General features: G+C 47.2%; 38 protein-coding genes and 3 tRNA genes (1 of these 41 only partly in view). 19 read left to right on the forward strand and 22 right to left on the reverse strand.

Features of this window, described 5'->3' with window-relative positions:
• The 8 genes from ccoP to ACO0LB_RS16675 all read right to left on the reverse strand — a co-directional run.
• Nucleotides 1-231: the start of a cytochrome-c oxidase, cbb3-type subunit III gene (gene ccoP, locus ACO0LB_RS16640; protein WP_423051085.1), read on the reverse strand. The gene continues 777 nt to the left of window position 1, outside the view; only the first 231 of its 1,008 coding nucleotides appear in the window; the start codon lies at nt 229-231; the stop codon falls past the left edge of the window.
• Between the two features lie 2 nt (nt 232-233).
• Nucleotides 234-380 carry a cbb3-type cytochrome oxidase subunit 3 gene (locus ACO0LB_RS16645; protein WP_423051087.1) on the reverse strand — a complete coding sequence of 49 codons (147 nt, stop codon included), beginning with the start codon at nt 378-380 and terminating at the stop codon, nt 234-236.
• A gap of 44 nt (nt 381-424) precedes the next feature.
• Nucleotides 425-1,042 (reverse strand): cytochrome-c oxidase, cbb3-type subunit II, encoded by a 618-nt coding sequence (gene ccoO, locus ACO0LB_RS16650; RefSeq protein ID WP_423051089.1) that lies wholly within the window; start codon nt 1,040-1,042, stop codon nt 425-427.
• A gap of 27 nt (nt 1,043-1,069) precedes the next feature.
• Nucleotides 1,070-2,509: a cytochrome-c oxidase, cbb3-type subunit I gene (gene ccoN / locus ACO0LB_RS16655; RefSeq protein ID WP_423051091.1), complete on the reverse strand. Its 1,440-nt coding sequence runs from the start codon at nt 2,507-2,509 to the stop codon at nt 1,070-1,072.
• A gap of 202 nt (nt 2,510-2,711) precedes the next feature.
• Nucleotides 2,712-4,631: a SurA N-terminal domain-containing protein gene (locus ACO0LB_RS16660; RefSeq protein ID WP_423051093.1), complete on the reverse strand. Its 1,920-nt coding sequence runs from the start codon at nt 4,629-4,631 to the stop codon at nt 2,712-2,714.
• 86 nt (nt 4,632-4,717) lie between these two features.
• Nucleotides 4,718-4,794, reverse strand: a tRNA-Asp gene (locus ACO0LB_RS16665).
• 24 nt (nt 4,795-4,818) lie between these two features.
• Nucleotides 4,819-4,894, reverse strand: a tRNA-Val gene (locus tag ACO0LB_RS16670).
• Between the two features lie 50 nt (nt 4,895-4,944).
• Nucleotides 4,945-5,217, reverse strand: a complete 273-nt coding sequence (locus tag ACO0LB_RS16675) for an HU family DNA-binding protein (protein WP_186885834.1) — start codon at nt 5,215-5,217, stop codon at nt 4,945-4,947.
• A 310-nt stretch (nt 5,218-5,527) separates the two neighbouring features.
• On the opposite strand from ACO0LB_RS16675, the gene purT reads away from it, so the two are divergent.
• Both purT and nadB read left to right on the forward strand, forming a co-directional pair.
• Nucleotides 5,528-6,745, forward strand: coding sequence for a formate-dependent phosphoribosylglycinamide formyltransferase (gene purT, locus ACO0LB_RS16680; protein WP_423051095.1), 1,218 nt, complete (start codon nt 5,528-5,530; stop codon nt 6,743-6,745).
• Between the two features lie 49 nt (nt 6,746-6,794).
• Nucleotides 6,795-8,408, forward strand: a complete 1,614-nt coding sequence (gene nadB / locus ACO0LB_RS16685) for an L-aspartate oxidase (protein ID WP_423051097.1) — start codon at nt 6,795-6,797, stop codon at nt 8,406-8,408.
• Nucleotides 8,409-8,534: 126 nt separating this feature from the next.
• Here the strand turns inward: nadB and nadC are convergent, their stop codons facing one another.
• The 3 genes from nadC to ACO0LB_RS16700 all read right to left on the reverse strand — a co-directional run bounded on the left by nadC (nt 8,535) and on the right by ACO0LB_RS16700 (nt 12,997).
• Nucleotides 8,535-9,401 carry a carboxylating nicotinate-nucleotide diphosphorylase gene (gene nadC / locus ACO0LB_RS16690; protein ID WP_423051099.1) on the reverse strand — a complete coding sequence of 289 codons (867 nt, stop codon included), beginning with the start codon at nt 9,399-9,401 and terminating at the stop codon, nt 8,535-8,537.
• Between the two features lie 193 nt (nt 9,402-9,594).
• Nucleotides 9,595-10,728 carry a quinolinate synthase NadA gene (gene nadA, locus ACO0LB_RS16695; protein ID WP_423051101.1) on the reverse strand — a complete coding sequence of 378 codons (1,134 nt, stop codon included), beginning with the start codon at nt 10,726-10,728 and terminating at the stop codon, nt 9,595-9,597.
• A gap of 205 nt (nt 10,729-10,933) precedes the next feature.
• On the reverse strand, nt 10,934-12,997 hold the full coding sequence (locus ACO0LB_RS16700) for a M13 family metallopeptidase (RefSeq protein ID WP_423051103.1): 2,064 nt from the start codon (nt 12,995-12,997) through the stop codon (nt 10,934-10,936).
• 230 nt (nt 12,998-13,227) lie between these two features.
• Here ACO0LB_RS16700 and ACO0LB_RS16705 point away from each other — a divergent pair, with 230 nt between their 5' ends.
• The gene (locus ACO0LB_RS16705) at nt 13,228-13,632 is read left to right on the forward strand and encodes a hypothetical protein (RefSeq protein ID WP_423051105.1); all 405 of its coding nucleotides are present in this window, start codon (nt 13,228-13,230) and stop codon (nt 13,630-13,632) included.
• Nucleotides 13,633-13,732: 100 nt separating this feature from the next.
• Here ACO0LB_RS16705 and ACO0LB_RS16710 read toward each other — a convergent pair whose 3' ends face one another.
• Both ACO0LB_RS16710 and ppnN read right to left on the reverse strand, forming a co-directional pair.
• Nucleotides 13,733-14,689 carry a chemotaxis protein gene (locus ACO0LB_RS16710; protein ID WP_423051107.1) on the reverse strand — a complete coding sequence of 319 codons (957 nt, stop codon included), beginning with the start codon at nt 14,687-14,689 and terminating at the stop codon, nt 13,733-13,735.
• 65 nt (nt 14,690-14,754) lie between these two features.
• Nucleotides 14,755-16,125 (reverse strand): nucleotide 5'-monophosphate nucleosidase PpnN, encoded by a 1,371-nt coding sequence (gene ppnN, locus ACO0LB_RS16715; RefSeq protein WP_423051163.1) that lies wholly within the window; start codon nt 16,123-16,125, stop codon nt 14,755-14,757.
• Between the two features lie 402 nt (nt 16,126-16,527).
• Between ppnN and ACO0LB_RS16720 the strand changes: the two genes are divergently transcribed.
• Nucleotides 16,528-16,604: transfer RNA gene (locus ACO0LB_RS16720), tRNA-Met, on the forward strand.
• Between the two features lie 75 nt (nt 16,605-16,679).
• Nucleotides 16,680-16,976, forward strand: coding sequence for a hypothetical protein (locus ACO0LB_RS16725; RefSeq protein WP_423051109.1), 297 nt, complete (start codon nt 16,680-16,682; stop codon nt 16,974-16,976).
• A 32-nt stretch (nt 16,977-17,008) separates the two neighbouring features.
• Here the strand turns inward: ACO0LB_RS16725 and ACO0LB_RS16730 are convergent, their stop codons facing one another.
• Both ACO0LB_RS16730 and ACO0LB_RS16735 read right to left on the reverse strand, forming a co-directional pair.
• Nucleotides 17,009-17,794, reverse strand: coding sequence for a LytR/AlgR family response regulator transcription factor (locus ACO0LB_RS16730; protein ID WP_423051111.1), 786 nt, complete (start codon nt 17,792-17,794; stop codon nt 17,009-17,011).
• On the reverse strand, nt 17,791-18,828 hold the full coding sequence (locus ACO0LB_RS16735; protein WP_423051113.1) for a sensor histidine kinase: 1,038 nt from the start codon (nt 18,826-18,828) through the stop codon (nt 17,791-17,793). The genes ACO0LB_RS16730 and ACO0LB_RS16735 overlap by 4 nt, the downstream gene beginning before the upstream one ends.
• A gap of 102 nt (nt 18,829-18,930) precedes the next feature.
• On the opposite strand from ACO0LB_RS16735, the gene argH reads away from it, so the two are divergent.
• From argH to ACO0LB_RS16765, 6 genes are all read left to right on the forward strand, one after another.
• Nucleotides 18,931-20,325 carry an argininosuccinate lyase gene (argH, locus tag ACO0LB_RS16740; RefSeq protein WP_423051115.1) on the forward strand — a complete coding sequence of 465 codons (1,395 nt, stop codon included), beginning with the start codon at nt 18,931-18,933 and terminating at the stop codon, nt 20,323-20,325.
• Nucleotides 20,326-20,891: 566 nt separating this feature from the next.
• Nucleotides 20,892-22,040 (forward strand): ABC transporter substrate-binding protein, encoded by a 1,149-nt coding sequence (locus ACO0LB_RS16745; protein ID WP_423051117.1) that lies wholly within the window; start codon nt 20,892-20,894, stop codon nt 22,038-22,040.
• Between the two features lie 171 nt (nt 22,041-22,211).
• Nucleotides 22,212-23,093 carry a branched-chain amino acid ABC transporter permease gene (locus ACO0LB_RS16750; RefSeq protein WP_423051119.1) on the forward strand — a complete coding sequence of 294 codons (882 nt, stop codon included), beginning with the start codon at nt 22,212-22,214 and terminating at the stop codon, nt 23,091-23,093.
• A gap of 1 nt (nt 23,094) precedes the next feature.
• On the forward strand, nt 23,095-23,976 hold the full coding sequence (locus ACO0LB_RS16755; RefSeq protein ID WP_423051121.1) for a branched-chain amino acid ABC transporter permease: 882 nt from the start codon (nt 23,095-23,097) through the stop codon (nt 23,974-23,976).
• Nucleotides 23,977-24,738, forward strand: a complete 762-nt coding sequence (locus ACO0LB_RS16760; protein ID WP_423051123.1) for an ABC transporter ATP-binding protein — start codon at nt 23,977-23,979, stop codon at nt 24,736-24,738.
• Nucleotides 24,735-25,448, forward strand: a complete 714-nt coding sequence (locus tag ACO0LB_RS16765; protein ID WP_423051125.1) for an ABC transporter ATP-binding protein — start codon at nt 24,735-24,737, stop codon at nt 25,446-25,448. Before ACO0LB_RS16760 ends, ACO0LB_RS16765 begins: the two co-directional genes overlap by 4 nt.
• Nucleotides 25,449-25,802: 354 nt before the next feature.
• On the opposite strand, the gene pmbA is transcribed toward ACO0LB_RS16765, so the two are convergent.
• On the reverse strand, nt 25,803-27,155 hold the full coding sequence (pmbA, locus tag ACO0LB_RS16770; protein ID WP_423051127.1) for a metalloprotease PmbA: 1,353 nt from the start codon (nt 27,153-27,155) through the stop codon (nt 25,803-25,805).
• An 83-nt stretch (nt 27,156-27,238) separates the two neighbouring features.
• Here pmbA and yjgA point away from each other — a divergent pair, with 83 nt between their 5' ends.
• From yjgA to cysK, 5 genes are all read left to right on the forward strand, one after another.
• Nucleotides 27,239-27,844 carry a ribosome biogenesis factor YjgA gene (gene yjgA / locus ACO0LB_RS16775; RefSeq protein WP_423051129.1) on the forward strand — a complete coding sequence of 202 codons (606 nt, stop codon included), beginning with the start codon at nt 27,239-27,241 and terminating at the stop codon, nt 27,842-27,844.
• Nucleotides 27,837-28,457, forward strand: a complete 621-nt coding sequence (gene mog, locus ACO0LB_RS16780) for a molybdopterin adenylyltransferase (protein WP_423051131.1) — start codon at nt 27,837-27,839, stop codon at nt 28,455-28,457. The genes yjgA and mog overlap by 8 nt, the downstream gene beginning before the upstream one ends.
• Before the next feature lie 134 nt (nt 28,458-28,591).
• Nucleotides 28,592-28,837 carry a hypothetical protein gene (locus ACO0LB_RS16785; RefSeq protein ID WP_423051133.1) on the forward strand — a complete coding sequence of 82 codons (246 nt, stop codon included), beginning with the start codon at nt 28,592-28,594 and terminating at the stop codon, nt 28,835-28,837.
• 36 nt (nt 28,838-28,873) lie between these two features.
• Complete coding sequence (locus ACO0LB_RS16790; RefSeq protein WP_423051135.1) at nt 28,874-29,545, forward strand: alpha/beta hydrolase; 672 nt, start codon at nt 28,874-28,876, stop codon at nt 29,543-29,545.
• A gap of 635 nt (nt 29,546-30,180) precedes the next feature.
• On the forward strand, nt 30,181-31,155 hold the full coding sequence (gene cysK / locus ACO0LB_RS16795; protein WP_423051137.1) for a cysteine synthase A: 975 nt from the start codon (nt 30,181-30,183) through the stop codon (nt 31,153-31,155).
• A gap of 334 nt (nt 31,156-31,489) precedes the next feature.
• Here cysK and ACO0LB_RS16800 read toward each other — a convergent pair whose 3' ends face one another.
• Both ACO0LB_RS16800 and purU read right to left on the reverse strand, forming a co-directional pair.
• A complete protein-coding gene (locus ACO0LB_RS16800) occupies nt 31,490-32,032 on the reverse strand; it encodes a YaeQ family protein (protein ID WP_423051139.1) in 543 nt (180 codons plus the stop codon).
• Nucleotides 32,032-32,904 (reverse strand): formyltetrahydrofolate deformylase, encoded by an 873-nt coding sequence (gene purU, locus ACO0LB_RS16805; RefSeq protein ID WP_423051141.1) that lies wholly within the window; start codon nt 32,902-32,904, stop codon nt 32,032-32,034. The genes ACO0LB_RS16800 and purU overlap by 1 nt, the downstream gene beginning before the upstream one ends.
• Before the next feature lie 306 nt (nt 32,905-33,210).
• On the opposite strand from purU, the gene ACO0LB_RS16810 reads away from it, so the two are divergent.
• Nucleotides 33,211-34,236: an NADP-dependent oxidoreductase gene (locus tag ACO0LB_RS16810; protein WP_423051143.1), complete on the forward strand. Its 1,026-nt coding sequence runs from the start codon at nt 33,211-33,213 to the stop codon at nt 34,234-34,236.
• 161 nt (nt 34,237-34,397) lie between these two features.
• Here ACO0LB_RS16810 and otnI read toward each other — a convergent pair whose 3' ends face one another.
• The 3 genes from otnI to ACO0LB_RS16825 all read right to left on the reverse strand — a co-directional run bounded on the left by otnI (nt 34,398) and on the right by ACO0LB_RS16825 (nt 38,465).
• On the reverse strand, nt 34,398-35,186 hold the full coding sequence (gene otnI, locus ACO0LB_RS16815) for a 2-oxo-tetronate isomerase (protein ID WP_423051145.1): 789 nt from the start codon (nt 35,184-35,186) through the stop codon (nt 34,398-34,400).
• 10 nt (nt 35,187-35,196) lie between these two features.
• Entirely contained in the window at nt 35,197-36,156 is a 960-nt protein-coding gene (locus ACO0LB_RS16820; RefSeq protein ID WP_423051147.1) for a bile acid:sodium symporter family protein, read from the reverse strand.
• A gap of 212 nt (nt 36,157-36,368) precedes the next feature.
• Nucleotides 36,369-38,465, reverse strand: coding sequence for a TonB-dependent receptor (locus tag ACO0LB_RS16825; protein WP_423051149.1), 2,097 nt, complete (start codon nt 38,463-38,465; stop codon nt 36,369-36,371).
• Between the two features lie 215 nt (nt 38,466-38,680).
• Here ACO0LB_RS16825 and ACO0LB_RS16830 point away from each other — a divergent pair, with 215 nt between their 5' ends.
• The gene (locus ACO0LB_RS16830; protein ID WP_423051151.1) at nt 38,681-39,370 is read left to right on the forward strand and encodes a hemerythrin domain-containing protein; all 690 of its coding nucleotides are present in this window, start codon (nt 38,681-38,683) and stop codon (nt 39,368-39,370) included.
• A gap of 468 nt (nt 39,371-39,838) precedes the next feature.
• Here ACO0LB_RS16830 and ACO0LB_RS16835 read toward each other — a convergent pair whose 3' ends face one another.
• Complete coding sequence (locus tag ACO0LB_RS16835; protein ID WP_423051153.1) at nt 39,839-41,401, reverse strand: deoxyribodipyrimidine photo-lyase/cryptochrome family protein; 1,563 nt, start codon at nt 41,399-41,401, stop codon at nt 39,839-39,841.
• Between the two features lie 318 nt (nt 41,402-41,719).
• On the opposite strand from ACO0LB_RS16835, the gene ACO0LB_RS16840 reads away from it, so the two are divergent.
• On the forward strand, nt 41,720-41,843 hold a 124-nt coding region (locus ACO0LB_RS16840), incomplete at its 3' end, for an acyloxyacyl hydrolase (RefSeq protein ID WP_423051165.1).

The raw sequence follows: 41,843 nt of genomic DNA on the forward strand, positions 1-41,843 counted from the left end.
AATTGTCAAGTAAAACAACCACATCCACCACTTAGGCAGAGGGTTGTTTTGCTCCATCAGATCACCATCCCATACGTGACCAGTTGTCTCTGCTGGTAATGGTTTACCGTCAGTCCCAATTTTTACTTTAACCTTGGATTGTGACCACAATAACAGGGCACATGCAAGGATACCAAAAGCGACGATCGCGGCAATTGCGAATCCCCACCATTCATTAAAAAAATCTGCCATGACTATTTTCCATTCTCATTATCAATTGGCAAGCGAGCCAGTTCCTCGAAACGCTCTTTATTTTCGGAACTAAACGCCCAATATATGATGCCTAAAAAAACGAAGAGGCTAATCACTGTCACTACACTGCTGAGTATTGTGAAGTTCATCTTTTTTCCTTCCGAAAAAGCGATCCAGTCAAGGATCGCTTACCTTAATTTTTGTTCTTAATTGCAGTACCAAGAACCTGCAGGTACGAAATCAAGGCATCCAATTCCGTTTTATTAGCGAGTTCAGCAGCGCCGTTCTTCACTTGCTCATCTGTATAAGGAACACCGAGCGTTTTCATCGCTTTCAATTTAGGAACAATTTCATCCGGATTCAACGCTGTTTTGCCAAGCCATGGATATGCAGGCATATTTGACTCCACCACTACGGAACGTGGATCGGTCAGATGATCTTTATGCCACGTATCACTGTAGCGTCCACCAACACGCGCCAGATCTGGGCCTGTACGCTTACTGCCCCATTGGAACGGATGATCGTAGACAGATTCACCAGCAACGGAATAGTGACCATAGCGTTCGGTTTCAGCACGGAAAGGACGAATCATCTGAGAGTGGCAACCATAGCAACCTTCTCTCAAATAAATATCGCGACCTGCCAGTTGCAATGGTGTGTATGGCTGCATTCCCTGAACGGGCTGTGTTGTTGACTTTTGGAAAAACAATGGAACGATCTCTACCAGACCACCAAAGCTGATTGTCAAAATAACCAACACCAGCAACAGCCCCACGTTTCGCTCAATCAGATCATGAGTAAAATTACGCATCAAATTTCTCCTGTTGATTTCTCTGATTTATGCATGAGCGGACGAAGCGGCCAATGCAGGAATCGCATTATTGGCTGGCTTTGCTGCCATCAGTGTTTTTGCCACGTTGTATGCCATCACCAGCATGCCGCTCAGATACAGTGCACCACCAGACATACGGATAACATAGTAAGGATAAGTTGCCTTAACAGTTTCAACAAATGAATACGTCAAAGTACCGTCTTCATTCACTGCGCGCCACATCAATCCTTGCATCACACCGGCAATCCACATGGAAGCGATATAAAGCACAACGCCAATAGTCGCCACCCAGAAATGGATTTCGATTAAACGCTTACTGTACATTTCCGTTTGACCAAACAAACGTGGAATCAGATAGTAGAGACTACCAATCGAAATAAAACCAACCCAACCCAAAGCACCGGAGTGAACGTGACCTACTGTCCAGTCAGTGTAGTGCGATAAAGCATTCACTGTCTTGATCGCCATCATAGGACCTTCAAAAGTAGACATACCATAGAAGGACAAAGACACAATCAGGAAGCGCAGAATTGGATCAGAACGCAGCTTGCTCCATGCACCAGACAAAGTCATGATGCCGTTGACCATACCACCCCATGATGGTGCCAGCAAAATCAGAGAGAACACCATACCGATAGACTGTGCCCAATCAGGTAAAGCTGTGTAGTGCAAGTGATGCGGACCCGCCCACATGTATGTAAAAATCAACGCCCAGAAGTGAACAATCGATAAACGATAAGAATACACAGGGCGTTCAATTTGCTTAGGAATGAAGTAGTACATCATACCCAAGAAGCCCGCAGTCAGGAAGAAACCGACCGCATTATGTCCATACCACCACTGAACCATCGCGTCTTGTACGCCAGAGTACGCAGAGTACGATTTCATAAATGAAACTGGCATCGCTGCACTGTTGACTATATGCAACACAGCAACGGCGATAATGAAGGCGCCATAAAACCAGTTTGCAACGTAAATATGCTCCACTTTACGCTTGACCAGAGTGCCAAAGAAAACAACGGCATAAGCGACCCAGACGACAGCGATCAGCAAATCGATAGGCCATTCGAGTTCAGCATACTCTTTACCTTGGGTATAACCCAAAGGCAAAGAAACGACAGCCGCCACGATGACTAATTGCCATCCCCAGAAAGTAAATTCAGCTAATGCATCCGAAAACAAACGCACGTTAGAAGTACGCTGAACAACGTAGTACGATGTTGCCATTAACGCACAGCCACCAAATGCAAAAATGACCGCATTTGTATGTAAAGGCCGCAAACGACCGTAACTGAGCCAGGGAATACCGGTTAAAAATTCTGGCCAGGCAAGTTGAGAAGCAATTACCACGCCGACTAGCATGCCAATTACACCCCAAACCACTGCCATGACAGAAAATTGGCGTACAACCCGATAGTTGTATGTGTTTTCTTTAGTTATCGTCATGATCTCACTCTGTTATAAAAATACACTGCAAGAATAACAACCGCACCGTAGCGCTACATTGATTCAAATCAAATCTTACCGGATTCACACCCCACCCAAACCACATGGCAAGTTTAGCAAGAATAACCATAAACCTTGCTAAGTGCAAAAAAAATGGCACTCAATAGTGCCATTTTTAAAATCACAAATAAAAAAACGTAAATTATGGAGCGCTTACGGCAGCAGTTGATATTGCCGGTTTATTGATTGTTACTTTAGAACGAGCCTTCAAAGCCTCAATATAAGTAAACGCCTCCTGTTGTGAAACAATACTTTTTATTTGTTTCAGTTCCCCCGCACGAGCTGCCTGATCAGGAACGCCAGCCATTACCTTGCCGATACGATAAATCGTGTAAGAATCAATGCCATCAGAGACACCGACAAAGGCTGGTAGCTTTTGTGTATCAGCCTTGAGAATTTCTGCTAATGCTTTAGGCGACACTCCTTGGCTTTTGGCTTTTGACACAACTTTCAGATCAGAAAAACCTTGTGTTGCATCCTGCGCTTTTAAAGCAGCCAATTTTGCAAGCCCATCCTTCGTCGCCAGTGACTCAGCTTCAGTCTGTGTAAGGCGAGTGGAAATAACACTCTTCACCTCATCAAAAGGACGTTTACTAACGGCTTTATACTCAAGAACACGACCAACAATTAGCGTATTTGGAGCAACTTCAATTGCTTCTGTATTATGCTTTTTCTTGACAGCCTCATCAGAGAAAATAGCTTTCAAGAATTTTGCATTATTTGTTAATACGCCAGCGGGAATAGCAGGATTAATCTGTTTACCCAGTGAATTGACTGTCTCAATCTTTAATTTAAATTTATCAGCTAATGGTTTAAGGCTATCCGGCTGCTCATAAGCAATATTACCGAAAGATTCCGCGGCATCTTTATATGCTTTTGCCGCTTTTTGCCTTTGAATATCCGCGATGATTTGAGACTTCACTTCATCCAGAGCTTTAACCGCAGCAGGCTTCACAGCAGTTAACTGTATGATATGAAATCCGAAGTCAGACTGAATCACGTCACTGATTTCACCCACTTTTAATTTATACGCAGCATCCTCAAAGGACTTGACCATCATCCCCTTACTAAAGAAATCCAGATCCCCTCCCCGCTCTGCTGAACCTGGATCCTGTGAATTTTCTTTTGCCAATTTAGCAAATGTCGTTGGATTTTTACGTAAGTCTGACAGCAATGATTCTGCCTTGCCTTTTGCTTTAGATTTTTCAGCATCAGAAGCCTCTTTTTTCACACCGATCAAAATGTGACTGGCACGACGTTGTTCATCTGTGCTGTAGGTCTTCTTATTTTGCTCGTAAAACGATTGAATATCAGACTCGGACACCGTAGTCTGAGAAGCCAAAGCATCATTACTCAACACCACGTATTCAGCTTTGATTTGCTCAGGAATTTCAAACTGCGCAGCATTTTTTTCGTAATATGCTTTCAGCATTTCGTCCGTAATTTTTACCTGAGGAATGTAACTCGCTGTTTTGAATGTCAGAGCGCTGACTTCGCGCTCTTGCTCATTAATCAACATTAAACGTTCAGCCACAAGCTTGGGAATAAATGATGTTCCCTGAACTGCGTTCAACAATTGTTGCAACACCATATCTTGGCGCAAACGCTGCTCATACATCGGCGGAGTCATACCTTGAGCAGCCAGAGAAGCCTTGTAATTTTCAACATCGAAACTACCATCAGGCTTTGTCAGACCCGGCGTCGCCAGAATGCTTTGCTGCAAAGTCTGATCTGTCACAGTTAAATTGGTACGTGCGACTTCCGCAGCAATAGCCTTACGAGCGATCAACTCATCAAGGATTTCCTGCCGAGCCATGGGCGTGTTTAGCATCTTGGAATCAAATTGAGGACCATACATCTGCCTGAATCTATTCAACTGATCACGTAACGTGGCATCAAACTCTTGCTGAGTAATTGATTGTCCAGCGACTGTTGCCACGACATCCTCACCACCGCGGGAGCGTGTATAGCTCTCAATACCAAAAAATGCAAACGATGGAAAAATAATCAGCAATAATAAAAATTGCATTAAGCGCTGATGGGTACGGATATATTCAAACATGCTCAACCGATCGTATGACTAAGAATGACAACAATAAATTTACAAATACAAAAAAAGGCGAACTTTCGTTCGCCTTTTCGGTTTTCTGGCGGAGCGGACGGGGCTCGAACCCGCGACCCCCGGCGTGACAGGCCGGTATTCTAACCAACTGAACTACCACTCCTTTTGTACTGCCATGTTTGTTGAATGGTGGGCGCTGAGAGGCTCGAACTCCCGACCTAAGCCTTGTAAGGGCTCCGCTCTACCAACTGAGCTAAGCGCCCCATCACACCAACAAATGCTGCAGCGCTAGTCACCGCGCTACAGAAGTGCATTAGTTTACAGCATCTTTCAATGCTTTGCCAGGTTTAAATTTAGGAACCTTGGCTGCCTTGATTTTAATTGCTTCGCCAGTACGTGGATTACGGCCAGTTCTTGCTGCACGCTTACCTACAGAAAAAGTACCAAAACCGACCAGTGTCACGGTTCCATTTTTCTTCAAGGTTGTTTTGACCGCGCCAATCAATGCGTCCAGAGCGCGCGACGAAGCTGCCTTAGAAATATCCGCTGTTTTCGCAATATGATCGATTAACTCAGTTTTATTCACTTATAGCCCCCTCACAAAAATTTGAATTTCGCGACGATGTATTCGATTAGTTTCTTGGTCGTGCATCTATCACGGCAAGCAGGAAATCTGCATCCTGTATTAGAGCAAGTCGGCAAGACTTGTGTCAAGCAGTTTGCAAGTTCTCAGCGCCCAGTTAATCAAATTCAGCGTTATCCCGGGAGTATAATTTGGCTTACATCGTTTATCGGATACAAAAATCCTGTTTCCTGAGTTTGCTCGAGTAGATGAGCACCAGACCATACACATTCACATATTCACATATCTTTATTTCAGATTCACCCCATATTTCATGACAACTATGAAGAATATCGGTACACCATTATCCCCATCCGCCACGAAAGTCATGCTGCTCGGCTCCGGGGAACTAGGCAAAGAAGTCATTATTTCACTGCAGAGACTTGGCGTAGAAGTCATCGCCGTTGACCGCTACCCTCATGCACCAGGCCATCAGGTGGCACATCGTGCGCATGTGATCGACATGACAGATGGAGCAGCGCTCGCCGCATTGATTGAGCAAGAACAGCCTGATTTGATCGTACCGGAAATTGAAGCTATCGCCACCCCCATGCTGCTGGAGCTGGAAAACGCGGGAAAAGCGCGGGTTATTCCAACTGCACGAGCAGCATGGCTGACCATGAACCGCGAAGGAATTCGAAGACTCGCTGCAGAAACCTTGAACATTGCAACGTCGCCCTACCGTTTTGCAGATAGTCTCGACGAGTTGCACATGGCATGCAAAGAAATTGGTTTTCCGTGTATCGTCAAACCCGTCATGTCTTCTTCAGGCAAAGGTCAGTCAAAACTAAACAGCGAGGCTGATATTGAAACTGCGTGGGATTATGCAGCAGCGGGTGGAAGAGTCAATTCTGGACGCGTTATCGTAGAAGGATTTATCGATTTCGACTATGAAATAACACAACTGACCGTGCGCGCAATCAGCAGCGATGGCTCAACACAAACCCATTTTTGCGAACCTATCGGACACGTACAGGTTCAAGGCGATTATGTTGAGTCGTGGCAACCCCAGATCATGCCCCCAGAAGCAATACGACTTGCCAGGGAGATAGCAAAAAAGGTGACTGATAACCTGGGCGGGCCAGGATTGTTCGGTGTGGAGTTATTCGTCAAAGACAATATGGTCTGGTTTTCTGAAGTCAGTCCCCGCCCACACGATACGGGCATGGTGACACTGTCGAGCCAGGTGCAGAATGAATTTGAATTACATGCTAAAGCCATCCTGGGATTGCCGGTTGACGTCACGCTGCGCAGTCCGGCAGCATCCGCTGTCATTTACGGTCAACACGACGCAAAAGCAATTGCGTTCGAAGGCGTTGCTGAGGCACTGCAAACACCAGGCACAGACATTCGCCTGTTTGGCAAGCCAGAATCATTTGCCCGCCGCCGCATGGGCGTGGCATTGGCAACAGCAGCCGATACTGACACAGCGCGCCGCCTTGCCAAGGAAGCTGCTGGCAAAGTAAAACCCGTATTGAGCACACCCGAGTAAAATAGCAGCCCGGGACACATTCGCTTTCACCCTATACCAGCAGAACATAATGAAGAATTTTGATGTTGCCATCGTTGGCAGTGGCCTTGCAGGCCTCTCCGTCGCCTTGCATCTGGCAAAAACCCGCAAGGTCGCCATCATCTCAAAACGTGAATTACTTGATGGCGCAAGCAATTGGGCTCAGGGTGGAATCGCCGCCGTGCTCGATTCACATGACAGTCATGAGCAACACATCTCAGACACACTGATCGCAGGTGGTGGCCTGTGTGACGAAGGGGCGACACGCTATATTGTGGAACACGGGCGTCAAGCCATTGACTGGCTCATTGAACAAGGCGTTCCTTTCACAAAAGACGAAGGCGCTGAGTTAGGCTTTCATCTGACCAGAGAAGGCGGCCATAGCCAGCGACGGATCATTCATGCGGCCGATGCGACGGGACATGCGGTACAGGTCACGCTGGAACAAAAAGTACGCGATCACCCCAACATTACTCTTTTTGAGCATCACTACGCGATTGACCTCATTACCTCCGCCAAGCTTGGTGACACATCACCAACACCACGCTGCCTCGGTTTATATGTGCAAGATGTCAAAACAGGCAAAGTACTGACCTTTTCAGCGCAACATACCGTCATGGCAACCGGTGGTGCAGGTAAAGTCTACCTCTACACTACCAACCCTGATACCGCGACTGGCGACGGCATTGCGATGGCCTGGCGAGCAGGATGCCGTGTCGGCAATATGGAATTCATACAATTCCACCCGACCTGCCTTTACCATCCTTTTGCCAAATCCTTCCTGATTACAGAGGCAGTTCGTGGTGAAGGCGGTGTTTTAAAATTACCTCCGGAAGCAGGCGCATCAGCTGGCAAACGCTTCATGCCAAAACATGATGATCGCGAAGAACTGGCGCCGCGTGACGTAGTGGCGCGTGCCATCGACTTTGAAATGAAAAAGCGCGGTCTGGATTATGTAGAACTCGACATCAGCCATCAACCGCCGGAGTTTCTGAAGGAACACTTTCCGACCATCTATGCACGTTGCCTGGAACTCGGCATTGACATCACCAAGCAGGCTATTCCCGTCGTTCCGGCAGTGCATTTCACGTGCGGCGGGATCGTTACCGATACTGATGGAAGAACAGATTTGCCTGGTTTATATGCCGTCGGTGAGACTGCATACACCGGCCTGCACGGCGCGAATCGCCTCGCCAGCAATTCCTTACTGGAATGTCTGGTTGTTGGTCACGCTACGGCAAAACATATAGAAAGTCAGGAACGGCATAATCCTATCGCACTTCCTGACTGGGACGAGAGCCGGGTTTCTGATGCGGATGAAGAAGTGGTGATCGCACACAACTGGGATGAGTTACGCCGTTTTATGTGGAACTACGTCGGCATCGTACGCACCACAAAACGCTTAGAGCGCGCCAAACACAGGATACGTCTCCTCAAAGAAGAAATTGACGAATATTATGCCAATTTCCGGATCACGAACCATTTGCTGGAATTGCGCAATCTGGTTGAAGTCGCTTCCTTGATCGTCAACAGTGCACTGTCACGCCGCGAAAGTCGCGGACTTCATTTCAGCCGCGACTATCCCGATACTCTGCCGAAAGCATTGCCAACGGTACTGACGCCCAAACGCAAAAAGCAAAATTAATTTTTTAAAAGGTCAGTGAAAAACGTCATTAAAAAAGCCGTTTCTGCCATCGATCAGAAACGGCTTTTTTCAAATCAGGCAATATAAAACTACCTGAGAACACTGCAACGCAGCGCCTTAAAGAAATTAAATAATCCGTAAGGAATAATCTGTCGCCTTGATATCTTTCGTCAGGCTACCGATAGAAATTCGATCAACACCTGTCTCCGCAATTGCTCGTACTGAACTACGGTCAACACCACCAGACGCCTCCAACAAAGCGCGTCCGGCATTGAGAGCTACTGCGTCACGCATCATACTGGTATCGAAGTTATCTAACAAAACTGAAGTCGCGCCAGCTTCAAGAGCAACACGTAATTCGTCCAGATTTTCTACTTCAATCTGAATGCTGACACCCGCATTCAGACTCAATGCCTGTTTCATTGCGGCAGCGACACCACCGGCAGCTGCGATATGGTTTTCTTTAATCAGAATACCGTCATACAACGCCAGTCTCTGATTTTTTCCACCGCCGACACGCACTGCATATTTCTGTGCGAGACGCATGCCTGGCAAGGTTTTACGCGTATCCAGAATCGCCGCTTTGGTACCTGCAATGATGCTGACGTAATGCCCGGTGGCAGTAGCGACTGCCGACATCAGCTGCAAAAAATTCAGCGCCGAACGTTCCGCTGTAAGCAAGGCGCGGGCTGGAGCATCAATGCGGCAAACAACAGTATCTGCCTTCATTGCATCACCTTCCGCATATTGCCAGTCAATGACAATACTGGCATCACATTGCGCCATGACAGCATCAAACCAAGGAGCGCCGCACAGAACAGCATCTTCCCGCACGATGACTTGTGCTTTCACACGCTCATCTGCCGGAACTAACAAACCGGTCAGGTCTGCAGCACCAACATCTTCTTCTAACGCATCACGTACATTACGTTCAAAAGCAGCTTGCAGATCAGGATCAAATGGCAAGTGCGTATTCTTTAAATTACTGGACATCGTTCTTTTACCTTCATCTATTCAACTTTTTGTGTAAGCGCTGCGTAGATCGCTGATGTTTCTGTAGTGGTCAGCGACGTAGCACCACACTGAGTTGTCGGGAACATTTCAGAATATCTCTGGTGCATCTGGTGTCGCCTTATGAGATATCAATATGCGTTTTTCAATGTGAGTTTTTCAATATTTAAAAGGCTCAGGCAGGACCAATACCAGAAAATAATTTCCCATCCTGTGCCAGATCTCCGGAAGGTCGGACATTCGCTTTTTTAGCGGCAGCAAAATCCAGCATGCGATCAATACACAGCTTCGCTTTTGCGCCCGTTGCTGCATCAACCTGAATCTCGTTCTCGCCAGTTTCCAGCACTTGTACCAAATTACGCAAACCATTCATTGCCATCCACGGACAATGCGCACAGCTCTTACACGTCGCGCTATTGCCAGCCGTCGGTGCAACAATGAATCGCTTGTTGGGCGCTGCCATCTGCATTTTGTGCAAAATACCGTTATCCGTCGCAACGATGAACTCTTCTGCATCCATCGTTTGAGCGGCATGGATCATTTGTGACGTTGATCCCACGACATCCGCCAGCGCGACCACCGCAGCAGGGGACTCAGGATGTACCAACACTTTGGCATGCGGATGTTCGGCTTTGAGAGTATCCAGTTCTATTCCCTTGAACTCGTCATGCACCAAGCAAGAGCCTTGCCATAACAACATGTCGGCACCAGTCTGTTTCTGTATGTAACCGCCCAGATGTTTATCCGGTGCCCACAGAATTTTTTTTCCCTGTGCGTGCAGGTGTGCCACGATATCCAGACCGATACTCGATGTCACCATCCAGTCGGCTCTGGCCTTGACTGCGGCACTGGTATTGGCATAAACGACCACAGTACGATCAGGATGCGCATCACAAAATGCAGCGAATTCCTCTGCCGGACAGCCTAAATCCAGTGAGCAGGTCGCATCCAGATCGGGCATCAGAATGGTTTTTTCAGGACTCAGGATTTTGGCAGTTTCCCCCATGAATTTGACACCTGCGACCACCAGCGTTTTCGCAGGATGATCACGACCAAAACGCGCCATTTCCAGTGAATCAGAAACGCAACCACCGGTTTCTTCCGCTAAATCCTGCAACTCTGCATCAACATAATAGTGTGCGACCAGTACGGCCTGTTTTTCCTTGAGCAACTGACGTACTTTTTCTTTCAACGCAATTTTTTCTGCTGCACTTGGTGCATCGGGAATACGCGCCCATGCATTTGCAGTGCAACTGCTTCCGACATCCATTTGTGGACGTTCAAATTCAACAACCTTAGTAGTTTCCATATGTATTGAGAAGAAAAAGTGTCAGATGCCAAGACATCCAGACTAAATATACACAGGGGGAGTATTAAAAAACCAGCCTTAGTATTCAATGTGTAGCAGATTGAATATGCCTGATACTCCCCTCTTTTAACCATCATTGCAGAGTCCGCAACGAACTGGGGCTAACGATGCCAGCTTAAATCACATTCGCCGACAGTATACGCTGTTACCAGATATCCACACGCTTGATGCCGGTACGTAATGGTGAACGCTTGCCTCTGCACTGAAAAGCATCAGCAAACTCTGGCATATTGGCGATAGGAGCAATGACACGATAGCGATCCGGCGCATGCGGGTCTGTCACCAGTTTCAACCGCAGCATTTCATCACGAATCTGACTGCGAAAACTCTGGGCATTGGCGATAAAAAACCGCTGATCCGGCGTCAATCCATCAATTTGCTCTGCTTGCGGCTTAACCTGCAGTGACTGATGTAAGGCTTGCAGCGCAATTTTTAAACCACCAAGATCAGCAATATTTTCACCGGCAGTCAGCTTACCGTTAATATGCAACTGATCTATCGGATTGAATTCGTTAAATTGCTGCTCGATTGACTTCACCCTCTGCAAGAATTTTTTCTCATCCTGCTTGCTCCACCAGCTCTTCAAATTACCTTCCGCATCAAATTGACGGCCTTCATCATCAAATGCATGTGTCAGCTCATGCCCGATGGTTGCGCCAGTATTGCCATAGTTGGCAGCCGGATCTGCCTGGAGATGGTACAACGGAGGCTGCAAGATACCTGCCGGAAATACCATTTCATTCATCGTCGGATTGTAATAGGCATTCACCGTTTGTGGTGTCATGATCCACTCATGACGATCAATGGGTTTCCCCAACTTTGCCAGTGTTCGCTGGAACTCAAATTCTGCTGCACGTGCTGTATTCCCGGCATATGAATGACGATCGATCTGCAATGTACTGTAATCACGCCAGACATCGGGGTAACCGATTTTTACCAGTAAAGTATCGAGTTTTTTATAGGCCTGCTGCTTGGTCGCCTCTGACATCCACGCTAATTTGGCGATCCGCTCGCGCATTGCGGCCTTGATATGGCCGACCATATCCAGTACGCCTGCCCTGGCCTCTGGCGGAAAGTAGCGTGCTACATATAATTCGCCCATGGCCTCGCCAGCGAGTACATCTATCGTTGTCAGCACCCGCTTCCAGCGTGGTTGCAACTCCTTGGTTCCGGCCAACACTTTCCCATAAAAATCAAAATGCGCGTTAACAAATCCGGAACTCAAGTCTTTAGCGCGTGCATTTGCGAGTTGCCAGCGTAAATATATTTTCCACTGCTGCATCGGAAGGGTATTGAGCATATTACTGGCTTCAAGCATGAATCGCGGATGTGCGAGGTTGAATTGTCCTGGCTGAGACAATCCGATCTGCTCGAAATAAGTGGTCCAGGGCGTGCGACGATCCAGTTTTTGCAGCTCAGTCAATGTCGATAAATGATAGCTGGCCTGTGGATCGCGTAATGCCACCTTCGTCAGTGATGCATTCGCTAAACGTGTTTCGAGCGCCAGCACAAGCGCTGCCTGCTGTTTGGCAGCATCCGCGGAATCTCCCAGCAAGATAAAGATGTGTTCGATGTACGCTTGATACTGAGCACGGATCTGTTTTGTTTTCGGATCGTTTTTTACATAGTAATCGCGATCCGGCAAACCCAGACCACCCTGCATTACTTGCGGAATATAGCGCGTCGTATTTTTAGCATCCTGATCAACAGAAAAATTAAACAAAGGCATCACGCCTTGCTGATGCATGCCTGCCAGCACTTGTAATAGCTGGCGAACATCACTGATTGCATTAATTTTTTCCAGTTGAGCCCGCAAAGGCCTGGTACCTTCTTTTTCAATCAGCGCCTCATCCATACCACTGGCATAAAAAGCGCCGACCAACTTTGCAGCGGTAGTCGTATTTTCACCCGCAGCAGCAGCTGTGTCTGCGATTTCCCGGAGCGCCAGCAAATTGCGCTCAGTGACTTCGTCATAGGCACTATACCTTGCGCGATCAGGAGGAACCGGATGCGCTTTCAGCCAGTTACCATTGGCATACTGAAAAAAATCCGTGCAGGGGTCGGCCTTCATATCCATTGTCATGGATTCCAGAACAAATTGATTGGACACCGCGGTTTGCGCCAGTACTGACACTGGTAAACCCAAAAGACTACCGCCACAGATGAGCGCTGCAATCAAGCCGGGTTTAAAGAAGTTTCTTTTCAACATAAATGTCCTTTTAAATAGGTCCGCTATTGAATATATTGAGCATCGAAAACGAGTGGCAAAAAGAGTGCCAATCATGTGGATCAGGACTGAGGTAACAAAAAAATGTCTTGGCGAGTGTAGCAATGTTGCACCAGAGACGCTTGCGGTAACGGAGTGTAATTTTTACTGCCAGTTTCTATTTTTCGATCTACACTCAATCGTTGTCCTACTTCAATATGGTATTGGCACTCATGATGAAATTGATTTATCGTTACCTGACGACTTTGCTCCTGCTGGCAATATCTTGTTCGGCTTGGGCAGATCGCCCTTATGGGCATCACCATAGCGGGGTGAGCCTTGGTTTTTACATCAATCCATTTCCGGTTATTTCTGGCCGATATTATTATGGCGCACCGTATTATCCCTACGGTTATGCCTACCGTCGTGAGCCCGAAGTCATCATCGCTCCCACTGTCACTTATATTGCTCCGGCAGCCGTCATCTATGGTGAGCCATCAGAATCCTCCTGGACTAACAGCACTCCGGCCAACAACCCTGTGAACAATACTGGAGACTGGCTTTACTGTCATCAGCCAGATGGTTTTTATCCTGCCATTAAAACCTGCCCTGGCGGATGGCAGCGAGTTCCACAGTAAGCACCACTCAGTCCTTACTCAGTCCTTAATATCCATCTTTGTACACCATTCATCAATAAAAAAAGGCGCAATCAATGCGCCTTTTTGGTATTAACGTCGATTATTTAATCAATACTTTACGTATGGTATTCGCCAGTTCTTCTGCCACAAACTTTGCCACATAGGCATCCGCACCGACCGTTTTGATGTGCTCTTCATTTGTCGAGCCAGACAAAGAAGAGTGAATCACCACCGGCAAAAATTTAAAGCGTTCATCCTGTTTGATTTTTCGGGTTAACGAAAAACCATCCATCTCAGGCATTTCCAAATCCGTTAACACCATCGCCACTTTATCCCGGACATGCTTACCTTCAGACTGCGCAGCGGTTGCGAGGGACTGCAATTTATCCCATGCTTCTTTACCTGTTTTAGTCATGATGTAATTAGCGCCCATCGCCTCCAGCGCTTGCTCGATCAGACTGCGCGCAACAGCAGAATCATCGGCGGCCAGGATCACGGCGCCATCTTTGAGTTGCAGCTTGTCGCCAATCGTATCCGGATCAACATCTTTGCTATCTGATGGCGTAATCTGGCGCAGAATTTGCTCAACATCCAGCACTTGTGCCAGACGCGTATTTTCAGTATCGCCATCCAATCGGGCAATACTGGTGACCATCCCACCGACATTGCTATTTTCAGCAGAAAGCACCTGACTCCAGTCAAGGCGCACGATTTCTTCGACAGACTCCACGGCAAAGCCTTGCGTGGTTCGTGCATATTCCGTCACGAGCATGATGTTCAGGCCGGTCTTTGGCTTGCATCCCACTACCGCTGGCAAATCAATCACAGGAATAATCTGTCCGCGCAAATTCACGACGCCCAACATATGCGGCAACGCACCGGCAACTGCCGTAATGGCAGGCATAGCGACAATTTCCCGAACCTTGAATACATTGATGCCAAACAATTCTGAACGATCACCATTGGCGTCTCCACCAAGGCGGAAAAGTAATAATTCAAATTTATTAGAGCCAGTCAGATTGGTACGCTCATCGACTTCTTGTTGTACGGTACTCATGTTTGTCATCCTTAAAAGTGAAAGAATTGATCAATTATTATCTTATTGACTCGCTACCATGAAGCTCATTTTATGATGCGATAGCATGGAGTGTACGCTTTGCCTGGTAATTTCATGCGTTTTTGCGCAACGAATGAGGCTAACAAGGCGTCCATGGACTCCATAATGGCAGGATCGCCATGAATTTCAAAGTGTCCATGCTTTTCGATCGCACGAATTCCCTGATTTTTGACGTTACCCGCCACAACACCCGAAAATGCACGGCGCAAGTTTGCCGCTAACAAATGACGTTCCTGATTCTTGTGCAAGGCCAGGTTTTTCATGTTCTCATGCGACGGAATGAAAGGATGCTGGAACTCAGTATCAATCTTTAACAGCCAGTTAAAGTAATACGCATCGCCTTTGTTCTTACGGAATTCCCGCACCTGCTTAATACCGCTCTGGACTTCCTGCGCCACTTGAACCGGATTATTCACAATGATCTTGTAAAGTTGTTGCGCCGCAGAGCCCAAAGTATCACCGATAAACTGATCAATCTGCGTAAAGTAATCGGCTGCGTTTTCAGGTCCGGTAAAAATCAGAGGGAACGGTATTCCTGCATTATCAGGGTGCAGCAATATGCCAAGTAAATATAAAATTTCCTCTGCCGTGCCAGCACCACCCGGAAACACCACTACGGCATGCCCAATGCGGACAAACGCTTCCAGACGCTTTTCGATATCTGGCAAGATCACCAAGTCATTGACGATAGGATTTGGGGCTTCCGCAGCAATAATGCCAGGTTCGGTTATCCCCAGATAGCGCCCGCTACTCGTTCTTTGCTTAGCATGCCCGATTGTGGCGCCTTTCATGGGTCCTTTCATGGCACCAGGGCCGCAACCAGTACAAATATCCATACCACGCAAACCAAGTTGATATCCTACCTGCTTGGTGTAATCGTATTCTTGCCCCGAAATCGAATGTCCACCCCAGCAAACTACCAAATTAGGGTTGACTTGCGGCCGCAACAAATTTGCGTTACGCAGTACATGAAATACCGCATCAGTGACACCTTCGGTGGTATTCAGATCGAATTTATTGCCGTCTGCAAATTCTGCATTGATAAAAACAATATCGCGCAATACGGCAAACAGATGTTCCTGTATACCTTTGATCATCACGCCTTCCACAAAAGCACTGGCAGGAGCACCTTTTACATCCAGCTTGATGCCTCGCTCTCGTTGAATAATGCTGATATCAAAATTTTTGTAGCGCTCCAGGAGCTCTTTACCATCATCCAGCCCACTGCCACAGTTCAGTACTGCGAGCGCACAACTGCGAAAAATCTGATACAAGCCGCCATGAGAGTTGTCCAGTAATTTGCCTACTTCCGCTTTGGACAACACTTCCATCCGTCCTTCAGGCGAAATTTGCGTATCGATCACATCATATTCCATCACTGCAGCACGCTCCTTTATCGTAAAAATTCCTCATTGCCATTGATACATGGGTAAGCATGTATCAACAGAATGTTTCCTGAAATCCATTATGCATGTAAATCTCAAGATGTTTGCAAGCAAATGCAATATTTTCCAATAGAAACGATGGCTTTCAACAAGTAAGCATCATGACCTGTACAAAACAGCTATTCAATATTTTTACAAGATAGCTCACTGACAAAGCATGACGATGACCACGAGCCGTAATATCGGTGCGATCTTATTTAGTCGGTGCAATGAAGAGTAATGAAGACCACAATCGGATCAGCAGTTTCGCGCGTGGCAGCCGCTATTTAATTTATATTTTTATGCAAAGGTTGTATATGCCTTCGATACCCTGTAGAATTCGCCCTCTTCAGACGCGGGGTGGAGCAGTCTGGCAGCTCGTCGGGCTCATAACCCGAAGGTCGTAGGTTCAAATCCTGCCCCCGCAACCAAATTCCTCACAAGTCGACGCAGAAATTTTTGTCGCAATGAGTCAGTCAGCAGATGTCAGGCTGACTCGGTGCAGAATGACGTTTTTTCTCTCATCGCATATCGTCATCATTCATCGTATTATTTCCAGTTTATTTTGTGCAGATATGAAAGACAGCAAAGATAATTCGACGATGGAACTTCCAGGATTCAGCCCTCCCTTAGTGCAAGAAAACAGCACCAAAAAAAATGCTGTGCGTCAAAAACAAGGCAAGGCGTTGAAACAGGAGCAACTGGAATTACTTGAAGTTTTTGGCCCAACAGATCTGAGTGGTCTGCCAGCTTGGGTGCACGATGAGAATACGGATCTGACTGGTCTGCCAGTCTGGCGATAACCTCATCATGTCGAATCAACCAACACCAGATATCAACGCACCAGCGCTTTAATCAGCGGCCATTGTCTGCGTGACACTGGCAAGCGCTCATGACTACCATCAACAATGATCTGCCAAGCCTCTGTCACCTTTTCATGCTCGCCATGTGCATCGTGAATATGTGACGAACGCTCAACGCCTTTGATGGCACTCTTTCTGATTAATGCATTACGATGCGCACGCACAAACAAATCCGAAAACTCTTCTTCTATTGAAGTTAAAGAGTCTTCAATCAGGTACTCACGTTGCCGGGTATGCAAGGTGACGTATTTTTGCTCCGCTTTTAAGAACAATACCTCCACTACGGGCACCAATAAAATTCGTCCTCGCTCCAGAACAGAAAAGTGCTGTTTCTTTTGTACCTGCACCACTAAGGACGCGGCTTGCAGATGCCTGGGCTGGCGTTCGACAATACGCGCAATGGCCTCAGCCAGTCGACCTGCACGAACGGGCTTAAGCAGGTAATCCATGGCGTGTACATCAAAGGCCTTGATGGCATATTCATCATAGGCAGAAACAAAAATAATCGCCGGAGACACTCCCGCTTTTGTAGCAGCTAATTGCTGAGCCAGTTCTATGCCCGTCGTTCCTGGCATCTGGACATCGAGCAAAATAATATCTGGCGTGCAGGTTTCCAGGAACACCATCGCAGCCTGGGCGCTACCGGCATCTCCAACGACCGTTGTCGGACAAACATCCTGAATATCCGACAACAACATCGCCATGCGTTGCCTGGCAGGTAATTCATCATCAACAATTAATATTTTGACTGGATTCATCTTCTGGCTGGAAAATACAATTTAACTTCAAATTTAGTACCAGTAATTCCGTAACTGATCTGCGCTTCGATGTCATACAGCAAACTTAAACGTTGGCGAATATTTTCAAGTGCCATCTGGTTTCCTGAATGAGTATGAACTTCGGCATGATAAGGATTGACTATGGAAATTGCAATTTTATCCATATTTTTTTTAATTTCTATCATGATCTTACTTTGACCAACTGCCGGTTCCACACCGTAATGCACCGCATTCTCTACCAGAGGTTGTAACAGCAAGGCTGGAATTTCAATTCGCTGCAAATCTTCCAGACTTAATTTATCCAAGAACCATTCTGCTTGCAAACGCTCACCCAATCGGCTTTTTTCTATCGCCAGATACTGCTTGCACAAGTGAATTTCTTCTTGCAGGCTGGTCATATTGCGCGTGTCCCGCATCAATACTCTGAATAAATCGGACAAATCCTCAAGCAAGGTTTCTGCCCGACGCGGCTCAGTACGAACAAACGACAAGGCAGTATTGAGGCTATTAAATAAAAAATGAGGTCGGATCCGCGCCTGTAACGCCTGCAACTTCGCCTCGCCAAGCGCTGGAGAATAAGCCATCGTCCTGAGTTCAAAATACTGCTGAAACAGCAATCCCATCAAAAAACTAAAAAAAACAACGAACATCAGATTGATACGCGGAAAGCTGAGCAGAAACCACTCCATACTGACAAGATACGACAACAAAGCGTAACTGATGAGTCCCGGAATCAATCCGCAGATCAGGCGCTGCAATTCTGCAGAGATAGGATATGGTTTGTGCAATCGCCGCACACCGCATAGCATGACCAAAGACGTTAACGTAATGCTTTCAATCAGCATGGCTGATTCGATGAAGTTTTGTAACAGCAATTGCCAGATATCGCCGCGAAAGCAAAAACCCAACAAGACCACCAGATTACTTGCGGTCAGCACTCGAAATATCACTCCCAGATTGCAGCAATCCGGGATCAGTGATTCGGTATTTTTTTCTGTACTTCGTGGGTGCATGGTGGCTTTACAAAGGAAAAAGTGGACTAGTGTTTTATAATCCCTGCAAATTGATCGAAAACCGCAGCCGAAACTGCTATCGCAAACGTAACTCTATTTATTATGACATCACAATTCTCTAAAAAAAGCGAGGCATGGTCTGCCCGTTTCTCCGAACCTGTTTCTGATCTGGTTAAACGCTACACGGCATCGGTATTCTTTGATAATCGCATGGCGGCATTTGATATTCAGGGTTCATTGGCGCACGCAGAAATGCTGACAGCCCAACACATCATCAGCCAGCAGGACTATGCTGAAATCCAACGTGGAATGGCGCAAATACAGTCTGAGATTGATTCCGGTCAGTTTGAATGGCTGCTGGACCTGGAAGATGTGCATCTGAATATAGAAAAACGTCTGACAGAACTCGTTGGTGATGCGGGCAAACGTCTGCATACCGGCCGCTCACGTAACGATCAGGTTGCAACGGATATCCGCCTGTATCTGCGCTCCGCAATTGATAATATCGCTGTACTGCTCAATGATCTGCGTGCTGCACTGATCGATCTTGCAGAAAAAAACGCTGCCACTATTTTGCCGGGCTTCACGCATATGCAAGTTGCCCAGCCAATTACATTTGGGCACCATATGCTGGCCTATGTAGAAATGTTCAGCCGCGATGCAGAGCGCATGCAGGATTGTCGCAAACGCGTTAATCGTCTGCCACTCGGTGCGGCGGCACTGGCTGGAACCACATTCCCAATTGATCGTGAGCGTGTCGCCAACACATTGGGTTTCGACGAAGTCTGCTACAACTCGCTGGATGCTGTCTCTGACCGTGATTTTGCAATTGAATTTTGCGCAGCCTCCGCATTGATCATGACGCATATTTCTCGCATGTCGGAAGAATTGGTTATCTGGATGAGCCCACGTGTTGGCTTTATCGACATCGCGGATCGCTTTTGCACAGGATCTTCCATCATGCCGCAAAAGAAAAACCCTGACGTACCGGAGTTAGCGCGCGGAAAAACAGGCCGCGTCAATGGCCATCTGATCGCCTTACTGACACTGATGAAAGGCCAGCCGCTGGCCTACAACAAAGATAATCAGGAAGACAAAGAACCCCTGTTCGATACAGTGGACACGGTCATCGATACCCTGCGTATTTTCGCTGACATGGCTGGCGGCATTACGGTGAAGCCAGAAGCCATGCGTGCAGCAGCATTGCAGGGTTATGCCACGGCAACCGACCTGGCTGACTATCTGGTCAAAAAAGGGTTACCTTTCCGTGATGCCCATGAAGCAGTCGCACTTGCAGTTCGTACCTGCGTGGAACGGAATTGCGATCTGAGCGATATGTCGCTGACCGACCTGCAATCTTTCTCTTCCTTGGTTGGAGCTGATGTTTTCGAGGTGCTGACGCTGGAAGGTTCCGTCGCCGCACGGGATCATATTGGTGGAACGGCGCCAAATCAGGTCAGAGCAGCAATTGCACGCGCACGTCAGAAACTGGCCTGATACTGATTCTGCGAATGACTTGAATACAGACCTGCCCGTTTCATTACAGGCAAGTCTGTTGTCGCAGTATCGGCAACATCGTGTCAGTCGCTTATTCATTACAGCGCATTGAGCAATATTTAAACCCAGACTGCCGGAAAACTGCTTCAGCGGCGTTATGGTTCCTTATCGTACAAGCAGGTACTAGACAGGTACAAGCGAGCTCCGTGGAAAGCCCATACTATCCTCCCCTCCATGACATGCTGGTGAAATTTCCGTCAATTCTGCAAGCGGTAATATTTTTTAACAAGAACTAATAATTGCCGTCAATCAATAGTTCAGATATCACATTTGTATCACGCCCCCTTTGATACTACTGCCGAATGTCAAAATCAGTATGTTAAATCCCTGATGTCGTCAGCTATATAAGTACGATAATACTTTCCTGAAAAGCAACATCAGTAGTTTTACTTACGTAATAAATATTGCGTTGCAGCATGATGTTTGATTGCTCTGTGTATATGCACGCAATACAATCTTCGGCTAAAGTAAATATTTAGCCTATAACTTATTTCCAGGAGACCTGTATGTCACATCGCATTAAACTGACAGTTGCCGCTGCATTGTTGAGCTCGGCCGCAATGGTTCAGGCAGCAGATATCAAAATCGGTGTTGCTGAAGCATTAACAGGCCCAGCGGCAAAATATGGCAGTGCAATCAAAAATGGTTTTACGCTCGCCGCCGAAGAATTAAATGCCAAGGGTGGTATCAACGGCAACAAAATCGTACTGGTCATCGAAGATGATCAAGGCAAAAAAGAAGAAGCCATTAACGTTTTCAAAAAATTGATTTTTCAAGATAAAGTCCTGATGGTTTTTGGACCAACTTTGTCCAATTCAGCATTTGCCGCTGATCCAATTGCCAACGCCTCCAAGACCGTTGTGTTCGGCACCAGTAATACAGCCGATGGCATCACCAACATGGGACCATTTACATTCCGCAACTCGGTCATGGAAGCCGACGTATTGCCAGTGACGACACGCGCTGCTGTCAAACAGTTCAATATCAAAAAAGTAGCCGTGCTATATGGTAACGATGATGCTTTCACGAAAAGTGGCTATGACGTATTTAAAAATGCACTGGCAGAGCAAAAAATTGCGGTGACAGATACAGAAACATACGCCAAAGGCGACGTCGACTTTAAAGCACAACTGACCAAAATCAAGGCATCCAATCCAGACGCGATCGTCTGCTCTTGTCTGGCAGAGGAAGCGGCAAATATTATTCTGCAAACCCGTTCTCTGGGAATGAAACAGGCATTCATCGGCGGCAATGGCTTCAACTCTCCGAAACTGTTTGAAATTGCAAAAGACGCTGCAGACAACACGTTGATGGGTAGCCCATGGTCAGCAGAAAATCCTGCCGCTGCCAACAAAAAATTCATGGCGGACTTCAAAGCCAAATTCGGCAGCGATCCAGATCAATTTGCAGCGCAAGCATTTGATGCCATGCATATTGTTGCTGAAGCCCTCAAAAAAGTCAGTCTGACAGGAAGCGTCGATAAAGACAGAGTGGCGTTAAAAGACGCATTACCAGCGATTAAATATGAGGGTGCAACTGGTAAATTTGCATTCCGTCGTGCCGCCGCAAAAGATGGTAAAGAAGCAGGTTACGATGCTCAGCAAGAAGCGATCGTCAATATCGCTAAAGGCGGTAAATTTATTCTCCTCAAGTAAAGCAGAATGCCGTAGTACATGCCTGCAGGCTGACGCTTTGCAGGCATTTGTCTCTTTATTTGTCTCTTTTTGTCTGTTTATATCTTCCGGGGAAAAATCATCTCCTGGAACATCGCTTTTCTGGTGCCAATGGCGAACCAATGAAAACCGACATCACTCTTCCGGAATATCATGTTTGAACAACAATTAATCAATGCCCTTTCGCTGGGTAGCGTATATGCCCTGTTCGCGCTCGGATTCACGCTGGTCTTTGGTGTGCTGGGGGTCATCAACCTGTCCCACGGCGCAATTTTTATGCTGGGCAGTTACATTGCACTATTGCTAGTCAATCATTTCCAGGTATCGTTGTGGATAGCGATGCTGGCGGCGATGCTGGCTTGCGGCGTACTTGGTGTCGTCGTGGATTTTATGGTGTTACGCCCGCTGCGCAAACGTAGCGCACCTCATCTGTCTCCGATGATCGCCACAATCGGCGTCGCGATTATGCTGACGAATATCGCCCAGGGCCTATTTGGTGCAGAAAATAAACGATTTCCATTTGGCACAATTCCGGAAGATAGTTTCAGTGTCGGCAATCTTCATCTGACCGCTGTTCAACTGGCAATTGTGTTAATTTCGTTCATCTTAATGATCGTATTGCTCATCATAATGCGCCGCACCCAAATCGGACGCGCCCTGCGTGCGATTGCGGAATCTCCGAAGGCAGCTTATCTGCTCGGTATCAATGTCGAAGGCTTGTTTTTACTGACCTCGTTTTCTGCTGCGGCCCTGGGTGGTGCAGCAGGTGTTCTGGTCGGCCTGTCCTTCAATGCAATCTCTCCATTTATGGGGCAGCCAATGCTGCACAAAGGGATTGCCGTCATTATTCTGGGGGGCATGGGGGATATCCGCGGTGCCATGATCGGAGGCCTGTTCCTTGGCTTTGCTGAAGTCATGAGTGTCGCTTACCTGTCCAGCGATTTTCGTGATGCGGTCGCTTTTGGATTGTTGTTTGTGATCTTGTTGGTACGCCCTTCCGGCATGTTCGGCAAAATTTTAGAAAGAAAGGCATAAGATGATGCTCGAATGGTGGGATGGTTTCTGGGCTATTTATAGCACCGTTATTTTCAGTATTGGCATTAATGCCATGCTGGCACTCTCAATTTATCTGACACTCTCGTGTGGCCTGCTGTCACTCGCTAACGCTGCATTCATGGGAATTGGTGCCTACGCGGCATCGATGATCAGCATGCAAACAGCGCTGCCCTTTCCTCTGGCCTTACTCGCAGCAGCGATCGTCCCGGCGTTGGTCGCTATCATTATCGGCATTCCAACCTTGCGGCTATCAGGGGTTTATCTGGCGATGGCGACCCTGGGTTTTGGCGAAGTCGTGCGAGTCATTGTGCTCAACATGGAAATCACCGGCGGCCCAATGGGGTTGAATGGTATTCCCTTGAAAACAGAATGGTGGCATATCGTTCTGCTACTCGGCGCCACGCTGTTTTGCCTGGCACGATTACGTCGTTCTAAAATCGGAAGAGCATTTGAGGCGATTAAAGAAGACGAAATTGCTGCGCGCCTGATGGGTGTGAATGTCGCTGGCTATAAATTGCTGGCATTCGTACTCGGTGCAGTAATCGCAGGGATTGCGGGTGGTCTGAACGCACACTACACCTTTACGATCGGCCCTGGTAATTATGCCTTTGAGAATGCGGTCGATATTCTGACCATGGCCGTATTTGGTGGTACGAGTAATCTGATTGGCCCGGTTCTGGGCAGTACGACATTAACGCTGTTGCCAGAGGTCATGCGCTCCATGAAGGATTTCCGATTGGCGGCGAATGGCCTGATCCTGATCTTGGTGATTCTGTATTTACCCAAAGGAATATGGGACCCTGCAAAAATCCGTGCATTACGGCGTAAGCTGACACAGCGCCCATCAAAAGAGGTTGTTTAAATGTTGCGATTACAAGCCATCAGTAAAAATTTTGGCGGACTGCATGTGTTGCAGGATGTCAGCTTTACCATGCCACAAGGGAGTATTTTTGGCCTCATTGGCCCTAATGGTGCAGGCAAAACCACGATCGTGAACCTGATCACCGGACTCTTGCGCCCATCCAGTGGCGAGATCAGTTTCAATGGGCAGGATCTGACCAGTGTGGAACCCCATAAAATTACGCAATTGGGTATTGCCCGTACATTCCAGAATATCCGTATTTTCAAAGAAATGAGCTTGCTTGAAAATGTGGTCGTTGGCATGCATGACCATCTGAACTACGGTGTGACCAGCATGTTGTTCAATCTGGGCAGTTTTAAACATGCTGAAAGTAAAGCCAGAGAACGTGCCCATGAATTACTTTCCTGGGTCAGACTGGATCATAAAGCACACATGCTGGCAGACAATCTGTCCTACGGAGAACAACGCAAACTGGAGTTTGCCCGTGCGCTGGCAACAGAGCCTAAGTTACTGCTGCTGGATGAGCCTGTGGCGGGGATGAATCCAACCGAAAAAACAGAACTGATGGCAGAAATCAATAATATCCGTGATCGTGGTTTTTCCATTTTCATGATCGAGCATGACATGCGTTTTGTGATGGAACTATGCGATCGGATTGCTGTATTAAATTTTGGAAAAATTATCGCAGAAGGACCGCCTGCAGAAATACGCGTCAATCCTGCGGTAATTGAAGCCTATCTGGGCAAAGAGGATGCGGCATGAAACCAATCTTGCAAATTCAAAACCTCTGCGTTTCCTACGGGCATATTCAGGCAGTGAAAGGCGTAAACCTGTCACTGAATGCCGGAGAAATCACTGCTCTGGTGGGAGCCAATGGCGCGGGAAAAAGCACATCGCTGCTGGCCGTATCCGGATTGCTGAAACCAACGTCCGGTCAAATCCTGTTTGAAGGTGAAGACATCAGCAAACTGTCCCCGCATCATATTGTGCAAAAAGGTGTTGTTCAGGTTGCCGAAGGACGCGCGATTCTGGCGACATTAACCGTCAGGGAAAACCTTGATCTCGGCGCTTATACCCGTCGTGACAAAGCCAATGTCAGCCATGATCTGGACTGGGTTTTTTCCTTATTTCCGGTACTGAAAAGTCGGGCTTCCGGGCTGGCAGGAAATCTTTCCGGCGGTGAACAGCAAATGCTGGCGATCGCCCGGGCATTAATGGCAAAACCAAAGGTATTGCTGCTGGATGAACCATCCATGGGATTGGCACCATTGATGGTGCAGGAGATTTTCAGGGTCTTAAAAGAAATCAACCAAACCGGACTGACGATTTTGCTGGTTGAACAAAACGTCAGGCAGGCATTAAAAATTGCACAGCGTGGCTACGTGCTGGAAAATGGTCAGATAGTTCTGGAAGATACAGGGACGGCTTTACTGAACAATCCCAAAGTCATTGAAGCCTACCTTGGTGCCTGATGCCAGGCTCAATAACCAGATTGGTGGATTGGTGGGTTGGTGAATTGGTGTCAAAAAAACATGGCAAAACACAAGTAGATAAACAAACCATCAAATAAAAAGACCACATTGCGTGGTCTTTTTATTTGCTCTGCCAGTTGCTGCTCATTGCCGCCAATTTTTGGTCAATCACACAGTAACCAGTGATCCGCGTTGCCCAGATCATCCGTATCTTCATGAAGCGCAATGATAAGAAACATAGAATCAGCAACATTCTCGTTGGTTGACTGTAGTTGGCTGTAGTTGATTTTATCCCACGGTCATCCTGTCAACTGCGATCGCTCAAAACATGTCACCGAATACTGATACGGAAAATCAGCCTCCAGCTATCGTCATACTTTCCAGCAAAATAGAGCCGGTCTGTTTTGTACCTAAGGTCATCTTGTCAGCACCAATGGCAACGATTTGTCTGAACATATCGCGCATATTGCCAGCGATCGTGATTTCCTCTACCGGATATTGTATGACACCATTCTCTACCCAGTAACCTGAGGCACCGCGTGAATAATCGCCCGTAACATAATTCACGCCCTGCCCCATCAATTCTGTGACCAGCAATCCAGTCCCCATTTTCTTGAGCATAGCAACGAAATTATCACTACGTTTGGTCAGCGATGAAGTCATCGCCAGATTATGCGAACCGCCGGCATTTCCTGTGGTTTGCATACCCAGCTTACGTGCCGAATAAGTGGATAAAAAATAGCCTTGTACGATACCGTCACTGACCACATCACGTTTTCTGGTGGTCACACCTTCATCATCAAACGGGGATGAGCCAACGGCACCAATAATATGAGGGTCTTCGTGAATCTGAATGTGTTCAGGAAAGACCTGTTGCCCCAGGGAGTCGAGTAAAAAGGACGATTTCCGGTATAAGGCTCCACCGGATGTCGCCTGAACGAAAGAACCCAGCAAACCTGCTGCCAATGGCGCCTCAAACAAGACCGGGCATTTACGGGTATCGAGTTTTTTGCCATGCAACCGCGCCAACGCCCGCTCGGCAGCGTACTGGCCGATGGCTTCCGGCGAAGCCAGTTTTTTTGGATTACGTTGCGAAGAATACCAATGATCCCGCTGCATCTTCGCGCCCTTGCCTGCGATGGGCGCTACCGAAATGGTATGGCGTGAAAATGGATATCCGCCCATGAAACCGCGAGAATTCGCCGCCACGAAATGGGATTGCTGGGCATGTACACTCGCCCCTTCACTGTTCGTGATCCGCGGATCAACAGCAAATGCAGCGGACTCCGTACGCTTTGCCAGTTCAATCGCTTCTTCTGCGCTGATCAGCCACGGATGGCACAGCTTCAGGTCACGCGGATGCATTTCCAGTAATTCTTGTTCCGGTAATCCGGCACAGTCATCTTCTGCCGTGAAACGGGCAATGTTGTAGGCGGCGTCGACACTATCCCGTAATGCCTGCGTTGAGAAATCAGAGGTGCTGGCATTGCCACGTTTCTGACCGATATAGACCGTAATGCCTATCCCTTTGTCGCGATTCTGCTCGATGGTTTCTATCTTTCCCTTGCGTACGCTGATCGATAAACCGCCGCCCTCACTAATTTCGACAGCTGCATCGGAAGCACCTTTTTCGCGGGCGAAACGCAACATATCCTGCGCAATTTGTTTTAATTGATCTTGGGAATGGGTAAAAGCAGGTTTGCTCATAGACAGGGTTTCTTTGGGTACTGGACTAAAAAGGGTATCATAGCAGCCGTTTCATTAAGTTTATACTAAAGGCGCAGAGAATTATGCCAAATCCAAACCGTGGCTCATGTGGCTACCAATCCAACGAATTCGAACAAGAATACGACCGTCCATCAAAATCCCAACTGAAACGCGAAATGACAGCGTTACAAAAACTGGGGCAAGAGCTGGTCGAGCAACCGCGTGATCGCGTGAAGCGCGTCCCCATGCCAGAAGATGTGCGCGATGCCATTCTTGAATGCCAGCAAATCACGAACCACGAGGGTCGCCGCCGCCAAATGCAATATGTTGGCAAGAAAATGCGTACGCTCGATGAGGAAGAAGTCGCGTTGATTCAAAAAACGATCGACAGCTGGAAAGGTGCGTCCAAATCAGAAACAGCCGCCATGCACGCTCTTGAGCGCAAACGCGACAAGTTGCTGACTGACGATAACACACTGACTGAATTGTTAGCAGAGCACCCTGAACTCGATGTGCAGCAATTGCGTACCCTGATACGGAATGCGCGCAAAGAGCAGGCAGAAAATAAGCCACCAAAAGCATATCGTGAAATTTTCCAAATTCTGAAGCAATTGCAAAAAGCACCATCAGGCGATCAGGCAGACGACGATTATTCCGATGATGAAGAGCAGGACGAGGATCATGAGTGATAGCAAGAATCAGGACCGTGCATTGCGCATAGGACTGGTATCCGTTTCCGATCGCGCCTCGGCTGGCATTTATCAGGATCAGGGTTTGCCAGCGCTGCAAGACTGGTTGACTTTGGCTCTCAGCACGCCGTGGGAATTAGAAACACGCTTGATTCCTGATGAACGTGCGGCCATTGAGCAGGCACTGATTGAATTGGTCGACGTGGCGAAATGTGATCTGGTGGTGACTACAGGTGGCACTGGCCCGTCGCGTCGTGACGTGACTCCGGAGGCAACGCTGGCAGTCGCGACCAAAGAGATGCCTGGTTTTGGTGAACAGATGCGGCAAATCAGTTTGCAATTCGTGCCGACTGCCATCTTGTCACGTCAGGTGGCAGTAATACGTGAAACAGCTGATCATGCGGCACTGATTCTGAATTTACCAGGACAACCAAAGTCCATCAAGGAAACGCTGGAAGGTCTGAAAGATGCCGAAGGCAAACAACTGGTGTCCGGTATTTTTGCGGCAGTACCTTATTGCATCGATTTGATCGGCGGACCCTACGCAGAGACAAATGAGGCCGTTTGCAAGGTATTCAGACCAAAATCTGCCATCCGCAACAAAGCTGTCTAAATACGCGGCCTGAATGCACTGTGATGCTGCCTGATGACGCTGGCAGCGCCATTCTGATCCTTTGCTATCAATCTGATCCGAAAAGACCATTGATTTGAGCGTATGCGTTGCCAGTACATCGCCGGACATGAAACATGGCAAATCAGATCACAGATAAGAAGTTCCTGAACGCCATCAGGCATCGCCAGCAAAATGTGGGGCTGGACTATCATTTTTCGATTTGTAATTTTTTATTTGTCATGTCGATTAAGACTCAATTCGGACTGCGTATCGGTCAATTGAACACAAGCATTGACGTTCAAATTTTGATGGCAATAGCGATGGCATCTGCGTTTACGATTACAACGATGATGGCGACTTCATTACCGATCATCGGATAAACACCTACATCAACCAAGAAAAAGGCTACACCTGACATGAGCACATTACTTGATACGATAGAACTGGAAAGCACCCCGAATCCCAGCGTGGCCATTATCTGGATGCATGGACTGGGCGCGGATGCGAATGATTTTGTTCCCATCGTCGAAGAACTCAATCTGGACGGCTGTCCCGGTATCCGTTTTGTTTTCCCGAATGCACCCACCATTCCTGTCACGATCAACGGCGGCTATGTGATGCGTGCCTGGTACGACATTCTGGGTCTGGATATTGCCAATCGTGAAGATGAAAATGGTTTGCGTTCTTCACAAGAGGCGATCAATCAACTGATTGCCCGCGAAATTGCACGCGGCATTCCAGCGCATCGCATCGTACTGGCGGGGTTTTCGCAAGGTTGCGCAATGGCGCTGCAAACAGGTTTGCGCTATCCGGAAGCACTGGCTGGCCTGATCTGTTTGTCCGGTTATCTGCCTTTGCACACCAAGCTTGCTGCCGAACGCAGTGCCGCAAACCAAGGTATTCCGGTGTTAATGGCACATGGTCGTATAGACCCTGTCGTATCTATCCAGCGCGCGGAACAATCGCGTGACGTCCTGAAAGACTTAGGCTACGCCATCGAATGGCATGAATACAGCATGCAACACTCTGTGTGCCAGGACGAGATTATCGACATCGGCAACTGGTTGCAAAACCGGTTTGCGGCGTAAACCCTCGCCTGCAGGGTTCAAACGCGGAGCTGGTACATCTGCTGTCGGTTTATGCAGGTGTACAGCTTATCAATCGCCTGTCCGTAATTCATACTCAATTCATGTGCAATCCATACGCAATCCAACTGTTGCGCTATGCAATCAGCGGCAAAGTGCCGTTCCGCTTGTATAGCGTTAAAATATACTCCCCATAGTATATTTATACCTGCCTTATATTATGCTGATGATGGAACGAAAATTGTCCATACTCCCCATTTTTTAGAATTTTTCTTCTTTTCAAGCAGCATTGTCATGGGATAGCCAATCTCACTCACCGCACAGAGCTACTCTGCTGCCTGTGCGATTATCCCGATACCAATCCTGGCTACCGATTTTCATTGCATATCAATATTCATTTAATTTCTTTGGCTTTCGGTCGAATTTGGCTTACTCTCACAAGCATCACGCCTTGCTCAGCCTGCATTCAAATCAAGGGAACATTCCGCGATTTGACGCACAGCGGCCAGGACATGAATACCAGAATGATGCATCGATATGCGCCGGACATCTTGCCAGGCAACGATAGACGAGCCTGATGTCCTACCGCAGCATGCATCATGCTTACTCGTTGTTGATTCTTCACACAAGGAATTTATATGGCACTTTTTTTGAATAATGCAGATTCCATCGGCCGTACACCACTCATACGCCTCAATCGCATCACGGATGGTGCGGGTGCGACCGTACTGGCAAAAATTGAAGGCCGTAATCCGGGCTACTCCGTCAAATGTCGTATTGGCGCAGCTCTTGTGGCGGATGCAGAGCAACGCGGCCTGCTCGGTCCTGGCAAAGAACTGATTGAGCCAACCAGCGGCAATACCGGTATCGCACTGGCCTTTGTCGCTGCGGCAAAAGGGATTCCTCTGACACTGACCATGCCCGAAACCATGAGTATCGAGCGCCGTAAGCTGCTGGCAGCCTATGGTGCTAAATTAGTGTTGACCGAAGGAGCAAAAGGCATGAATGGTGCCATTGCCAAAGCCGAAGAAATCCGTGCCAGTGCGCCTGATCGCTATGTCTTGCTGCAACAGTTTAAAAACCCGGCTAACCCGGCTATCCACGAAAAAACCACGGGACCCGAAATCTGGGAAGACACCAATGGCGGGTTGGATATTTTTGTGTCTGGCGTTGGTACCGGTGGCACGATTACCGGCGTATCCCGCTACATCAAGCAAACAAAGGGCAAATCCATTCAAACAGTCGCGGTGGAGCCAACAGCAAGTCCGGTCTTGACGCAAAAACGCGCAGGGCTGCCGTTGCAGCCGGGGCCACATAAAATCCAGGGTATTGGTGCTGGATTTGTGCCGGATGTGCTTGATTTATCGCTGGTCGATCAGATTGAACAAGTGACCAACGAAGATGCCGTTCTCTACGCTCAAAGACTAGCCAAAGAAGAAGGTATTCTGGCGGGCATCTCTTGTGGCGCAGCGGTGGCTGTTGCGGTACGACTGGCAAAGCTGCCTGAAAATGCAGGCAAAACCATCGTCGTGGTTTTGCCAGATTCTGGTGAGCGTTATTTGAGTTCAGTATTATTTGAAGGTTACTTCGACGCCAGCGGTATCGCCGCCTGATTTTGCTTCAAAATCTGACGCGCACGTGGAGGCACCTGTTTTTCACGCAGTAGAAAAATCAAAAACAGGTGCTGGCAGTTGTTATAGCGGTTGCAATGAACCGCCATAAATCGCAAATGAGAAATTGATTGACGCCATATTCGACACCCTCCTCATTTGGGATCGAGGGCGTTAATGCTTCATTCACATCACCTTCATGAGTACCAACTGACTTGTTGGCGATTTGATGATGTAATGATTTGATGTGATTGTTTTTGAGACAGATGCAGGACAATATCTATACTTTATCTCGACTGTCCAGCATCTGCTCCGCAGCTTGTTCAACCAAACCAGATCAAGCAGCTTCTTTCAGGGTTTCCAGATCAATTTGTACCGAAATATCGCCTGAAGACATCCAGATTTGTCCGTCCTGTATCGTACATTGCAATTGCATAGAGCGTTGTGCGAGTTTTTCCAGTGCCAGACTTTGTTCGTGCGGCACGTTCATCACCCTCAAATTTTTAGCCCTGTCGAGACGGCTATTCATCTGCTTCCACCAGATATCACTGGCTGCCGCAAAGCTATACACCACCACCGATTCTGAGCGACCACACGCCTTTAACAGACGACGATCATCCGGCTGCCCTACCTCCACCCACAACTGTATCGCATCCGTATAATCTTTCAGCCACAAATCCGGCTCTTCGGTATCTGAAATACCTTTACCGAACTCCAATCTTTCCGCCGCATGAATCGCAAATGCCAGCACACGTATCATCATGCGCTCATCTGTTTCGGACGGATGACGTGCAATCGTCAGACTATGATCGGCGTAATAACCTCTGTCCATATCCGAGATATTCAGATCAGCCTTGTAAATAATCGATTTCAGTGCCATTACTTGAATACCACCGTTTTATGTCCGTTCAATAAAATACGGTGCTCGACAAAACATTTCACAGCACGCGCCAATACCACGCATTCCACGTCACGTCCAATAGCAGTTAATGTCTCCGGATCCATCGCATGATCCACCCGCTCCACATCCTGCTCAATAATCGGACCTTCATCCAGATCACCTGTCACAAAATGCGCCGTCGCACCGATCAGTTTCACACCACGCTCGTGAGCCTGATAATAGGGTTTAGCACCTTTAAAGCTAGGCAAGAAAGAGTGATGAATATTGATGGCTTTGCCTTTTAAAGCATCACACATTGCCGGAGACAAGATTTGCATATAGCGTGCCAGAACAACCAGCTCAATCTCATTCGCAGCCACGATATCAAGTACTTTCTGCTCCTGCGCCTGTTTCGCCTCTGCCCCTGCACCAGTAGCCAGAGGAAGATGATGGAAAGGAATATTGTAGCTGGCCGCAAGCTGATAAAAATCCGTGTGATTAGAGACAATGGCTTTAATCTCTACCGGCAATAAACCGCTTTTGTAACGGAACAATAAGTCATTCAGGCAATGACCGATTTTAGACACCATCAGCATCACGCGCGGTTTGTGGTGTGCATCGTGCAGCTGCCAGTTCATTTGCATGCTGTCACCCAAGTCGGCAAAGTCTGCACGCAAAGCCGAATCTGTCATCACAGCATCTTCGACTGCGAAATGGACGCGCATAAAAAACGTCGCTGATTGAGCATCACCAAACTGTGCGGAATCAATAATATTGCAGCCGTGACCAGCAAGAAATCCCGAAACGCTATGGACAATGCCGCGTTGATCTGGACAAGACAAGGTAAGTATATATTCTGGTCGTAGTGTCATGATGTTAAGTAACGCCCGGGAAACCTGTCAGGTTCATCCGCTATGACGATTATGTTGATAAAAATGATTGAATGCCAAAAATTAACCGCATATTGTCGCATGTTCAGGCAAACTATTCCTGCACCATCATCAGGATTTCAGGTTTTTTATACGAAGCATAAAAGCACGATCGTTCTAATTAGTGTATAGTGAATTCCATTGCGTGCAATCTAAACGACCAAGTAATGTTCGCAAACAAACTTTATTAACAAGTACCAAGCTAACGAATACCAACCCTACACAACATATCAAATATCAGGAGACTACATGACTACGTTGACGAATCAGCAATTCAGACTCGCCGCCCGCCCGGTTGGTACGCCAAAACACAGTGACTGGACGTTCAGCGCTGAAACCGTCAGGGATCTGCAGGAGGGTGAAATTCTGGTGCAAACCATCTATATCTCGTTAGATCCTGCCATGCGCGGATGGATGAATGAAGGCAAATCGTATATTCGTCCTGTGGCGATCAACGAAGTGATGCGCGCTGGCGGTGTCGGCAAAGTCATCGCGTCTGCGTCATCACGCTTTGCCGTTGGTGATTATGTGTCCGGTGGTACTGGAGTACAACAATACTGGATCGGTTCTGCAGACGATAAAACAGCTGCATTTTACAAAGTTGATCCGCGCCTGGCACCACTGCCAAAATATTTAAATGCACTGGGAATGCCAGGCATGACCGCGTATTTTGGTCTGTTGGATGTCGGTCAGCCTAAAGCTGGTGAAACCGTTGTCGTCTCGGGAGCTGCCGGTGCAGTTGGTCAAACAGTGGGTCAGGTCGCAAAACAAAAAGGCTGCCGCGTGGTTGGTATCGCTGGCGGCAAGGATAAATGTGATTTTGTCGTCAATGAGCTGGGGTTTGATGCCTGCATTGATTACAAAACGGGTTCCGTGCGCGATGGATTAAAAGAACATTGCCCGAACGGCGTTGATATTTACTTTGATAACGTCGGTGGCGATATTTTAGATACAGTGCTGACCCGCATCAATCTGAAGGCTCGCATCATTATCTGCGGTGCGATCTCGCAGTACAACAACACCACGCCAGTCAAAGGACCAGCAAACTATCTGTCACTGCTGGTTAACCGTGCACGTATGGAAGGTATCGTCGTTTTTGATTATGCCGCACGCTATGGCGAGGCTGTGACTGAAATGGGCAAATGGATGGCTGAAGGTAAATTTCAGACACGCGAAGATATCGTCAAAGGCATAGAAACATTCCCTGATACATTAATGATGCTATTTGAAGGAAAGAACTTCGGAAAACTGATACTGCAAGTGAATGAAGAATAACCAGCAGCAGATAAATTAATGACGATGAAGGCAGCAAAATGAGTTGCAGCAGTTGAAGTCATCAGCACAACTAAAGCGGCACTCTGAAAAAATCAAAAGGCAGCGAAGTTCGCTGCCTTTTTTAGTGAATATGTTAGTGGTTAATCACCACGGCAACCGATTCAAAGCCAGGGTCTCAGCCAACTCAGCCCCTCGGAAGTGCCGGCACGTGGCCGATATTCACACCCTATCCAACCGCTGTACCCCAGTTCATCAATCAACTGAAATAAATAAGGATAGTTAATTTCTCCGATATCAGGTTCATGCCTTCCCGGCACACCTGCGATCTGAATATGACCAATGCCAGCATGAGGCCGAATCATATCGCGTCGCAGTTTGTCGGCAATATTCCCTTCCATCATCTGGCAATGATAGATATCAAACTGCACTTTGAGATTATCGATACCGATTTCTGCACAAATTTCTTGCGCCTCATCCTGACGATTTAAAAAATATCCGGGCATATCACGGTTATTAATCGGCTCGATCAGAATGGTGATATTTTCTCTTGAGGCCAGCAACGCGGCATAAGCCAGGTTGCGCAGGTATACAGCTCGATGACGCTCTTTATCCTGATCAGGACCCAGCAAACCTGCCATGATGTGTAAAGTACGATTTCCCAGAACTCTGGCGTAATCAAGCGCTTGGGCAATCGATCGTTTAAAGTCATCTTCCCGTCCTGGCAATGAAGCAATGCCACGCTCGCCAGCCTGCCAATCGCCCGGATGTGCATTGAACAAAGCTTGCGTTAAACCATGTTCATCTAAAAGCTGTCGTAATTGCGCTACCGAAAATTCATATGGAAATAAAAATTCCACTCCCTTAAAACCATCTCTGGCAGCTAAGGCATAACGTTCCAAAAATGGAACTTCGGTATACATCATGCTGAGGTTCGCAGCAAAACGTGGCATGATTTTCTCCTTATCTTTTGGCATAGCGCTGCGCCAGCACAGCACAAACCATTAACTGCAACTGATGAAACAACATCAACGGCAACAACACCATACCGACGGTATGACTGGCAAACAATACCTTGGCCATAGGAACGCCACTGGCCAGGCTTTTTTTGGAGCCACAAAATACAATCGTGATCTCATCTTCTTTATTAAATCCCAGCCGACGGCTGGTCAGCATAGTCAGCCCCATAATGATCGCCAGCATCACCGCGCTGATCAGCAACAGACTAATCAGCATCATGAAAGGTAACTGATGCCACAATCCCTGCACGACCGCTTCACTGAACGCGACAAACACAACAAGCAGAATAGAACTCTGATCCACAATTTTTAATGTGCCGGCATGTTTGTCTATAAACGACTGCAGCCAGGGGCGAGCCAGTTGGCCGGCAACGAACGGCAACAATAATTGATAAATAATTTTGAGCATGGCATCAGCAGAAGCATGACTCTCACCATGCGCAACCACCAGCAGATTGACGAGTAAGGGTGTCAAAAAAATGCCGATCAAATTACTCGCCGATGCACTGCAAACAGCCGCAGGAACATTGCCGTGTGCGACTGAAGTAAATGCGATCGATGATTGAACAGTAGAAGGCAATACGCACAAAAAAAGTATGCCCAAATAGAGTTCCGGCGTGACCAGCATCAGCAATGCCGGCTTCAACATTAAACCTAAGATAGGAAATACGGCAAACGTAAATGCCATTACCAGCAAATGCAACCGCCAATGTGTCATCCCGGCGATGACGGCTTGACGAGACAGCTTGGCACCATGCATGAAGAACAGCAATGCAATCATCGCCGTAGACAGATGATCGAATGCCAGCGCGTAAAGACCTTTGGCTGGAAACAGGCTGGCGATACAAACGACCAAAAACAACATTAAGGTCATGTTATCGGGTAAAAAACGAGGACGTTTCATAAAATCTGGCAAGTTTTAACGTCCACTGATTGTACTTGAATTAGCTTTTTTTCACTCGGACAGCATCATGCAAAAACGGCCTACCGCTAAGCAGTAAGCCGTTTTTGACGATGTTTTACCTTCTTGACTGAGACAGTCCTGATTGCGATGTTTGACTATGACATTCGCTCAAGCCCAATCAACAAAACCAGTCAGCAAAATCAGTATAAGCATCAGAATTTCGCATTCAATCCTACACGCAAGGCGCGCGGAGAACCTGGCGTAATGTTGTTATTGCTATTGGCGAATGCGTAATACTGTTTATCCAACAGATTTTCGATGTTCAGTTGCACATTCAGGTTTTTGTTCACTTTGTAGTACAACGCTGCATCGACACGGGTAAAACCTGGAACTACGACCAGATTATCTGTCGAAGCATAAATCTCGCTGCGATAGACTATCCCCATACCAGCTCCCCAGGTAGCGTCAAAATTATAGCGATTCCAGAGTGATGCGCTATGTTTGGGAACCTGAGCCAGCTTGGCACCAGCCAGCACGGTAGCAGATTGTGTCTTGGTAATGATAGCGTCCTGATAGGCATAACCTCCCATGATGCTCCAATCTTTTGTCATGTTGCCTGTCACACCTAGCTCTATGCCTTTACTCCGCTGGCCATCAACTAAAATCGATTTACTGGAATCCGCAGGATCAGTAATAGCGACATTGCTTCTGTCTAACTGATATACGGCCATACTGGCAGAGAGATCACGGCGAATATCCCACTTGACACCGACTTCAATATTTTTGAACTCTTCTGGATCTAAAGCCTGATTAGTCACGGTCAACGACGATAGCTGGTCACCAGCACGAGGGACAAATGCCTTACTGTAGCTGGCGTATACAGATATTTCTGTCATGGGTTTAAACACCAGACCCAGTCTTGGTGATACGGGGGTATCCGTCGTCTGAATACGATCACCGCTGCGATTATTGGTGAAGTCAACATCAATGCTGTCTCGCCGCAGACCTGCCACCAATTGCCATTGCGACGAGAACTCTGCTTGATCCTGAAAATACACAGATTTGCTTGTCACCACACCATGATTATTGGCATCAGTCGCTGCCTGTTTAAATACAATGGCGGATGTAGATACAGGGTTCGTTAATGGCACATTGACTGCGGTGATATTTGAACCAAGCGAAGTGAAATACGCAGTATTACGGAAATTATCTGTTTCCTGTCTTGCTAGCTCGACACCACCAACCAAGGTGTGACGTATTGAACCTGTATTCACATTCCATGTCAGATCAGTCTGATTAAAGAAATTCTTACGTTGCGTCGCATTGTTATAGCCAGAGAGAGACACCGTTGTACCGACAGCATTCACGGCGCCGGGGACGATATTTTGATAAAACTTGTCGTACTCTGCATAACGGGTACGATTACGCAGATTCAGATTATTTCCAAAATCATGATCGTACTGCGCCGTAAAGGCATCGACTTTCGCCCAGGCAGTATTCAGGTTAGCATCACCGAAAAATGCGGATGGGTCGGTATTGAGTGGCCGCCCCTGAAACGAAGGAACACCACGATCCGCAGTACGTTCATCTTTAAAGTGCTCATAACCAAGCACCAACATACTGTTGCTATCAAGTTTGAAAGCAACAGTAGGATTAATGCCTGAGCGCTTTAGATTAAAATTATTACGATAGCTGTCAGAATTTTCAACGACACCAGTCACACGGGCAGCCACTGCTTCATTGATTGCCTGCCCTGCATCTATGGTGAGGCGTCTCGTATTCCACGAGCCCAATGTCAGACTTGCTTCGCGTACGGTATGCCATTCAGCCTGCTTGGTCACCCGGTTAATCACACCACCGGAGCCCCCGCGACCAAAGATCATCGCATTTGCACCTTTAAGCGCTTCAACACTGTCAATATTATAAAAATCCCGATAGTACTGAACATCATCTCTGATGCCATCAACATAAAAATCACCCGTCGAACTATTTCCACGAAACACTGCTGTATCGCGATTCCCTTCGCCTTGCGCGGCGACGATGCCCGGGACATAGCGAATAACATCGGCAAGACTTTGCAAACTTTGATCCTGAATCAACTCTTTACTTACGACGGTCACCGCTTGCGGCGTATCGCGCAGTAAAGTATCTGTTTTTGTCGCGACTCGACTGTTTTTGATGTTATAGCTACTTTCAGCAACCCCAGTAACTTTTACTTCTGGCAGTGCAGACTCAGGGGCATCGGCCTGTGCAAATGCGGGCAAAACCACGCTACTCAGCAACGCAGCCAGAGGAGTTAAGCGAATCATGATCAAAATCCTTACATATCAGCAAAATATTGAGTGGCTGGCTGATAGACAAGTTTGATGGCTATGTGGCTGGCTAGATGACCCAATTATAAATAAGAATCACTATCATTACTATTAATAATTTATTCTGATTGCGATCATCCATTTTCCATGAAAAAGCAAAGTCGACAGCTGATCACAATAAAAGTCTTCTTTTGCCATAAAAATACTTCGTAATGAAGACAAATGCGCATTATTTGATCAGGCGCAAAAACAACAACGTAGCAAAGAGTAAAGTAAGCGAAACCACTTGCAGGGAGACAACAATGTCGATCAGAAATATTCATCCAGTGTCGTTAAGTATTATTCATGACGAACATGAACACTTATCTGCCGTTATTCAAGGCATGTTATATTTTGTGCGCTCAATCGAAGCTGGTGGCAAAGCACCTGATCTCAAAGTATTCCGAGCGATGCTGTATTACATCGCCGAATATCCAGAACGGATACATCATCCTAAAGAAGACCAATTTCTTTTTGCAAAAATAAAAGAGAGAACCCACCAGCTCGACGCCGAACTGGATGCGTTAATCGATCAACATAGTCACGGAGAGGCACTTGCTCATCGGTTGCAAGATGCTTTATTACACTACGAATTTGGTGGCCCCCAAGCTTTTCCTCGCTTTAGGGATCTGGTCGAGCAGTATGCGCAGTTCTACTATGCACACATGACCAAGGAAGAAGAAGTCATCATGCCTGTCGCTAAACAGGTGCTAAACGATGCGGATTGGAAAGAAATCGATGCTGCTTTCTTGGAAAATAGAACAATGCTGGATGATGCGGGTGAACGCTACCGCTACGATGAGCTGTTTTCGCTGATTGTCAATATTGCCCCAGCACCAATAGGCGTCGGCGATCCAGTCTGAATACTAGCGACATCAGCTCACGATCAATCGCGCTGGCAAACACATGAACGATTACTTCTGTGTTTGTTTCAAGCCACAAGCGCAATATAATTTTATGAACTATGCAGTAGTCTGGTGATCCAGACTACTCTTGTTACACTCAAAAGTAGCATCTTCAGTGCGGCAAGTAAGAGCGCTTCATCAAACCAATATTGAATGGCACGTCCTCAATCTCAGTGGGAGACCGTTCTGCGTCATTACCAGAATTGACCAGCTTCCTACTACTATTTGGCTTTGTTTTTTCTCGCAAATCTATTTCAGTTCAGTGCGTGCAAGAAGTATGACAAATGATTCATTGTAAACAATAGATCAAGGCTATGTCTGTCAATATAAGATTAACGCCATGTTTGCCCTCAACTGCTACTGAACTATTTAGTTTGAGTATAGAAAAAGCATTACTCAACTTAATTGAAACTTAAAGAGTGCCATTTAAAAATCAAAACTTTGTTGCTGAGAGCCGAAGTCAGATTTCTGGCGTAGCTGCCTAGGATTGCATTTTTCGTACATTTGCTGGGTCTGATGCGAACCGTGTTTTTCCAAGATCGCAGCTTTAGCTTCACGCACCTCTGCTTTGGCACGCACAGCATAAATCTTTGCTTTTGCTTCGCGGGTTGCGACCTCGAGATCCACCAAAGGTATGGCGATATCCAGACCAACTGTAACCCCGCACCGTTTTTGTACTTCTGATGGCATACACCAAGGCTGAAACAACCAATTATCGGGAACCTGCCGTAAGGCAGGCAACCAGCGCCGCACAAATTTTCCTTGATGGTCATAGTCTTGCGCTTGTTTAATGGGATTATAAATACGAGTTGTATTGATACCGGTCGTGCCAGCTTGCATCTGCATCTGACTCCAATGTATTCCTGGTTCGTAATCTAAAAACTGCTGCGCTAGCCATAACCCGACAGGACGCCAGTGCAACCATAACGGGTAAGACGCAACAGAAACCAGCATAGCCCGCATACGAAAATTGATCCACCCAGTCTCACGCAACATGGCTACACAAGCATCTACCATTGGCCAGCCAGTTCGCCCAGCGACCAGAGCAGCAAAATGCTCCGGATTCCATTCTGATTCACGCAGATCATCATAACCACGATGTAAATTGTGCATTTCCAGCTCAGGTTCTGACTCCAGCTTTTGAATAAAATGACAATGCCAATGTAAGCGACTCGTGAATGCTTCTAGACCTTTGCGGTGCCATTCCGCTCCTGGTTGCGTAGCAATTTGCAGCAGGCGTTTATTTGTCGCCTGCACTACCTCCCGCATACTAAGACAGCCCCAAGCCAGATAAGGTGAAAGGCGGGAACATGCTGTAGGTGCAGTCAATGGGGATGAAATACCACCCCGATAAGCGCTGCTACGTTCGAGCAAAAAATCCTGTAATACATCAACTCCGAGCGCTCGGCCACCACGCTGGCGGTAGGGTGGATCATAAGCAGATAAACCAAATTGATGAGCGGCGGGCCATACCTGTTTTGGCCAATTCAAAGAAAAGTTATTCAAACTGCCAGGTTCAGGTGGAGCCATGCAAGGTGCATTCATTTGCTGGTGCCAACGTTGACTCCATACCTTACGAGTAGAAAGGCCGCGCACTACGCCATGTTGGGGAAACTCTCGCCACGCGACACTTTTTTCACGACACCAGCGTGCAACATCCTTATCACGGGAAAAAGTAAAAGCATTACCTGTTTCTTCATGTGATACTAAAGTATCAAAAGCAGCACTAGCGTGAATTTGCGTCAACACTTGAGTGACATCCCCAACAGCAACGCGCAACTCGGCACCGGCCTGACGCAATTGACGTGACAAATCACGCAGACTTTCATATAAAAAATAGTAATGCTGCAATGAGGAGTCTGGTTGTCGCCAAAATTCTGGCTCTAAAATATATACGCATAGCAATGAGCCGCGATGCGCTGCATGCATCAGTGGCGCATGATCATACGCTCGTAAATCACGCTTGAACCAGACAACGGAATAAGTCATTTGATCAGCACCAGTAAATAGTCTTTTAAGTCATCAGTATAACGAAGCATCAAATCGACTTAAATCTTTGATCAATCAGCACCCGCATAGGCTTAAAGTTAATGTGATATGCAACACCTTTTTTAAAGATCGGATATTACTTTCTAAGCAAACCAAATGATGTACTGGATCAAATTACTAGTAAAAGCGTATGCTCCTTGCTGTCAGTAAACTTAAATGGGCTTAACTAATACTGATTTATAGAAAATTTTCAAGGTAAATAGAATAATTGGTTTCACTATGAACAAGGTATAGCTAACGGACCTAGGTATTACTCCGGTGTTCAGATTACAGAACGACAACAAAAGGGGATTTTATTCAGAAGCAGGTATCGGTCTTCATATGCTATCTGAAATCTATAACAACAATGGCCGTCAATTTTCGACGAACTTTCAGTTTGGAG

The sequence above is a fragment of the Undibacterium sp. SXout7W genome (assembly GCF_049339385.1).
Classification (GTDB): Bacteria; Pseudomonadota; Gammaproteobacteria; order Burkholderiales; family Burkholderiaceae_D; genus Undibacterium.

Coding starts and splice junctions, on each gene's coding strand:
- ACO0LB_RS16645 (WP_423051087.1), bottom strand. CDS start 380: ATGAACTTCACAATACTCAGCAGTGTAGTGACAGTGATTAGCCTCTTC.
- ccoO (WP_423051089.1), bottom strand. CDS start 1,042: ATGCGTAATTTTACTCATGATCTGATTGAGCGAAACGTGGGGCTGTTG.
- ccoN (WP_423051091.1), bottom strand. CDS start 2,509: ATGACGATAACTAAAGAAAACACATACAACTATCGGGTTGTACGCCAA.
- ACO0LB_RS16660 (WP_423051093.1), bottom strand. CDS start 4,631: ATGTTTGAATATATCCGTACCCATCAGCGCTTAATGCAATTTTTATTA.
- purT (WP_423051095.1), top strand. CDS start 5,528: ATGACAACTATGAAGAATATCGGTACACCATTATCCCCATCCGCCACG.
- nadB (WP_423051097.1), top strand. CDS start 6,795: ATGAAGAATTTTGATGTTGCCATCGTTGGCAGTGGCCTTGCAGGCCTC.
- nadC (WP_423051099.1), bottom strand. CDS start 9,401: ATGTCCAGTAATTTAAAGAATACGCACTTGCCATTTGATCCTGATCTG.
- nadA (WP_423051101.1), bottom strand. CDS start 10,728: ATGGAAACTACTAAGGTTGTTGAATTTGAACGTCCACAAATGGATGTC.
- ACO0LB_RS16700 (WP_423051103.1), bottom strand. CDS start 12,997: ATGTTGAAAAGAAACTTCTTTAAACCCGGCTTGATTGCAGCGCTCATC.
- ACO0LB_RS16705 (WP_423051105.1), top strand. CDS start 13,228: ATGATGAAATTGATTTATCGTTACCTGACGACTTTGCTCCTGCTGGCA.
- ACO0LB_RS16710 (WP_423051107.1), bottom strand. CDS start 14,689: ATGAGTACCGTACAACAAGAAGTCGATGAGCGTACCAATCTGACTGGC.
- ppnN (WP_423051163.1), bottom strand. CDS start 16,125: ATGGAATATGATGTGATCGATACGCAAATTTCGCCTGAAGGACGGATG.
- ACO0LB_RS16725 (WP_423051109.1), top strand. CDS start 16,680: ATGACGTTTTTTCTCTCATCGCATATCGTCATCATTCATCGTATTATT.
- ACO0LB_RS16730 (WP_423051111.1), bottom strand. CDS start 17,794: ATGAATCCAGTCAAAATATTAATTGTTGATGATGAATTACCTGCCAGG.
- ACO0LB_RS16735 (WP_423051113.1), bottom strand. CDS start 18,828: ATGCACCCACGAAGTACAGAAAAAAATACCGAATCACTGATCCCGGAT.
- argH (WP_423051115.1), top strand. CDS start 18,931: ATGACATCACAATTCTCTAAAAAAAGCGAGGCATGGTCTGCCCGTTTC.
- ACO0LB_RS16745 (WP_423051117.1), top strand. CDS start 20,892: ATGTCACATCGCATTAAACTGACAGTTGCCGCTGCATTGTTGAGCTCG.
- ACO0LB_RS16750 (WP_423051119.1), top strand. CDS start 22,212: ATGTTTGAACAACAATTAATCAATGCCCTTTCGCTGGGTAGCGTATAT.
- ACO0LB_RS16755 (WP_423051121.1), top strand. CDS start 23,095: ATGATGCTCGAATGGTGGGATGGTTTCTGGGCTATTTATAGCACCGTT.
- ACO0LB_RS16760 (WP_423051123.1), top strand. CDS start 23,977: ATGTTGCGATTACAAGCCATCAGTAAAAATTTTGGCGGACTGCATGTG.
- ACO0LB_RS16765 (WP_423051125.1), top strand. CDS start 24,735: ATGAAACCAATCTTGCAAATTCAAAACCTCTGCGTTTCCTACGGGCAT.
- pmbA (WP_423051127.1), bottom strand. CDS start 27,155: ATGAGCAAACCTGCTTTTACCCATTCCCAAGATCAATTAAAACAAATT.
- yjgA (WP_423051129.1), top strand. CDS start 27,239: ATGCCAAATCCAAACCGTGGCTCATGTGGCTACCAATCCAACGAATTC.
- mog (WP_423051131.1), top strand. CDS start 27,837: ATGAGTGATAGCAAGAATCAGGACCGTGCATTGCGCATAGGACTGGTA.
- ACO0LB_RS16785 (WP_423051133.1), top strand. CDS start 28,592: ATGGCAAATCAGATCACAGATAAGAAGTTCCTGAACGCCATCAGGCAT.
- ACO0LB_RS16790 (WP_423051135.1), top strand. CDS start 28,874: ATGAGCACATTACTTGATACGATAGAACTGGAAAGCACCCCGAATCCC.
- cysK (WP_423051137.1), top strand. CDS start 30,181: ATGGCACTTTTTTTGAATAATGCAGATTCCATCGGCCGTACACCACTC.
- ACO0LB_RS16800 (WP_423051139.1), bottom strand. CDS start 32,032: ATGGCACTGAAATCGATTATTTACAAGGCTGATCTGAATATCTCGGAT.
- purU (WP_423051141.1), bottom strand. CDS start 32,904: ATGACACTACGACCAGAATATATACTTACCTTGTCTTGTCCAGATCAA.
- ACO0LB_RS16810 (WP_423051143.1), top strand. CDS start 33,211: ATGACTACGTTGACGAATCAGCAATTCAGACTCGCCGCCCGCCCGGTT.
- otnI (WP_423051145.1), bottom strand. CDS start 35,186: ATGCCACGTTTTGCTGCGAACCTCAGCATGATGTATACCGAAGTTCCA.
- ACO0LB_RS16820 (WP_423051147.1), bottom strand. CDS start 36,156: ATGAAACGTCCTCGTTTTTTACCCGATAACATGACCTTAATGTTGTTT.
- ACO0LB_RS16825 (WP_423051149.1), bottom strand. CDS start 38,465: ATGATTCGCTTAACTCCTCTGGCTGCGTTGCTGAGTAGCGTGGTTTTG.
- ACO0LB_RS16830 (WP_423051151.1), top strand. CDS start 38,681: ATGAAGACAAATGCGCATTATTTGATCAGGCGCAAAAACAACAACGTA.
- ACO0LB_RS16835 (WP_423051153.1), bottom strand. CDS start 41,401: ATGACTTATTCCGTTGTCTGGTTCAAGCGTGATTTACGAGCGTATGAT.